We start from the raw sequence: 57,671 nt of genomic DNA on the forward strand, positions 1-57,671 counted from the left end.
ACGAAGTCGGAGAATATTATTTATTTCGCTTTGTTGGTTGTTATCGGCGTTTGTAAACAGCACCTTGTAGCCGTGTTCGTCACACACCTTATAGATCCCCGAAAGGACGGACGAAGTGAAGGGGTTGGTAATATCGGCAATTGAAACGCCGATCGTTTTATTTTCGTTTTTCGCTAGACTGCGTGCGGTCCCGTTTGGTCGATAATTGGTCTGGTTGATTATTTGCTCCAAATGGGTCCGGGTCTTTAATGACATTTTTTTGTAGTTGCCATTAAGGTAGTTTGAAACGGTCGCAATAGAGACATTAGCTAAAGAAGCAATATCGCTGATCGTTAGTCTTTCCAAAGAAGAGCCTCCCAACGTAACTAAAACGTTACAAAAAATTTTAATGCTTAAATATAATTTTACCACCGTCTTAATAAAGGGAAAATAAAAAATAACCGTTAGGGAGTTGACGGAATATTTGATTGATGATATATTATAGCCGTGCCTTAGTTAAGCGCTTAACCAAGGAAAACAGGGTAAATTCAAGTTTTTGTTCTACTACTTCAGCAAACGAAAGGAATAAGAGTTATGAGTAAAGCAAAGGTATTGGTCACCGGAATTATTCCAGAGCAAGGCTTGGTTGAATTACGAAAAACGTTCGATGTGTTTTACGATCCCGAAGTTGAAACGCGTGAGTGGATCTTAGAGCACCTGCACGAATACGAAGGATTGCTTTTGATGGGTACCAAGGGCGACAAGGAACTGATCGACGCTGGTACCAACCTGAAGATCATCACCGCAAACGGGGTTGGCTTTGACCATATCGACATCGACTATGCCAAGAGCAAGGGCATTGTCGTTGCCAACTGTCCTCAGGGCGTTCGGGTGCCAACGGCTGAAATGACGTTTGCACTGCTGCTGGCAACTGTTCGCCGGCTCTACCTGTATGACAAGATTGTTCGTTCGGGCAACTGGGTTGATGTTTCCGAACAAAAGTACATGGGGATGAGCCTGCAGGGCAAGACGCTTGGTGTGTACGGCATGGGACGGATCGGCTCTGAAGTTGCTAAGTTCTGCCAGGCACTGGGGATGAACGTGATTTATAACGATGCCCGTCGCCTGTCTGCCGACCTGGAGGAACAGCTGGACGTTAAGTACGTCGACTTCGATACTTTAGTTAAAACCGCGGATGTCATTACCCTTCATGCACCCGCACTGCCATCGACCACCGGTGTATTTAATGCCGAAGTGTTTGATGAAATGAAGGATACTGCTTACATTATTAACGCCGCACGGGGTGTCCTGATTAAGCAGGATGATTTGATCGACGCGCTGAAGAACCACAAGATTGCTGGGGCGGGCCTGGACGTCTTTGAGACCGAACCAAACGTTCCAGAAGAACTGCGTGCATTGGATAATGTTATTATGTCTCCTCATGCAGGAACCGGTACTTTAGAAGCACGGACAGCGATTGCCAAAGAAGCTTCCAACAATTTGATTTCCTACTTAAGAGATGGGAAGCCCGTTAACCAGGTAAATAAATAAAGCTGGACGTGTTGAGAGGATTCGGTACTTTCCGAGTCCTCTATTTTATTTTGGATAGTCACTGCTAATTGTTGGAAAGAAGAAAAAACTATGAAATTTAACAAAATTTTTAAAGACAAATTGGACCACTGCTACGCGATTATGCGGATGCATGAGCTTGGTCGGGACTTCATCGTGGTTGCTTCTGAGGAAAATCAGCCATGCTATGCATACGACCTTGACAATGATTTTGCCCGGACCACCGTCTGGCCGGATGTTGGTGGGACCATGACGATGGTGCACCTGCCGGGAACCCTTAATTTCCTGGCCACCCAGCGCTTCTACCCCGGATTTAACTCAGCCCAGTGCCGAATTGTTAAGGAAACCTGGAATGGCCAGGACTGGGACCAGACAGTCATTGGCGACTTCCCCTATGTTCACCGTTTTGATGCCATCAAAAAGGACGACGGCAGCGGCTACTGGTTTATTGGCTGCTCGATTGCCAACAGCAAGAAAAACACGGATGACTGGTCCGATCCGGGCAAAGTATGGGTCGGTGAGTACGATGACGAACAGGAAAAGGTTGTTAACCAGCACGCCTTAGACATTCGCATTACCAAGAACCATGGCTACAAGCGGATGGCCGGCTACTCCCTGATTACCGGTGTCGAGGGGATCTTTAAGCTGACTTGGCCAACGGCGGACAGTGATTGGGTAATTACCAGGCTGTCGCCGGTTGAAACCTCGGACATTTTTTCCGCCGATGTCAACGGTGACGGCGCGGATGAATACTTGACAATCGAAGGCTTCCACGGCCCGTACCTGCGGGTGTCTGACAGTCATTTTCAAACGATCTTTCGCAGTGAGGCGGACACGCCGTTTGGGCACGCTATTTGGGGCGGCAAACTGGGCCAAAGAGAATACTTTATCTTTGGCTGGCGCGCGGGCAAGCAAAACCTGGAGCTGATCACCAGCGACCACTTGGCTAGTCAGCTCATCGACCAGCAGGTTGGCCCAAGCAACGTCACGGTTTACGAAAAAGGTGGGCAGCAGTATCTGTTGGCGGCCAACCGGGAAGCTAACCAAGTGGCGGTATATTCGATTGATCAATGATGGGAGTGAGGATGATGAAGCACTTCTTAACGATTGATAATGGTGGGACTAATACCAAGGTCGTCATTTTCGATGAAGCGGGAACGCAGGTGGCGGTAAAGTCATTCCCGACTAAGGGATTGGAATACCAAGCGGGCTTTCATGAGATCGACCTTCATAAGCTGCAGCAGGATCTCGGACAGGCTATTCCGGCGGCACTGGCTCAGGCTAAGCTCACGGGCGACCAGATTGATGCCGTCGCAACCGTCGGCCATGGGAAGGGACTGTACACGCTTGATAAGGACAAGCAGGTCTTCATGAACGGGATCCTTTCGGCGGATAGCCGGGCGGAGGCGTACGCCAATAAATTTGAGCGGCAAGTCAGCACGATCTTCCCAATCAGCCACCAGCACGTCATGCCTAGTCAGGCGCCGCTGCTGTTGCGCTGGCTGAAGGATCACCAACCCGAGAAGTATGCCCAAATCGGCTACGTGCTTTCAAACAAGGACTTTATCGGCTACCTATTGACGGGCGAGGTGAAGCAAGAGCTCGGGGATGCTTCCGGCAATAATTTGATTAACTTAGAGACCGCGGAGTATGATCGGCGCCTTCTCGACTTTTTTGGCATTGAAGAAATGGCCGACAAGCTGCCTGAACTGATCCACGCGACCGATCTTCGGGGCCGAATTTCACCAGCGGCGGCCCAGCTAACGGGCTTGACAGCGGGCACGCCCGTTTTTGGCGGGATGTTTGATATTGATGCCTGTGCCGTTGCCACGGGGGTTCTTGATGATACGAAGCTGAGCTTAATCGCCGGTACGTGGAACATGAATATTTTTCCCAGTGATCACCTGGCCTCGGATGAAAGCGGCCTGATGAATTCGATCTTTCCAACGGGGAAGTACCTTTGGGAAGCCTCGAGCCCAACCTCGGCCGGCAATCTAGCCATTATTTTAAAGATGCTGATGACGGCCGAAATGCGGGATGCTGAGGATGCCGGAAGGTCCATTTATGACAATCTAGAGGACTTTTTGGAGAACACCGACGCCGCTTTTGCCAAGGTGATTTTCTTTCCATTCCTGTACGGTAGCAACGTCTCCCCAGACGCCGAGGGGACCTTTATTGGCCTGCGGAGTACGACGACAAAGTCTGAAATGATCCGGGCCGTCTACGAAGGGATTGCCTTTGCCCACCGGTATCACGTGGAGAATTTGGTTCGGGCCCTTGGTCACCGGCCGGCCGTCATCCGGATGTCTGGTGGGGCCTGCAATTCCCCAAGCTGGGTCCAAATGTTTTCAGATATCCTGAATACGCCGATTGAGCTCGTCTCGGCAAATGAATTAGGTGGCCTTGGCGGCGCAATCACGGCCGCGGTCGGCCTTGGCGACTACGCGACAATCAGCGAGGCGGCTCAAAAAATGAGTCGGGTCCTGAGACGCTACGAACCACGACCGGATCAGGTAAAAATGTATGATGAGAAATACCGGGTCTACCGTCAGATGCAAGTTGCAATGGACCCGGTCTGGGCTAGTTACCATCACATGCAGAATCAATTGGTGAACCGGGCCAATTAACGTTAGATTCCCTCCCCAAGAGGCTCAGCATAATTCTTGCTGATCCTCTTTTTTTGTATCATTATTGGTTAAACGTTTAACGAAAGAGCTGCTTTGAAATAGATGACAGAAGTAGACAGAGGTCTATAAAAATACAATTAATTTTGAACGAGTTAAGTAACTGAAATCGTTGATGTATTGGCATTTTTAACAATTCATTTGAGAACTAGTTCACATTTTTTCACTGAAAGGGGTTGCAATGATGAGTCGCCTTTGTTATTATCTAACCGTAAGCAATGGTTAAGCGATTAACTATTAAAAAGTTATTGCGATTTCATTCTTACATGCAATTTTTAGAATTTACCTTTTGTGTCTATTAGCCGAGTATTCGGTATTTATTTTCCAAATTTTGTAAAGCGCTTAACCAAGTTAAACAATAGACACTTTTAATTCGATAAGGGGATGGTTTATAAGATGAGCACATTTATCTTAAATACAATCGCTTTTAAGAAAGAATTGGATAACGGAGTTTCTCAGTCTAATTTTGTATCGGCTACGCATGAGCTTGGCTTTGATGCAATTGAAATTAGACAGGAATACTTACACGGGAACGAAGAGGAACTAACTGAGATAAATAAGCTAGCTAATCAAAACGGCCTCCAAGTTTATCTAAGCGTTAATGATGACCTCTTGGTGAACGATTCTTTCAATCCGAAGTTTGCTGATTATTTGCATATGTTAAAGTCCTTGGGATCGAATCATTTGAAAATGAACATAGGTCCTTTGGACAAAGCAAATACAGAGCTTATTAAGTCCAAACTGATTGATTTGTTACCTTCAAATTGTGTTCTAACTTTGGAAAACAATCAGACTTTAGAAGACAGTAATTTTGAGAACACAGTCAAGTTTTTCCAACTGCTTAATACAACCGATGTGGAAAACATTCATTATTGCTTTGATATTGCAAATTGGTCATGGCTTGATGCTAGTGCTGAAAAGGCTGCAAAAGCATTATCGCCTGTTACAACATATTTGCATCTTAAAAATGTAAATAATGAAAATGGTCATTTAACAGTAACTTCGCTTGATGAAGGAAAGCTGGACTGGTGCCAATTAATTGGTTTATTTTCGAACGTTCAAGAATTTGGACTTGAATATTCGGCTGACCTTAAGACGCTTAGCAAGGACTTAGGAACACTAAAACAATTTTTGAAAAAATAGAGGTGAAAATGGATGCTTTCGGCGGTAAATAATTTCTTTTCGGCATTTGGAGCAAGTGTTGTTGTTCCGATAATGATTTTCATTATCGCGCTGTGCTTAAAGGTTAAGCCAAAAACAGCAATGATGAGTGCGTTTTATGCTGGAGTTGGATTAACGGGTTTTGGATGGATTATTAATTCATTTACTCCTGTAGTAACTAAGATCATTCGGCAAATGGTTAACAATACTGGGATTAACTTGCCAGTTGTTGATATTGGGTGGCAAGCTGGATCATTAGCAACCTTTGGCTCAACAGTTGGGTTATCATTCTTTGTCTTTGGTCTGATAGCAGAACTCATTTTGTTTGCATTAGGTATTACTAAAGTTTTCATGGCTTCCAACTTATGGAACAACTTTGGCTTTATGATTTGGGGAACGTTAGCCTACTACGTTACGCATAATTTCTGGCTTTCTCTTGGGTTATCATTCTTCATGTTGTTCTACACTTTAGTATTAGCCGAGGTACAAGCAGATCGTTGGTCAGAATATTATGGTGTGAAGAATGCAACGGTCTGTTCCATTCACAATATGGAACAAACGATTCCAGCAATTTTGTTAGATCCATTATGGAACTTATTAGGATTCAACAAGGTAAAGATGACGCCACAATACTTCAAAAATAAGCTTGGTGTCTTTGGTGAACCAACAACCCTCGGTGCTTTATTAGGTTTGATTATTGGGATACTAGGAAACTTAACATCTCTAGGAACCTTAAAAGCATGGGGACAAATTCTTCAATTCGCAATTCAACTTTCTGCGGTAATGACCATTTTCCCACTAGTAACAAATGTGTTTAGTAAGGCCTTTACCCCATTGGCAGCTGAAATTGACAAGAATAGAAAAGAAATGTCTTCTGAGACTGGTAAAAAGATTGACAAGATTAACGATAAGAAGCGTTGGTTCTTGGCGGTAGATGATGGTGTTGGTTATGGTGAACCTGCAACAATCATTTCCGGTGTAATCTTAATTCCAATCATGGTTTTGATTGCCTTTATTCTTCCAGGAAACAAAACCTTACCAGTTGTTGATCTGATTTCTATCCCATTTATGGTTGAATCAATTGTAGCAGTAACTCGTGGGAACATTTTGAAAGTTATTGCCAACGGAATTGTCTGGTTCAGTATTGGCCTTTATGCATCTAGCTGGCTGGGCCAGATCTATACAGGAGCTGTTTCACACTATGGGGCTGCAATTCCAGCTGGAGTTGTCTTGATCACCAGCTTTAACTTAATGGCTCGTCCATTGAATGCATTAGTGTTTGCAGCCTTTATTTCTAAGAGTCCGCTGTGGATTGGTATTTGCATAGTAGTTTATCTGGTTCTATTATTTGCATTACGCAAATACCGTCCACAAATTTGGACTTACTTACAGAAGATGGCTAATAAAAATGCTGGTTTCTCGGGTAGTAAAGAAAAAATTGAATATTAATTAATGGAGGTATTTCTCATGAAGAAAATCGAAGGTCACATTCATTTAGTTCGTTCACTTGCAGGATCAAAGAGTCAGGGTCGTTTGAGCCCGTTAGGTAACGGTTATGCAATTTGGGATAATGGTGAAATTATTAAGTTGATTCCTGATGGTTGGGGTGACGATAACTTTGTTGCTGAAAAGTATCTTCCAATCATGAAAGAAGAAAATATTGAAAAGGCCGTTATTTTGCAAGGTACGTTAAATGGGTACCAGAATTACTACACTTACCAAGTTGTAAAAAAGTATCCTGGCAAATTTATTGGGGCGTTTTCTGTAGATCCATTTGCTGATTTTGCAATGGATATCGTTAAACGTCATGTTGAAGATTTAGGATTCCGTGCAATGAAGTTTGAAATTAGTCAAGGTGGCGGACTCCACGGCTTCCATAAGCCATTCCGTCTGGACATTGACAATAACGTTTCTAAAATTCTTCATTACTTAGCCGATTATCCTGGATTTGTAATCACTACTGATTACGGAGCATATGACCAAACCAGTTATCAACCAGAAGCGATCGTTAACTTGGCAAAACGTTACCCACAAATGGATTTCGTTGTATGTCACCTTTCCTTCCCTAATGCTGATCACCTTAACAGGCTTCAAAATGCGTTAGATCAATTTGCTCCTTATGACAATATCTATGTAGATATTTCAGCTATTCAAGATATTGATGGTGAAGCAACTGACCAGTTCCCTTACCCACGGTGCCAAAAGACGGTTTCCTTAGCTAAGAAGATTTTAGGGGCTAAGCGGATTATTTGGGGGACTGATTCTCCTTGGTCCTCAACATTTAATACTTATCATCAATTGGCAACTTGGCTGGAGAATACGGATATCTTCACTCAAGATGAGCTTGAAGATGTGATGTACAACAACGCAAATAAGGTTTACTTTAAGCCAGCTAGTGTTAAGGCCGCTGAAGAGGCAGAGGACCCAGCATACAAGCAATTTGCTGATAACGGACATAAGCTCAAGTAGATCACTGTAAATAAAGAGGCTGGACAATACCAGCCTTTTTACTGTCCATTTTAGTTAAGCGGTTAACAATGAGGGTGAGGGATCTATAAAGTGACTGTAAATGCATTAGGAATTTATGAAAAGGCGCTGCCACAGGATTTATCATGGAAAGACAAATTTGAATTAGTTCATGAGCTGGGCTTCAACTTTCTTGAATTTTCAATTGACGAGAGTGACAAGCGGCTGGCAAGGCTCGATTGGACCGAGGAACAACGCGCTGACTTTAGAAAGGCAATGTGGGAGACCAACAGTCGGATTAACACATTAATGCTGTCGGGCCACCGCCGCTTTCCACTGGGGTCCAAGGATCCAGAAGTTCGGCAAAAATCATTAGAGATGATGCAAAAGGCCATCGATCTGGCGGTTGACCTTGGGATTCACAACATCCAGATGGCTGGTTACGACGTCTTTTACGAGGATAAGACAATGAATTCTCGTGAGCTGTACGTTGAAAACCTGGCCAAGTGTGTCCACATGGCAGCTAAGAAAATGGTAATGCTGTCGATTGAGACGATGGACGACCCGTTCATCAACTCGATCACCAATATTGCCCACTACAAGACGCAGGTTCACAGTCCGTGGCTTCAGGCCTACCCGGACCTCGGGAATCTCAGCGCCTGGCCAGAAAACGATGTGCCGGCTCAGCTGGAAAAATATGTTGACGACATTGCCGCCGTTCACCTGAAGGATACCGAAGCGGTAACGCCGACCTTCAAGGGAAAGTTCAAGAATGTTCCGTTCGGCAGCGGTTGCGTTGATTTTGAAGGCTTGCTGCGGACATTAGTGCGGCTCAACTACAATGGCAGCTACACCATTGAAATGTGGACGGGCGACAACCAGGATTCAGATCCCGTTGCCGAAGTTAAGGCAGCTAAGCAATACTTTGACGACTTATTTGCAAAAGTCGGCATTCAGCAAGAAAAAATTCAATAGGAGAGGTAACAATGCTAGAAGAATTAAAGCAAGAAGTGTATGAGGCCAATATGCAGCTCCCCAAGCTGGGCCTGGTGACTTTTACCTGGGGAAACGTTTCCGGAATTGACCGCGAAAAGGGGCTCTTTGTAATCAAACCTTCCGGGGTTCCCTACGATGAACTCAAGCCGGAGGACATGGTAGTCGTTAACCTGAAGGGGGAGGTTGTTGAAGGGGAACTCAATCCTTCCAGTGACACGCCAACGCACACCTACCTCTATAATCACTTCCCAAAGATTGGCGGGATCGTGCATACCCATTCTCCGTGGGCGGTCTCGTTTGCAGCGGCACATATGGATATTCCGGCAATGAACACCACCCATGCTGACACGTTCTATAATGATATTCCGGCCGCCGATGCGCTGACCAAGCAAGAAATCGAGGAAGACTACGAGGGCAATACCGGGAAGGTGATTGTTCGAAGCTTTCAGGAGCGGGGCTTAGACTACGAAGCAACGCCGGCCGCCTTAGTTATGCAGCACGGGCCCTTTGCCTGGGGACCAACGCCGGCGAAGGCCGTTTACAATGCGAAGGTGCTTGAGGTAGTAGCGGAAGAGGACTACCATGCAATGCAACTGACCCGCGCCGACAACCATCTCCCGCAGTATTTATTGGATAAGCACTACTACCGGAAGCACGGTGCGAATGCTTATTACGGACAAAACAATGCTCATAGCAAGGATCATGCCAAGCGTGAGAACTAGCAAGTGAGCAATTAAATTAAAAGCCATTCCCTTTCATCGAGGCAGTGACCCAGTAGACGTGAGTGCTGGGTCACTGCTTTTTTGCTGGCTAAAAAAGCAAAAAATTTTGAGCATTCAGTTGATAATTTTTGAGTAACATTTAACGATTTACCTCCAAAATTGGCGCTGTTGATGGTAACGTTTAGCAATCAATTTCATGGCTTTTTGACACCAGATAGGGACAGTTGGCTGAGAAAAAAGCGCTTGCGGCTGAAAATAAGGGTGCTTTTTAAGATAAAAGGTTTTATTAAACGATCGAAAGGATGTTATCCCTCACTAACAATTTTCTCTTTTAAATCTTTAGTGGTTTTTATCAATATATTAATGTTTCTAATCCGCTTGACAGTAGTATTTACAGTCTCTTATACTCAAAAAGCATTTTAAAAACGGGAAAAGGAGTAAACGTAATTAGTTGCGTTTTGTTCGTCGAAACTTTTATTTTTGGACGAGCAAGGGACTAATTCTATTTGCGCCTTTTTTCTATGGATACAGAGATTGGAATTGGTGGGCAGATACTGCGCCACAAGAAAATATTTACGGGAGAAATTGTTCATGGTCGGGAAAAACAACCATTACTTGAAAGAAAGCAAGAATAATCAAAAATACCAGCGCTTCTCACTGCGGAAGTTCAGCATCGGGGTCGTATCGGTGGCCATCGCTGCCGGCTTCTACCTGGGGAGTAGCCAGAGCGTCATGGCCGACACTACGACGCAGGCGGCTCAGACAAGTGAAAGCACTGTAGCCGTGTCGACAAGCGGTAGCACGGCCAGCGACTCTTCTGAAGTGACTCAGGCTAGCAGTGCAACGACAACCAAAACCTCAGCCAGTGCCAATGCGTCTGAAGCAGCTACGACACCGACTACAACGGAGTCATCTGCGGCCTCTGCTAGCGATGACGCAGCAACCATGACATTAAGTACCAAAACTCCTGTCACGAGTATCACTGCGCTTGCTGATTCCAAGACCCAAACCCCGACAGTTGCAAAAACTGCTCATAACAATACTGAAAATCAAGCTGTTAACAATACTGATGAGGTGACAGTAACGATCATCTACAAGGATGAAACGACTGGCAAGACTTTAGATACTGAAACGGTAAGTGGCAAGGCAGGCCAGAAGATTAAGTTCAATAATCAAAAAATCTTAGATTACCGAAATCTGCATTACAAATATAATGACTCCAACCTGGATAAGCTGATTTATCGAGTAGATGTGAAGGAGTACACGATTTCTTTTACCCATAGGACTAAGCCTGATACCAAGAACGTTAAAGTTACCCGGACGATTAACGTTACTAAGCCGGACGGCAGTGTCACGACTACAACGCAAATCGTTAACTCAACGGGTAAGGGCACTAAGGATCTGGTTACTAACGAGACCACTTGGAATTCTTGGACAACCGGCACCTGGGCTGAGTTTGATACGCCAACCATTTCAGGCTACACGCCAAGCCAAACTACGGTAGCTGCGGAAGAGGTTAATGGTACTACTGCAGATCAAATTGTTAAGATTACCTACACAGCTGATGAGTTGACGGCAACGATCACCTACAAGGATGATACGACTGGCCAAATTTTAGGGACCGAAACGGCAACTGGCAAAGTGGGTCAGAAGATCGATTTCAATAATAATCAAAAAATCTTGGACTACCGGAACGCGGGATACGCCTATCGGAAGACCGATCTAGATGGCCAGACTTATCAGGTAAATGGTCAGAAGGACTTCACGGTTCACTTCACGCATAAGACTGAGACTGTTACTAAAAACGTTACGGTCACTCGCACGATTCGCTACGTTTACAGTGATCGCAAGGAGGCTGCCAAGGATGTCGTTCAGACTCTGACCTTCAAACAGACCGGTACGAAAGACCTGGTTACTGGTCAAACCACTTGGAATAATGTTGCGGATCAAGACTTTGCGGCAGTCGATAGTCCGGTAATTGCCGGCTACACGGCAAACAAGGCAACCGTTGCGCAGGAAAGCGCCAATGTCGACACAAAGTCTTCTGAGCTTACGGTTACCTACAAGGCTAGCGACGCAGATGCCATGATTACCTACGTGGACGAGGCAACCGGCAAAACCATTAAGACCGAGAAGGCAAGTGGTAAAGTAGGTCAAAAGATTGTCTTTGCGACCTACCCTGGATACCAGATCAAGCTGCTTGAACAGCAGGGCTACGAGCTAGGACCAAACGACTTCCGCTTTGAGGGTGAATACTACAGCAGCGACAGCGCCAAGAACCACTTCACCGTTCATTTGAATCACGGCAAGAAAGCGGATGTTGAGAACAAGACGATTACCCGGACGATTAACGTTACCAACCCGGACGGCGCGGTCAAGACAACGAAGCAAGTTGCTGAATTGTCCCGGATGGTTACTAAGGACGCGGTGACTGGTGACGTGCTTGAAACCGGCGACTGGACAACTGGTAGCTGGGCTGAGTTTGATACGCCAACCATTTCAAACTATACGCCAAGTCAAGCTACGGTAGCTGCGGAAAAGGTTGATAACAATACTAAAGATCAAGTCGTTAATATCACCTATACGGCTAATGAGCAGACTGCGACGATCACCTACGTAGATGATACTGATCACAAGGGGATGCGGACAGATAATGCCATCGGCAAGTTTGGCCAACAGATCGTTTTCGCCAATGATCCGGGCAAACAGATTCTGGCTTACCGGGATGCTGGTTACGTATACCAAGACACTGACTTCAACAACCAGGCTTACCAGTCCGATAATGCCAAGAATGCCTACGTGGTTCATTTCACGCATAAGACGCAGACCTTTACACCAGCTTATAATCCTAACGGCTACGATTTAAGTCGGAATGCAACCTATACCATTCACTACGTTTTCGCTGATGGAAAGCAGAACGACTATAACGTTGTTCAACAGTCTATCCTGGGCGCAGTTACGAGAACCGCGACGTTGGATGAAGCAACGGGCGAAGTGACGTACGGGAATTGGAAGGTCAATTCTCGCTTTGCTCAAATTTCTACTCCAGAGAGACCGGGTTACACACCAGATAAGGCTCAGAGTAACGGCTTTACCCCTGTCGTGGATGGCCAATCCCTGATGCTGGATGGTGACGAGACGGTAACCTATTACCCAGATTCCGTTAAGTCTGACGCTAAGCTGTATACCCGGACGATTCACTACGTTGACGAGCATGGCAACGAGCTCTTCGGCGACACCGTTCAGTCCGTTACCTTCAACAAGAGTACCGAGACTGACTACAACGGCAATGTCATCAACGACGGTGCATGGGTCAGTGACCACAACCAGTTTGACGCGGTAGTTGCTCCAACTAAGGATGGCTACACGGCCGACCAAGCTCAGGTTGATCAATTAGCAATCGACGCTAACGATTCAAATCAGAAGCATGAGGTTACGATTGTTTACCATGCAAACAAACAAACCGCCACGATCACTTACGTGGACGATGCAACTGGCAAGGCCATCAAGACCGAGACGGTCAATGGCAAGGTTGGTCAAAAGATTGTCTTTGCGACCTACCCTGGGTACCAGATCAAGCTGCTTGAACAGCAGGGTTACGAGCTGGGACCAAACGACTTCCGCTTTGAAGGTGAATACTACAGCAGTGACAGCGCCAAGAACCACTTCACCGTTCATTTGAATCACGGCAAGAAAGCGGACGTTGATACCAAGACCATCACCCGGACGATCAACGTTACCAATCCGGACGGCACTGTCAAGACAACGAAGCAAGCCGCCGAATTGTCCCGGATGGTTACGAAGGACGCGGTTACCGGCGACGTGCTTGAAACCGGTGACTGGACGACTGGGGCTTGGGATGAATTTGATACGCCAACTATCCCAGGTTACACGCCGAGTCAGGCCAGCGTAGCGCAACAGACCGTTACCAGCACAACACCGGATACCACGATCGCAATCACCTACACGGCCGATGCTAAGCCTGTCAAGCAGGGTGACGTGACGATCAAGTATGTTGACCAGGACGGCAACGAGATCAGTCGGCAGGTTATCTCCGGCAACGTCGGTGATACGATCAAGGTCACTCCTGAGATTCCTGCCGGTTGGGAACCAGCCGATCCAAGCACCGTCCCGAGTGAGGTAACGATCCGCGAAGAAAACGGTCAGATCATCATTGTGGTCATCAAGCACGCCGTTCAGGATCCAACCGAAACCAAGACGGTCACCCGGACGATCAACGTGACAACGCCGGATGGTCAGACGACGACCACCAAGCAGACGGTTACGCTGACTCGGAGTGGCGACCTCGACCTGGTCACTGGCCAGACGACCTGGGGTGACTGGACGACCGGGACTTGGCAGGACTTCAAGCCAGCCGCAATCGCCGGCTACACGCCAAGTCAAAGCGACGTGCCCGAAGTAACCGTTGATGGCGACACGATGGATCAGGTGATCAACATTACCTACACGGCCGACCAACAAACGCCGGTTGATCCAGGCCAGACGACGGATCCGGTAGAACCAGCCAAGCCGGCCGATCACGACGCTGACACGTCACAGCCAGGTGATCACAACACCGACACGTCACAGCCCACTGATCCAGACTTTGACGCACACTACAGAAATGCTGATGCTGCACCGGACGATAGCAATCAACAGGATGACGCTACTACCAGTGAAGCTCCTGTTAGTGAAGCCCCCGTCGCATCAACGAGTGCTGCGCAGGCTAAGTATGCACCGACGACGGATCCAAATGGTGCTACTCTAACGGGGATCACTGTTCGCGGTACCGCCAAGTCGACTACTTCAACTGATGCACAGCGCGCAAGCAACGCAGCTGCACCAACTGACACCACGTCGGCAAATGAACGTGCCACTAGCCAACGCCTGCCACAGACCGGGAATGCCGATTCCACGGCCCTGGTTGGCCTAGGCTTTGCCTCCCTGCTGACCATGTTTGGCCTGCTTGGTTCTAAGAAGAACAAGCAGGACTAAGCTTGATCAGCAGCCCAAATAAAAACTAAAAAACGCTGAATCGATCGAAGATGCTCATTAAAAGCATCTGATCGGTTCAGCGTTTTTTCTTATGTGGTAATGTGGTACCAGAATCCGGGCAGCGAGCGGATCAGGGCGTAAATCCCGTAGAGCAGCAAGATGCTGATGCCAACTAGCGAAATTGCTAGGAGAACCTTAAACCAGCTTGCTACCTTAAAGTAGAGGGTGACGGTATTTTGTCCCTGGCGTTGATAAACGTAGGGAGCCCCGATTCTGGACCGCTTGTAGTTGTGCAGTCGCTTGCCATTGAGGGTGAGCTGCGATTCGTGATAGGTGATGATTGGCAGCCGGACCCGGCCGGCCGTGGCGGCGTTCCAGGCCAACTGCAGGCCGCCGTGGGGAAGGACCGTGTGCTTGTATTCGCCGGCGTGGTTGATGATCTGGTCCTGGTAGGCAAAGGAGCGGATGTACTTCCGGTTGTTGAGGTACTTCTTCGGAACCGGCAGGTAGTCCGGGCTGCGCTTTTCCACCATCGTCAGCAATTGACCGGGATAAAGGTCGTGAACCGACCGACGCAGGCCGAAGCGGTTCTCGGTGACCCAGGCAATCGCGCTGGAGGAGTTCAGGACGGCCGGCGACTTGTAACGCGCTGTCCGCCGAAAGACGTCGCTGGTGTTGGGCACGAGGACCTGGGCGACCATGAAGAGCAGGATACCGACGGTGATCTTGCGCCGCAACTGGAGCCGCGGTGCCCGCTCCCCGCAAACGAAGTCGGTCGCAGAAATCGCTACCCCCAAGAGGAGTAGGGGATAGGCGATGACGGTCAGCCGGCTGGGAAACTGGAGGGTGTGCGACAGGGCCGGGATGGCCTTCGCAATTTGATCCCAGGGCGTCCAGATGGAGGAAACCATCAGGATGATAAAGCCAAACAGGGTCACGGTGGTGTTGACCAGCGAACGTCGCCAGTGCCGACAGACATAAAGCAGCTGGGCCAGGAAGAGCAGCCAACAGAAATAGATGAGGTAGTTGCGCGTGCTATTGAACTGCGAGGGCTTGAGCGAGTTAAACAGCATGTTAAAGTCGGCCGGGGCGGCGATGTGGTTGTGGAGGTTGAGCATCAACAGCGCTCCCCAGACGTTGGCGGTCAGGATGACGGTGCCGATCACGGCCAGCGCGGTCTCCTTGATCATCCCCCAGCGGTTGCTCGTCTTCACCAGGCCGATGATGAAGAAGGGAAGCAGGGTGAGAACGAAGAAGATCGAGCTCAAGAGGTGGATCTGGATCACGGTCGTCATCACGATCATTAGGGGCAGCCAGTGAACCGGCCGCGCGCGGTCCTGGAGCATCGTGATCGCGCACATCAGCATGTAGGGCGCCAGCATTGCTCCCCAGGCGTTCATGTTCTGGGCGAGCTGCCAGCGGGGCAGCCAGCCGATGTTCATGAAGATCAGGCTGACCAACAGGGCGAACCGCCGGGAACTGTGCGCCTTGGTCGCCAGCAGGTACATGCCGATCCCGCCGACGACATAGACGACGAAATCGCTGATGACCTCGTAGCGATACCAGGTACCCAAGAAACCAAGCAGGGCCCCGTTGAGGTAGGCAAAGAGGGGACCGTAGACGGCGTTGATCACCCGCCCACTCTGTTGGAAGCAGTAGTTGCTCTGAAAATAGCTGAAGTCCAGGTGCTGGATCTGCTTGGCGGCATCGTAGAAGCGGTTAAAGTGGAAGATCGAGTCGGTCCCGAGGATCACCCCATGAGAAATGATCTGAGGGTACATAATAATGTAGGCCATTACGCAGATTGCAAGGTAGGGCAATGACCAGTTGATTAGGTGATACAATTTGCTTTTCATGATTATCTCCATACTTAAGATAATTAGTCAATCTCCCTAATTATAGTCCACTTCTTGCGGCGACGGGATTTTAATTGAGAATCTGCTTGATTAGAATTCTTAAAATTTGGTTAACGTTGTACAATAGAAAGATAACTTGAGAGAAAGTAGATGATGAAATGCTGTCAATATTCCTGTCCGCGATTTCCGGGGTCCTGATTATCCTGGTAATGGTGGTCGTCGGCTTCGTGCTCAACGAACGGGGCTGGTTTAATCCGGGGTCTTCGAAGGTCATCTCCCGGATCGTCACCCAGGTCGCCCTGCCGTGCTACATGGTGACGACGATCATGCATGACTTTTCGGCTGGGCAATTGAAAACCTTGCTGCCGGACCTGCGTTACCCGGTCCTGTCAATGCTGATCCTCTTCGCCCTTTCCTTTGCCGTGGCCCGGGTGATCGGGATCAAACGGTCGCACATCGGGCTCTTTTCCTCGATGTTCTTTAATTCCAACACGGTCTTCATCGGCCTGCCGATCAACCTGGCCCTCTTTGGCAACCGTTCGATTCCCTACGTCCTGGTCTACTACATGGCCAACACGACCTTCTTCTGGACGCTGGGCGTGTGGCTGATCCAGCGTGACGGGATGCACGAGGCCAAGATCGACGTCAAGACGGCCCTGAAGAAGATCTTCTCGCCGCCGCTGCTTGGCTTCATTCTGGGGGTGATCTTAGTAATCCTTCACGTTCACCTGCCGAAGTTCGTGATGAGCGACCTTTCCTACATCGGTGGGCTGACGATTCCGCTGTCGATGATCTTCATCGGGATTGCGATCTCCAACGCCGGCCTCAGTCGGGTGCGGCTGACCCGGGACGCCTGGGGGATTCTCCTCGGCCGCTTCCTCTTTGCGCCGGTCCTGATGGCCATTCTGGTGATTCCAAGTTCTATGCCGGCCCTGATGAAACAGGTTTTCATCCTGCAAGCGGCTATGCCGGTCATGACCAACGCCCCAGTTGTTTCCAAGCTCTACCATGCCGATTCGGACTACGCCGCGATCATGGTCACCGAAACGACGGTCCTCAGTGTGATCGTCATTCCGATCCTGATGGTTCTAATCAAGACGATGTTGTAGGTCCGACTGTTAAAGACTGCACAATTGCGCTATCATAAGTGGTGGCAAAGGAGTGAGAGCTATTATGGTAGATTTAGTGATTGTTCGACATGGTCAGAGTCAGGCCAACCGGGACAACATCTTCACGGGTTGGACCGATGTGCCCTTGACGCCGGAAGGCATTGCCCAGGGGCAGGCGGTCGGCCGGGAGCTGGCCCAGCTCGGGATTCAGTTCGCCGACGCCCACACCTCCTACATGGGGCGGGCGATCAAGACGACGAACATCATCCTGGAGGCGATTGACCAGCTGTACATTCCGGTTCATAAGACCTGGCGGCTCAATGAACGCCACTACGGCGCACTGAGCGGTCGCAACAAGGCCAAGGTCAAAGAAGAGGTCGGCGCAGAACAGCTGCATCGCTGGCGGCGGGGCTATTCCGACCTGCCGCCGCAGCTGACGGAGCGTCAGCACGACCGGCGCTACAACCGTCTCGGGGTGAAGATGCCGCTGAGCGAGAGCCTGGCGATGACCCAGCAGCGGCTCTTGCCATACTGGCAGGATCAGATTGCGCCACGCCTCTTGGACGGGAAAAATCAACTGGTGGTGGCCCACGGCAGCTCGCTGCGGGCCCTGATCAAGTACCTCGACCAGATTCCGGATGAGGACATTGACAAGGTTGAGGTGCCAAACGGCAAACCGATCTGGTACCGATTCGACGATCACTTGCACATCGTCAAGAAGACTTTCATTACAATGGATGGTGAAGATTAAATGATTCATGAGCTGCAAAACAACCCCACTTTAGATGGGCAGGTCCGCCTGCTCGATAACGTGACCTACGCGGCGGTTGATGGCCGCCCCCTCAAGATGGCCATCATGACCCCGTGGACCCAGCGTTACCCCCAACAGTACCACCCGGCGCCGCGCCCACTGCTTGTCTTCGTCCAGGGGAGTTCCTGGCGCACCGGCAAGCTGGGTGAGGAAATTCCGCAGCTGGTGCAATTCGTCAAGCACGGCTACGTGGTGGCGACCGTCCAGCACCGCAGCGCCGTCGACGGTTACGCCTTTCCGGCCTTCTTGGAGGACGTCAAGACAGCGATCCGCTACCTGCGGCGTCACGCTCGCAAATACGCGATTGACCCGCACCGCGTCGGCATTTGGGGGACTTCCTCGGGTGCCAATGCGGCGATGCTGGTCGGCCTGACCGGGGATGACGAACGCTACAAGACCCGGCTCTACGCCCACGAATCCGACCGGGTTGACGCAGTCATTTCCTGCTTCGCGCCGATGGACGTGGCCGACACCTTTGAGTATTCCAAGAAGGTCCCGGGCAACAAGCTGCTCCAGTTCTGCCTCTTTGGGCCCGATCCGTCCAAGTGGGCGGAGGTCGCCCGGGCGATGAGCCCGCTGGCCGTCGAGGAGCCGGGGCAGGATTACCCGCCATTCCTGCTGCTGCACGGGGATGCCGATACCGTGGTTCCTTACCACCAGATGGTCGACATGTACAACCAGCTCGACCAGGACGGCTACGAGGTCACGGCCTACCGGGTTAAGGGCGCCAACCACGAACGCGACTTCTGGAGCCAGCGCATTTACGACATTGCGCGGGACTTCCTGGATCAAAAATTAAAATAAATTGAAAATGCCACCCGATAAATTTGCAGATTTATCGGGTGGCATTTTGTCATTTTTAAGCTTTCGATTAAGCTAACGTTCCCATTGGGTCCCATGGCTTCAGGACGATTGGTTCCTGTTCCTGGGCCTTCTTTTGCTTGTCAGTCAGGTACTTCTTGTTGACGACGAGCTGGTAGACGTACTTGTCCATCCAGGCGTCGGACATCACGAAGTAGCCCTTGTGGCCAACCTTGTCACCCCAGGAGTTCTCGACCTTCCACTTGGTTGGCTTGCCATCGACCAGGTCAACCCCGGTGATGACCATCGCGTGGTCCATCATGCTCTGGCCGTAGTCGAGGGCCTCGGCCTTGGTCATGTCGAGATCCACGTCGAAGAGGGCGCTGTAATCGTAGGTGTTCAGCGCCATGATCCCCAGCTTGGTCTCAGAGTACTTGACGACGTCGGAACCGAACCAAACGCTTTCGCCGTTCTTCAGCTGTTCAATCGCCAGCTGCTTGAACTCGTCCATCGGCAGGTTGAGGTGCTTGATCTGTCGGCCACCGACGACGTTGCCCAGCATGTCGATCGTGTAGGTCTTGTGGTACTTCTTGTCGGCGGTTGGGGCCTGGATGATCGAAACGTAGTCATCCAGGTTCCAGCCGACGTACTTCTTGAAGAATTTCTGTGGTGTCAGGTTGCTGTCGCGGTGGTACTCGTGATCCTTCTTCGTCCGGTATTCGAAGTCGAAGGTCGTGACTGGTTCACCAAAAGCGTAGGCCAGCATCCGGTAGACCTCGTTCAGCAGCTCGCCACGCTTGGCGTCCAGGCGCTTTTCGCTGGCGTGATCCTCGTTGACCATCTTGCGCAGGATCACGGCGTCGTGACGAAGCTTGTTGTTCAAGACCTCGTCGATGCCCCGAGAGTTGGTGGCGTTAAAGGATTCCGGCATTGCGGACTTCGGCACCACCCCGTACTTTTCGATCAAAGCACACAGCATGTCCCACTGACCACCGTCGTTTTGCGGTGCCTCCATCAGCCAGGCCACCTTCCGGCTGTCGGTCGGCTTCTTGGCGGTCTTGATGACGTTTTCGTAGAAGTAGTTAGCCTTCTCGAACTTGTCCCAGAAGAATTGGTAGGACTGGGACAATTCAAAGTCATCCGGCAGGTTGAACTTGCTCTGCATGTCGTGACGCATCGTGTTCAATGCGGCAAACAACCAGCAGCGACCGGACTGCTTCTGATCGGCGACGTTCCCGGTCTTCAGGTCAATTGAGAAGTGGGGATCGTTGTCGGCAATCGAGTGCCAGTTGAAGCTGGCGTTGCGAACCCCGTTCTTAGTGACGGCGTTTTCGATTACTTGGCTGTCACGCCGGCCCTCATAGTCGGTGCGAAAACGATCGAGATCGTCCTTGGTGATTTTAAAAGTCATTAAAAAGCCCCCTTAGTATTCTTACCCTATATTATAGGCGAATTGTGACGGCGGGGGAAGATATAAGAAGGCGGTGGGACAGAACTCGCTTGCGAGTTCGTCTTCCCACCCCCGCGAGGCTGGCTAGGCGTTCCGGACGTTGATTTATCAACGTTCGGAATCCAGCCAGCTACCGCGCTATAGCATTTACTGCTATATAAAAGCAAAGAGATTGGGTTAATTCCCAACCTCCTTATTTTCTTAAATTTTAACGAGCGTGCAGGACCTTAGGACCCTCGTCGGTGCCGACGATCACGTCGTTGACCCGGTTCAAGAACAGTCCCGTTTCAACAACGCCGACCATGTGGATCAGTTCATCCGCCAGTTCTGCTGGGTGGTCGATCTGGCCGAGGTGGAGGTCGATGATGTAGTTATTTTCATCGGTCCGGTACTTCTGGTCGCCGTCCATCCGCCAGCTTGGCTTGTAGCCCTTCTTCTCGAGGCGGTTGAAGACGTGCTGGCTGCCGAATGGGATTACTTCGACCGGCAGCGGGAACTTGCCCAGCTTGTGGACCATCTTGCTTTGGTCGACGATCCACATTACCTTATCGGAAGCGTTGGCCACGATCTTTTCCCAGAGCAGGGCGCCACCGCCACCCTTGATCCCCTGGAAGTCATCGCTGATTTCATCGGCGCCATCGATGGTCAGGTCGATGTGGTCGACCTCGTCCAGGTTCTTAATGGTGATGCCGAGGCTCTCTGCCTGCTTGGTGGTCCGGTTCGAGGTCGTTACCCCGATGATGTCGGTGATGTTGCCGGCTTGGACCTGCTTGCCAAGCTCGTCAACCATGTAGCGGACCGTGGAGCCGGTGCCGAGGCCGACGATCATGCCGGACTTGATGTACTTAACGGATTCCTGCCCCGTCTGTGCCTTTAATTCGTCTTGGTTCATTGGAAATTCCTCCTTATTAAAACCGATCTTCTGGTAATAGCAAATGTTGATACTCCGGATGCTGCTTGAACTGCTGGGTCACGTATGGGCACATCAGCTTGACGGTCCAGCCCTGGTCGGTGGCGTAGTCAATAAAACGTTTTACGAGCGACACAACCACCCCTTGTCCACGAAAATCAGGGTGGACAAAGACCCGTTCGGCGACGACCCGGTCGGAATAGCCCTGGACGGCGGGAAATGAAATCTCGCCGACGAACTGCTGGCCGTCACTAGCAACAATGCGGTGATCCTCAATTTGGTATTGCATCGTGATCACTTCCATTCACCCTCAATTTTCCGTAAAGTAATCTTTAAAGTCAAGGCTTAGTGATACCAATCGCAATAATTCTATCCTATAATGTTATGATAGTATATTGACTATTGTTAAATGGAGTGATTAGATGAAACGCGGATTTGAAGTGGTTTCCACCAAGCGCGACCAGGGGATCAACCTGCCGAAACGACAGACGGAAAACGCCGCGGGCTACGACTTTGAAGCGGCACAAGACTTTACCCTGCCATCAATTTGGAAGGGTAATTTTATCAAGGCCCTGTGGACAATTCACCAGCAGAAAAAGCTGACCGACACTGACTTCACGGCAGCCGACGCCAGCCTGAAGCCCTACCTGGTGCCAACGGGAATCAAGGCCTACATGCAGCCGGACGAATTCCTCTTGCTGGCAGACCGGTCTAGCGGCCCACTGAAGCGGCGGCTGGTTTTGCCAAACGGGGTTGGAATTGTCGATGCCGATTACTACAACAACGCCGGCAACGAGGGGGAGATTTTCTTCCAGCTGATCAACTACGGTCTGCGTGACTACCACGTTAAGAAGGGCGAGCGGATCGGTCAGGGGATTTTTATTCCTTACTTGCGGGCCGACAACGAGGACCAGCCAACGGCCCAGCGAACCGGTGGCTTTGGTTCGACTAAGAAGTAGGGGGTGCTGAAATGGCCAAGGTGAGAACACAGTACGTTTGCCAAAACTGCGGCTACAATTCGCCGCGTTACCTCGGCCGGTGCCCCAACTGTGGCCAGTGGAACACCTTCGTCGAGGAACAGGTGCAGAGCGCAAGCGCCAGCAGTGCCAAGGCGAAGACGACCACGCTGACCGGCCTGGTGTCCAAGCCACAAAAGATCAGTGAGATCGATAGCAAGCAGACGCCGCGGGTCAAGACCCGACTGAACGAACTCAACCGGGTCCTCGGCGGCGGGATCGTGCCCGGCTCATTGATTCTGATCGGTGGGGACCCCGGGATCGGGAAGTCGACTTTGCTCCTCCAGGTGTCCGGCCAGCTGAGCGACGAGCATCACCGGGTGCTCTACGTTTCCGGTGAAGAGTCCGGCACCCAAATCAAGATGCGGGCGGAGCGACTCGGCGTTTCCGGCGACGACTTCTATGTATACCCGGAGACCAACATGGACAGCATTCGCGACACGATCCGGGACCTCAAGCCCGAATACGTGGTGATCGATTCGGTTCAGACGATGCAGGCCACCGACGTCAGCTCGGCGATCGGCAGCGTCTCCCAGATTCGCGAGGTCACGGCCCAGCTGATGCAGATTGCCAAGAGTAACAACATCACGATCTTCGTCGTCGGCCACGTCACCAAGGGCGGGGCGCTGGCCGGGCCGAAGATTCTGGAGCACATGGTCGACACGGTTCTCTACTTTGAAGGGGACCTTCACCACACCTACCGGATTCTGCGCTCGGTCAAGAACCGGTTTGGCTCGACCAACGAGCTGGGGATCTTCGAGATGCACACCAACGGGCTGACCGAGGTCAAGAATCCCTCGGAGATCTTCTTAGAGGAACGGCTCCAGGACGCCACCGGCTCGGCGGTGGTCGTTTCACTGGAGGGGACCCGGCCGATCCTGGTCGAAATCCAGGCCCTGGTCACGCCGACGGTCTACGGCAACGCCCAGCGGACCGCCACCGGGTTGAGCCGCAACCGGGTTTCGCTGATCATGGCGGTCCTGGAGAAGCGGGCCAACCTGATGCTGCAGAACCAGGACGCCTACCTGAAGGCCGCGGGTGGGGTTAAGCTGGATGAACCGGCGATCGATCTGGCGATTGCCGTCAGCATCGCCTCCAGCTACCGCGATAAGGGGACCCGGCCGAGCGATGCCTTTGTCGGTGAGGTTGGCCTGACCGGTGAAATCCGGCGGGTCAACCGGATCGAGCAGCGGGTAGCCGAGGCCCAGAAGCTGGGCTTTGAGCGAATCTTCGTGCCGAAGAACAACCTCAAGGGCTGGAAAGTGCCGACCGGCATTCAGGTAATCGGGGTGACGACGTTGAAGGAGGCGTTGCACCTGGCACTGGCCTAGGAAAGGGCCAAATCAAATTTCAAAGGAAGGGGATACGATATGGACAAAAAACCACGTCGAATTTTGACGTTGATCTACGTCGTCGTGGGGGCCACGATTGGCTTCTACTACATGCCACTGATCTGGGATGTTCTCAACTGGCACATTGCCGAATCATTATTAGCAATTATTGATATTATTCTTGGTGCACTTGTTTTCTGGCTGCTGGCGATTCCGCTGGTGACGCCGACTTTAAAGGCAATCCACCGGGTTGAGACCACATTGACCAGCAAGAACCCACTGTACCTATTATCGGGAGCACTGCTGACGATTATCGGGCTGGTGCTGGCAATCCTGATCTCGATTCCATTGTGGCGGACCCGGATCCCGGTCATCAATAACATCCTGCCGATCCTGTTGATGATCATCTTCAGCTACTTTGGCTTCCGGATCGGGACCACGCGGCTGGACGACTGGCGCAAGCTGATCCTGCGGCGGAACCAAAAGGAACGGGACGGCGAGGTCCTTGAACGTCAGGATCCCAATTACCACCATTACAAGATCCTGGATACCAACATCCTGATCGATGGTCGGATTTATGACCTGGTCAAGACCGGTTTTCTGGAAGGAACGCTATTGGTACCGAACTTCGTGCTCTACGAACTGCAGTACATTGCCGACTCCGGCGAGAGCATCAAGCGGGTTCGGGGCCGGCGCGGCCTGGATATCTTAAATAAGCTGCGCAGTGAGAAGATCGTGCCGATTGAGATGTACGAGGGCGACTTCGAGGACATCCCTGAGGTCGATAGCAAATTGATTGCCCTGGCCAAGAAGGTACATGGGGCGATCGTTACCAACGACTACAACCTTAACAAGGTGATCCAGTTCCAAAACGTCGACGTCTTAAACATCAACAACCTAGCCAAGTCGCTGCGTCCCCGGGTCATCCCGGGCGAGACGATGCGGGTGGTCGTCGTCAAGAAGGGGACAGAGCGCCAGCAAGGGGTGGCTTACCTGGACGACGGCACCATGGTGGTGGTCGAGGACGGCCGCTACTTCATGAACAAGCCGATTGACGTCGAGGTCACCTCGGCCCTGCAAACGGACGCGGGCCGGATGATCTTCGCCCGGCCGCTGCATTCGCAAAAAGGGATCGGCGACCAGAGCGGCAAGGATACTGCCAAGCCGTCAAATTCAAACAAGAACAATCAAAAGAAGCAGAAGTAAAGAAAAAGGCCCCGCAGCGTGACAAGCGTTGCGGGGCCCTTCATTTGCACTCTAATGAAAACATGCAAAAGAATCGCGGGGCTAGTGTCTAACGCAGCGGAGCAAGTCTATTTGACTACGGACAAAAGCCGACGCCTTCAGTGCCGACTCCCGTCCTAGGTTAGCCATACGCCCCGCTTTTGATTCATTTGTACTCTAAATACAAAAAAGACGGCCTGGGATTAAGCCGCCTTTTTTGTAATAGGGAGTATTACGAAAATCTTGGGGGAGATCTCGTAATGATTATTTTTTCGGTTACTATTGGGAGGAGTAATTGAAAAATAATAGGTTTCATTGATGTAGTAAAGTTCTTCTTTACTACGGTTCTTATACTATCAGGAGAATGTGAAGAAATTATGATCAAAGTCTTAAAGAAGTTTACAGTCGCCGATTTTCCTAATCTGATAGGTGCTCGCGGCGGTTTGTGGTAAGATGAAAGGAGTAAATTTAAGTGAGGAGCGGATCACATGCTGACAATTTATAACACGTTAACGAGAAAAAAGGAAGAATTCAAGCCACTGCATCCAGGCGTAGTTAACATGTATGTCTGTGGTCCGACGGTGTACAACTATATCCACATCGGCAATGCCCGCTCGGCGATCGCCTTTGACACGGTGCGGCGTTATCTGGAATTCAAGGGTTACAAGGTTAATTACGTCTCCAACTTCACCGACGTGGATGACAAGATGATCAAGGCCGCCCACGAGCAGGGAATCACGGTTCCCCAGCTAGCCGACAAGTACATCCAGGCCTTCATGGAGGACACCAAGGCAATCAATATTGAACCGGCCACCCTCCACCCGCGGGCCACTGAAAATATTGAAGACATCGTCAAATTCATTGCTGACCTGGTCGAGAAGGGCTATGCCTACGCAAAGGACGGGGACGTTTACTACCGGGCCCGTAAATTCAAACACTACGGCCAGCTGTCCGGCCAGTCAATCGACGACCTGGAAGTCGGGGCCAGCGAGCACGTCAGCGCCGATGAGGTTGACAAGAAGGAGGACCCGATGGACTTCGCCCTCTGGAAGGCTGCCAAGCCGGGTGAAATCAGTTGGAACTCACCGTGGGGCAAGGGTCGTCCCGGCTGGCACATCGAGTGCTCTGTGATGTCGACCAAGTACCTGGGTAAGACGCTCGACATTCACGCCGGGGGTCAGGACCTCGAGTTCCCGCACCACGAAAACGAAATTGCCCAAAGTGAGGCTGAGACCGGGCAGAAGTTCGTGCGCTACTGGATGCACAACGGCTTCGTGACGATCGGCAAGGACAACGAGAAGATGAGCAAGTCCCTGCACAACTTCATCACCGTCCACGACATTATTAAGGAAGTCGATCCCCAGGTACTGCGTTTCTTCATGGCGACCACCCAGTACCGGCGGCCAATCCAATACAGCAAGGCCAACCTGGTTGACGCCCAAAACAACCTGGATCACATTCAGACCGCCTACGACAACCTGACCTACCGGCAAAAGGACGCTTTAGCCGGTGGCGATGACCAGGTTGAGGCGCAACTGGCGGACTTCAAGCACCGCTTCATCACGGCTATGGATGACGACATCAACGTCCAAAACGGGATCGCGGTGGTCTACGAGCTGGTCAAGGCAGCCAACGTTTACGCCCAACAGGAGACTGTTCACCAGGATGCCCTGGCGGCCTACAAGGCGACTTTGCAAGAGTTGCTGAGCATCTTCGGGGTCGAACTGACGGCCAGCGACAACCAAATCGATGACGAGCAGATCAAGCAGCTGATCGAGGAGCGCAACCAGGCCCGCAAGAATCGCGACTTTGCCCGCAGCGACCAAATCAGAGACGATCTTAAAAAACAGGGAATCATCCTGGAGGACACGCCCCAGGGGACCCGTTACAAGAAGGAGTAATCAGCACTTAATGGAAACAGCAGACTATCAACAGCTAAACGGCATCGCCCTGGCCTACCTGGGGGATGCGGTCTACGAAGTATTTATTCGCCAGCACCTCTTGAGCCAGGGCCTTAGCAAGCCCACCAAGTTGCAGCACCTGGCAACCCACTACGTTTCGGCCAAGGCCCAGGCGGCCCTGATCGATCTGATGAAGGAAGACGATTTGTTAAACGAGACGGAGTGGGCCTACTTCAAGCGCGGCCGCAACGCCAACAGTCATACCCACGCCAAGCACACCGCGGTCCTGACCTACCGGATGTCGACGGGCTTTGAGGCCTTGATGGGCTACCTGCAGCTATCGGGGCAGCAGGAACGGCTGCAGGAACTAGCAGAATGGTGCATTCAACAAGTGGAAGCGGGGCGGACGAAGCATGAAGACTGAGAATACCGATTTTATTATTGGCCGGCACCCGGCCGTGATGGCACTGAAGTCGGACCAGGAGATCAATAAGGTCTTCATCCAGTCCGGACTAAAGGCGGACGCCATCGCCCAGATCGTCAAGCTGGCGAAGGAACGCCACCTGGTGATTTCAAACGTGCCAAAGACCAAGCTGGACAACATGACCGACCACCAGAATCACCAGGGGGTGGCCCTGGCGGTGGCGGCCTACCAGTACGCGACGATTGACGACCTCTTTGCCAACGCCGAAAAGCACGGAGAGGACCCGTTCTTCCTGATCTTAGACGAGCTGGAGGATCCGCACAATCTCGGCTCCATCATCCGGACGGCAGACGCGGCCGGGGTTCACGGGATTATTATCCCGCGGCGCCGAGCGGTTGGCCTGACCTCGGTTGTGGCCAAGACCTCGACGGGGGCGATCGAACACGTTCCGGTGGCCCGGGTGACCAACCTGGTCCAGACCGCCAAGGAATTACAGGACCGCGGCGTCTGGCTTTTCGGCACCGATATGAAGGGCAAGGATTACCGGACCTGGGATGCCCACGGTGCCGTGGCACTGGTGATTGGTAACGAGGGGCGGGGGATCTCGCCCCTTCTGAAGAAGACCTGTGACGAGATGCTGACGATTCCGATGATTGGCCACGTCCAGAGCTTGAACGCCAGCGTGGCAGCCAGCCTTCTGATTTACCAGGGCTTTAACTCACGGCACCCATTGAAATAGCAACGAACGGTCGGCAAATGCGCCGGCCTTTTTCTTTTGCTGACACAATTGTGAGCGCTTTCGCTTATCGCACTTTAGTAAAATTAGGTAAAAGAACATTTTTCTTTATTTTGTTAAGCAAATGGGGCCGGGCAGGCGGCCGGTGGGTTCTTACCGTTCGATTAGCAGTTCCAAAAGTTGATGCGTCACTATGTATCGTTTGGCGACACTTTGCTAAATTAGTACCAGAGCCGTAAATTTGACAAAGAGCTTATGAGGGTTTCCGGGGGGAACATTGAATTTGGTAACTCAGCCAAATTAGCCAGGGTGATGGCTGAACCTGACAAGGGAGTTAAGATTATGACGGTATCGAATATTAAAGGGAGGGGGCAATGCAAATGCTGCACTGCACCAAACAATACGATTACTTAGTCGACTTAATGATGTTGGACCGGGCGAAAAGTGGCGACAGTCAAGATTTCACTGCGCTGCTTAAATGCTATCGACCCATGATTCGCCGCCTTTGGCAACAATACTACATTCCGGGACTTGAATTAGAGGACTGGCGACAGGAGGCCGAACTGGTTCTCGTCCGGACGCTTCGTTCTTACCACGGTCGGTCGTTGAGCCAATTTGCTGGTTTTTACAAGCAGAGCCTGATTAACCGGCTTCTGGACCTTTACCGGGCACGGCAGGCTTGTAAACGGATCCCGGCAGAACGGTTAGCACCATTGGGAACCGTTAAAACCGAATACTTAGTCGACGCCCACTGCACAATTCCGGACGAGGAGGCTTATTGCCAGGACTGTCTGCTCAGTTTCGCCAAGAAGTGCTCACCCTTCGAGTTGGAAGTGCTGTGCCTACTCCACGAGGGCAAAAGTCACCGGGAGATTGCCCAGCAGCTGGACTGCACGGAGCAAAAGGTCCACGCCGCACTGGCTCGTGGCCGCAATAAGCTCATCAAGGAATTAAGGGAATGGTAGAACGAAAAGAATAATTGGAAGATAAGGTGGGAAACAAAAGCGGGGCGTACTCTTACGCCCCGCTTTTGTTGCTTCCTATTCACAATTTGTTGCTTTAAAAGTGCTTTTCGTGCTAACCTATTGATTGAATGGAGGCGGAGTGTATGTCCCAAAAGAAAGTTGCCTTGGAATGTACGAAATGCGGTGCGCGCAACTACACGATCACCGCTAACCCGCAACGAGAATCAAGATTAGAATTACGGAAATTCTGTAAGCATTGCGGGGAGTACACGCTTCACCGCGAGAGCAAGTAGGTGGAGGCTAGTATGCACTTAATTCGATTTACCAAAAGTGTTTGTCATGAAATGAAGTTGGTTGTTTGGCCAACCGCCAAGGAAAACCGGCGCGACACGACGATCGTTATTTCTTTAACCCTGTTCTTCGTGCTGTTCTTTGCCCTGTTTGACTGGCTGATTCAGCTGTTAATGAAGCTGTTTGTCTAAGCCAGTGGTCAAATGGCTACAAGTCTGTTATACTGTCCGTGGTGAACTTCGTGTAACGCGGGGTTTTTTATTTTGGCAAAAACAATTGAAAAAAACGATTAAATTTTAAGGAGGACTTATCGTGGAATCACATGAAAAACGTTGGTACGTATTGCACACCTACTCCGGTTACGAAAACCGGGTCAAGAGCAACCTGGAATCCCGGGCCCAGTCAATGGGGATGCAGGACTACATTTTCCGGGTGGTCGTTGCCAACGAAACCGTTCGGCAGATGAAGGACGGCCAGGCTAAGGAAGTTGTCGAAAACACCTTCCCGGGCTACGTCTTGGTTGAAATGGTCATGACCGATCAGGCATGGTACATTGCCCGGAACACGCCGGGGGTTACCGGCTTCCTCGGTTCACACGGTGGTGGTTCCAAGCCGACGCCGCTGCTGCCGGAAGAAGTTGAGCGGATCATGAAGCGGATGGGAGCCACGATTACCGTCAGCGACCTGGACGTCAAGGAAGGCGACACGGTCAAGGTTATTGCCGGACCATTTGCCGACCTGACCGGGAAGGTAACGGCGGTTGACCACGAAAAGCAAAAGCTGAAGGTCAACGTTGAGATGTTCGGCCGGGAAACGTCCGCCGAACTGGGCTTTGACCAGGTCGACACCGACGCTGAATAATTTTTCAAAATTATTGATTAATTATTTCTAATCTTGATTGTGATGATTGATTAATTGTCAATAAATTTGATTGAAAGTGTTGACTAATTGTTAATAGCTTTTGATTGGAGTTGTTAGTTGATTATTCCTCTTTTTAATTAAAATTATTGATTAATTGTCTATAAATGTGATTGAATTTACTGAATAATTGTGGTATGTTCTTATGGTATGCTATTCGACATACTGTGGGAGAGGTAAAATTGACTGCCTCATCATGACCACAACACGGACTAAGGAGGTTTTGTCTCGTGGCAAAGAAAGTAGCTAACGTTGTCAAGTTGCAAATTCCTGCCGGTGCCGCTACACCAGCTCCACCAGTAGGTCCAGCACTTGGACAAGCAGGTATTAACATTATGGGCTTCACGAAGGAATTCAACGCCCGGACCGCTGACCAAAAGGGTATGCTGATCCCAGTTGTAATTACCGTATATGAGGACCGTTCATTCGACTTCATTACTAAGACGCCGCCTGCTGCTGTCTTACTGAAGAAGGCCGCTGGTGTTGAACACGGTTCCGGTGAACCTAACACGAACAAGGTTGCTTCTGTAACCAAGGCACAAGTTAAGGAAATCGCCGAAACGAAGATGCAGGATCTAAACGCCGCTGACGTTGAAGCAGCGATGCGCATGATCGAAGGTACTGCACGCAGCATGGGCTTCACTGTTGAAGACTAGTTGCTAAGCAGTCCGGATGCACTATTTAAAGTAGTGTGTCTCCGTGGGAGGTATTAACTCCGTTAGACCACATTTGCAAGGAGGAAAAACACAAGATGGCTAAGACTCGTGGTAAGAAATACCAAGACGCGCTTAAGAAGGTTGACAGCAAGAAAGAATACGCTGTTAACGACGCGGTTCAATTAGTAAAAGATATTGACTTTGCTAACTTTGACTCATCAATCGAAGTGGCATTTAACTTAAACGTTGACACTAAGCAGGCTGACCAGCAATTACGTGGTGCAGTTGTTCTGCCAAACGGTACTGGTAAGGACCAAACCGTGATCGTCTTTGCTGACGGTGAAAACGCCAAGGCTGCTCAGGATGCCGGTGCTGACTTTGTTGGTTCCGACGACCTGGTTGAAAAGATCCAAGACGGCTGGCTCGACTTTGATGTTGCGATCGCAACGCCAAACATGATGCCAAAGGTTGGTCGTCTGGGCCGGATCCTTGGACCTAAGGGCTTAATGCCAAACCCAAAGACTGGTACGGTTACGATGGACGTTGCCAAGGCTGTTTCTGACGCCAAGGCCGGCCAAGTTACCTACCGGACTGACCGTGATGGTAACGTTGCTGTACCATTCGGTAAGGTTTCCTTCGACACTGACAAGCTGGTTGAAAACCTGAAGACGATCGAAGACATCGTTGTTAAGGCTCGTCCTGCTTCAGTTCGTGGGACTTACATCAAGCACGCTTCAATCGCCTCTACTTTTGGCCCAAGCGTTACGCTTGATCTCGAAACCTTCTAATTTAATAATTAGATCAGAAAAAGCCGCGAGTTTTTGCTCGCGGCTTTTTTGTTTACGCCCAAGAGTAGCGTTTTAAAAAGATTGATGAAGGAGAGCTGGGCTTAGCAACGGTATTATTCTCCTTGGCTAACCGAAGCTTATAATTAGCGTCAAGCTTCAGTAAAAGCTCACTGGAAATCCCCATTACGTGTTCAATCCGTAAAGCGGTGGTTTCTGTAAGATAACGTTTACGGTTTAAAATATCAGAAACGTTTTTTTGGCTGATTCCCAGTCGCTTGGCAAGGTCGGCCTGTGTAACGTTGTGACTTTGCATCACCTCGCTAATTAGGTCGGCAGCGGAACTGAGGTGGTACTGGCGGATCCGATTTTCACGGTGTAGCATGGCACTCTTCCTTTCAATGATAGTCCACAAGATCAATAATTTGGATAGTGGAACGGACTGTGCCGAATTTCTTCACTAGTAATTTAGGATTGTTGAGAATTTTAGTAAGTTTCCTGCTTTTTGCGAAGTATTCCATCTCATCACCTCATTATTATACCATATCGGTATTAAAAGGGAGATTTTACCCTTTACTGTTTAAATACGTAAAATATTGAGATAGAACGCAAAAAGAAGAGCACTTTTTGCAATGCTCTCCGCTGTGGAAAGGAAAATGTTTATTAATATGGCTAAGAAATAAAGAACTAGTCTGTTTCCATTGAATTCGTCGTTAGTGCATAAAGCGAGTGCGGCCGCTTCTTTTCACCCCTTTACGCAACAAATACTAAGGGAGGTGAGGAGCCGTCTCAATTCAACCTAGTATCACTTGTCGCTTCACCATTCACCGTGGTCATCATTAACTCCCCCAATTCGTTTGCTGCTGACCACTTCCCCGTTATTTTATTGCCCACACGGATAATGGTCAGCGGACTGCTGCTTGCAACTCTGAATCTTTTGAATGCCACTAATGTCACTGTCTTTCATGACCATCACCCCCTTAAATAAAAAAGTCCTTCAAGCATCGATTGACGCTTAAAGGACGAATTGCTCGTGGTACCACCTTTTCTTCATGGAAAAATTCCATCTCGACCAGACATAATAATCTGCGGTCCGGATAATGGTGGACGGTACCAGAAGAACTTACTTGGTTCGGTCTTCAGCTTCCAGGTGATTTTCGATCGGGCGCCTCGCTTAGCTTTCACCAAATCCTAAGTCGCTGCTGCCAGCAACCCGACCTACTCTCCTGGGCATTGCTTTTCTCGTTTAATTTTTGATTATAATACTCATCATTTTCTAATTTGTCAACAGCTTTTGGGAATTTTCTGCGAAGAAGCGGTTTTCTTTTAGTGAACAGGAGGTGGATCCTTAGTCTTCGAGCGGGCTTTCTAGTATAATAACGGCAGAATTGCAGAAGATTTTCAGCTACCACCACTGGGAATCTTTTTATTTTTCCTAAAAGCGAGGTTATGCCCGATGAAAGAAAATGGATTATTGCTCGTCAACCTGGGTTCGCCAGAGGAGCCGACCGTCCCAGCCGTCAAACACTACCTGAACGAATTTCTGGGGGATCCCAACGTGATCACGATGCCGCCAGCCCTGTGGCAGCCGATTCTCAAGGGGATGATTCTGCCATTCCGGTCGAAAAGCTCGGCGGCCACCTACCGCCACTGCTGGCTGCCGGACGGTTCGCCTCTGATCGTCAACACGGCGAACCTAACCAAGCGGGTACAGGAATACCTGCCTGATTGGGACGTCCGTATGGCGATGACCTATGAACACCCAGCAATCGACGAGACGCTGCGGGCAATGAAGAAGGAGTGCCGGCACATCACTGTCCTCTCGCTCTTCCCCCATTTCACACAGAGCACAACCCAGTCGATCATCGAACAGGTGCGGGCGGTGGACCCCGCCATCCGCGTGATCGATCGTTTTGCCGATGAGCCCGACTATCTTCAGGTCCTGGCGACCCATATTCAGGAGGCCTGGGAGCAGAGGGAATACGATCGGCTCGTCATCGCCTACCACGGGATCCCAGTCTCGATGGTCAAGCACGGCGACCCCTACCAGGAGGAAACGGAACGGACGACGACCAAGTTGCGCCAGCTCCTGGCGATCGATGATGAACAAATCATCATGACCTACCAGTCGAAGTTTGGCCCAATGCCCTGGCTCCAGCCCTACCTGAAGGACGAAATTTTGGAGGAGATCAAGCGGGGGCACAAGAAACTCTTGGTGGTCGTGCCGTCCTTTGTCACCGACTGCCTGGAGACAATTGAGGAGGATCAGGTCGAAAATCACCAGCGCTTTCTGGACCACGGCGGAGAAGTGTTCGACGTCGTGCCCGCGCTGAATGACCGGCCGGAGTTTGCCCAATTCCTGGCGCACTTTGCTCAGCAACAAGCCGCGCTGCCAGAGGGAGGTGCGCTGTAATGAAAGTGCGGGAAGTGATGATTCCCTTTGGCAACTACCAGACCTACTGCCGGATCGTCGGTGAGCCGACCGATCGTGCCCCGCTCCTGCTTTTGCACGGTGGGCCGGGCTCGACTCACAACTACTTTGAGCTCTTAGACGATTTGGCAGTACGTGCCGGCCGCCAGCTGATCATGTACGACCAGCTGGGGTGCGGCCGCTCGACGATTCCCGATGACCACCCAGAAGTCTACACGGCCCAGATCTGGGTGGCCGAGCTGGAAAACCTTCGTGACTTCCTCAACCTCGACCGCTTGTATCTGCTGGGCCAGTCCTGGGGCGGAATGCTGGCAATCATCTACCTCTGCGACTACCGGCCCCAGGGTATTCAGGGGGTGATCCTCTCGAGCACCCTGTCTTCGGCCAAACTCTGGGCTAGCGAGCTGCACCGCCTGATCGGTTTCATGCCGGAAGAGGAGCAGGCGGTCATCCTGAACGCGGAGCGCAGCGGGAACTTTACCGCCCCGGCCTACCTGCGGGCCAACGAGCACTTCATGGAGCTGCATGCTGCCGCGCGGGTGACGCCCCAATCGCCGGAACCGTTGCGCCGCCCAAAGCAGGGTGGGGAGCAGGCCTACCTCCGTGCCTGGGGACCGAACGAATACAACCCGCTTGGCAACCTACGCGACTACGAGTACACGGACCGGCTGGCTGAAATTCAAATTCCGGCTTTGGTGATCGACGGGACGAACGACCTCTGTACGCCCCTGGTTGCCAAAACAATGTTTGATCACCTGCCAAATGCTCGCTGGCAGCTCTTCCAAAACGCCCGCCACATGGTCTTTGCCGAGCAGACGGAGCGGTATGAACAGGTGGTTTGCGCTTGGCTGGCTGACCAAGAAAAATAAAATTGCCCCTTAACAAGCAAAATTTTTGGGTGTATACTCCTTAGCAACATCAATTCTGAAAAGTTGATGAGAAAAATTAAATTTTAAGGAGTGACGACAATATGGTTGAATTTTCAAAACGAGTACCAGCAGACGGCACGGATGCGGTTGGTGCAATCCTCAAGGCAGCGGCGGATCCGCAAATTATTTCCTTTGCTGGTGGATTGCCGGCACCCGAACTTTTCCCAGTTAAAGAAATGAAGGCGGCGGTCGACAAGGTCTTCGATAAGCATGGTCAAGAAGCAATGCAGTACGGGGCTGCCAAGGGGGTTACCGCCCTGCGTGAGCTGATCTTGAAGCACGTTGCCGCCAAGGAAGACGTGCATGCCGAACTGGATAATGTCCTGGTGACGACCGGTTCTGAGCAGGCCATTGACCTGGTCGGCAAGGCCTTCATCGATCCCGGCGACACCGTCCTGGTGGAACAGCCAACCTACCTGTGTGCCCTGGACGTTTTCAAGTCCTATGGCGCTCATTTCGTGGGGGTTGAGATGGACGAAGAGGGGATGAAGATGGATTCCCTGGAGGCCGCCTTAAAGGCCAACCCGAACACCAAACTGGTTTATACCGTTCCAAACTTCCAAAACCCGACCGGCCGAACGATGGCCGTTGAGCGCCGACAAAAGCTGGCTGAACTGGCGGCTAAGTACGACGTTTACGTCCTCGAAGATAACCCTTACGGTGAGATTCGCTTTGCCGGTAAGCACGTTCCGGCGGTCAAGTCCTTCGACAAGGATGACCACGTTCTGTACATGAGCACCTTCTCCAAGATCCTGGCTCCTGGCTTCCGGCTGGGCTGGCTGGTGGCCGACAAGAAGGTGGTCGACAAGCTGACCGTCCTGAAGCAGTCCGCGGACCTGCATACGGACAACCTGGCCCAGTTTGCCGTAGCCCAGTTCTTTGAAGACAACGATGTCGATGCCCACGTCAAGGAGATCAGTGACCTCTATGGCAAGCGCAAGAACCTGATGACCGACGGGATCAAGAAGTACTTCCCGGCGGGCGTGAAGTACACCGATCCAGAAGGGGGGATGTTCCTCTGGGTCGAAGTACCAGGTGTTGACGATACCGTTGAGCTCTTCAAGGAATGTCTGAAACACAACGTGGCCTTCGTGCCTGGCGATCCGTTCTTCGCCGGCGACGTTCAGCCGGGGACTTTCCGCCTGAACTACTCCAATGCCCAGGAGGACAAGATCAAGGTCGGCATGAAGCAGCTTGGCGATGCGCTGCAGGAAGCCGTTAAATAAATATGATTTAAGTATTAAGACGACAAAAAAGTTGGCCGGGAGAATTTCCTTCGGCCAACTTTTTTACTATTTCAGTTTCATCTTTTCCAGTGGCACCAAATGCGTGTGGTGACGGAGCTTGTAGTAGAGGTAGAAGAAGATGAAGAGCGGGACGGACATGTAGGTGATCAGGATGTTGGACCAGTCGAGCTTGGCAAAGGCGTCGATGTTTTGACCGGCAATCACGATCACGCAGAGAACGAAGGCAAAGATCGGCCCAAACGGGAAGAGACCGGCGTGGTAGTCGAGCTCATCCAAGGTGTGGCCCTGCCGCAAAAAACCGCGGCGGAAGCGGTAGTGGGCGATCGCGATCCCAAGCCATTCCATGAAACCACCAAGGCTGGTGGCCGAGATCAGGTAGTTGTAGACGTTCGGCCCGATGAATTGCAGGGCCCACAGCGCCAGACTGAGGGCCGCCATCGCTAGGAAACTGATGATTGGCACCCCACGCCGGTTGACCGCCCGGAAGCCCTTCCAGAGAAAACCATCCATCGACTGGGAGAAGAGAATCCGCGAGATCGCGTACAGCCAGGAGTTGGCCGACGACAAAACGGCGATCAGGATGACAAAATTCATGATCCCAGCGGCGTAGCGCAGCCCGGCATACTGGAAGATCAGGGTGAACGGACTGGTGATGATGTCCTGAACGTCTGAACTCAGCAGGTTCTTGTTGGTGTAGGGCAGGATGCAGGCGATCACGAAGATGGTCAGAATGTAGAAGAGCAGGATTCGCCAGAAGGTCGCGTGAATGGCCTTGGGAACGCTGTGCTTGGGATCCGCCGATTCACCGGCCGCGATCCCGACCATCTCGGTTCCCTGAAAGGAGAAGCCGGAGACGACGAAGGCGCTGATGATCCCGGGGATGCCGTTGACGAACGGCGCCTGCTTGTAGGTGAAGTTCTTAAAGCCCAGGGCGTGGTGGCCGCCGACCAGGCCGAGGATCACGCCGATGCCGACGATCACGAAAATAACGACGGCCGCAACCTTGAGCAGGGCTAACCAGAATTCCGTTTCCCCGTACGCGCGCACGGAGAAGTAGTTAATCGTAAAAATAATGGCAAATGCTAGGAGACTAAAGATCCACTGCGGCACGTGGGGGAACCAGAAGTTCATTACGATCCCGACGGTCGACAGTTCCACCGCCACGGTGATGGCCCCGCAGAACCAGTAGTTCCAGCCCATGGCAAAGCCGAGGGCCGGGTCAACGTAGCGGTTGGCGTACTCGGCAAAGGAGCCGCTGCGGGGGTTGTAGGTCGCCATTTCGGCCAGGCTGGTCATCAAAAAGAAGACCATCAGGCCCATGATGAAGTAGGCGATCAGGCTCCCGCCCGGCCCGGCGGTCGTAATTGCCGAACCACTGGCGATGAATAGCCCGGTCCCAATCGTGCCGCCCAATGCGATCATCGAGAGGTGGCGGGATTGGAGCGTGTGCCGAATGTGGCCTTGATTGTTATTATCCAAAAGAATCACTCCCTCTTATACCTATAGATTTTAACGACTCCCTTACTTAATGTAAAATACTTATTTTATGATGGTTGCAATACGATTAGGGCATAGCAGCTGGTATTCAATTTTCTGATCGATCCACATCAGTGAAAAGCATTTCACATGGTAACGGAATCCGGTTATCATGAATCTATGTACAAAGGGGAGGAGGAAATGCGATGGCAATCTTAAAACAGCTGCGGTGGTTCTTTCACCAGCAGTGGCGGCAGTACCTGGGCGGGGTGATCGCCCTGCTCTTGGTGGCGATCTGTAACGTGGTGCCGGCCCGGATCATTGGCAACGTGGTCGACGCCATCAGTGCCCACCGGGTGGCGGCCGCCTGGCTGGCCGGGCAAGTGGGCATCATGGTCGGCGCGGCCATCATTCAGTACTTCCTGCGCTTTGCCTGGCAAAAGCTGTTGTACGGCAGCTCCTACGTTTTAGAGCGGCAATTGCGCAGCCGGCTATTCTCCCATTTTATGGCAATGGACCCGACCTTCTATCAGCGTTGGCGAACGGGGGACTTGATGGCCCACGCGACGAACGACGTCGAGGCCGTGCGTGAGGTAGCCTCCTATGGAATCCTGACCCTGGCGGACTCGGTGATCACCGGGGGTTCGATGATCATCGCAATGGGGGTCTTCGTGAGCTGGCGTCTGACGATCATTACGCTGTTGCCGATGCCGTTGCTCGTCCTCCTGGCTCACCACCTCGGCAACAAGATTCATGATTCTTACGGCCAGGCCCAGCAGGCGTTTGGTCAACTGAATAACAAGACCCAGGAAAGCATTAGTGGCATCAAGGTCATTCAGTCGTTGGGCGAGGAAGAGGCCGACCTAGCGGACTTTCACCACTACGTTGATCGGGCCCTCCACACCAACCTGCGGGCCTACTTCTGGGACGCCCTTTTCAGTCCGGCAACGACCCTGATCATGGGCCTCTCCTACGTGCTGGCGATTGGCGTTGGCGGCTGGGCCGTCGGGCAGGGACGCTTGACGGTCGGCCAATTGGTCACGCTGATCACCTACCTGGGTGAGCTCGTCTGGCCGTTGTTTGCGATTGGAACGCTCTTTAACACCCTGGAGCGGGGGCGGGCCAGTTACGACCGGATCAACAATCTTTTGGAGGAGAAGACGGCCTGGCTGCCGGCCGAACCCGGTGCGCGGCCTGCCTTTGGCCAATTAACGGTGGCGGTGGAAAGCTTCCAGTATCCCGATGGCCACCGCCCGGCCTTGCACGATGTTCATTTCACGGTTCCGGCCGGTGCCAAGGTGGGAATCGTCGGCCCGACCGGCAGTGGCAAGTCGACTCTCCTGCGCCTGCTGGTCCGTGACTTTGACCACTACCAGGGACACATTACCCTGGGCAATCAGGACATTCGGCAATTACCGCTCGACGAGTATCGCCGCCAGCTTGGCTACGTCCCGCAGACCAGTTTTCTTTTTTCCACAACCATTGGGGAGAACCTGCGCTTTGGCGATCCGGCTGCCAAAACGAACCGGATCCGGACGGTGGCCGAGGAGGTTGCCATAGACGATGAGATCGCCGGGATGCCTAAACAATACAATACTGAGGTTGGGCAGGACGGGACCAACCTGTCTGGCGGACAAAAGCAGCGCCTGGCCCTGGGACGGGCGCTGGTGCGTGACACCCGGCTCTTAATACTAGACGACCCGCTCTCGGCGGTGGATGCCGAAACGGCCACCGCGATCGAGCAACGGTTGGAAGCGCGGCGGGATCAGACGATGGTGATGACGACCAGTCGGCTGAGCACCGCCACCCAGCTGGACTGGCTGGTGGTGATGGAAAACGGAACCGTGACCGGACAGGGACGACCGGCGGACCTGCAAGAGCAGCCGGGCTGGTACCGGGACACGCTCCGGGAACAAGAGCAGCGACAACGATTGGAGGCGGACCTGGATGAACAATCACACTAAACTGACCCGGCAGCGCCAGGTTGCGGTCCTACGGCGGCTCTTTAAGGCGGCCCGGCCGTTCTGGTGGCAGTTTGCCCTGGCAATCGGGATGGCGGTGGCCCTGAGCGTGGTTAACCTGCTTTTACCACGTCTGATTCAGTACTACATCGATCACTACCTGCGCCACGGTCCGGTCCTAGTCAAATGGATCGTTCTTTTTGCGGGGATTTACTTCGGCCTGACGATGGTCCAGGCCCTCTTGCAATTTGTGGAGGCTTACAGCTTTGCGATGGGCTCGGAACGAACGTTGGAGAGCCTGCGGGAACGGCTAGCCCGGCACGTTTACTACCTGGGGATTCGCTTCTTCGATGAAACGCCGGTCGGTGAGATCGTTTCCCGGGTCACCAATGACACCAAGACCCTGTACAACTTTTGGAACCTGATTCTGTACCTGGTCGTCGCCGTGACCGGATTGGTGGCGGCCTTTGTGGCCATGCTGCTGGTCAGCCCGCTGCTGGCTTGGTTGACCCTAGGCCTGCTCCTGATCATTTTGCTCTTGATTCGGTGGTACCAAAAGCTCAGTGTTCCGGTCTATCAACGGGCCCGAGCCAGCCTGAGCCGGTTAAATACCCGCTTGAACGAGGCCCTAAGCGGGATCGAGGTCATTCAGCAATTTGGCCAACAAAAACGGCAGGAACGGGCTTTTGACAAAGAAAACACCCGCTACTTCAATTGCCGCAACCGGCTGATCAATTACGATTCCTTCCTGCTGTACCCGATCGTTAGCCTGATGTTTATCCTGGCAGAGACGGCCACCTTGGGCTATTTCGGTGTCCGCAGCGAGCAGACGATGGTCGCCGCCGGGGTGGTCTACGCCTTCATTGCCTATCAACAGAACTTCTTTAATCCCTTAAACAGCGTGATGGATAACCTGGCGACCTTCCAGGAGGGGATCGTTGCCGCCAACCGGGTCTTCACGCTCTTGGACCGGCCAACGACCCAGCCCAAGCAGGGGGATGAGCCCTTGAAAATTGGTGCCGGTCGGATTGAATTTCGTCACGTCACCTTTGGCTACGATCCGAATCAGCCGGTGCTCAAGGATATCTCCTTTACGGTCGAACCCGGTCAGACGGTGGCCCTGGTTGGCCATACCGGCAGCGGAAAAAGTTCGATCATCAATCTCCTGATGCGGTTTTACGAGTTTCAACGCGGTCAGATCCTGATTGACGGGGTCGACATTCGCCGCTATCCTTTGCACGAATTGCGCCAGCGCCTGGGACTGGTTGTTCAGGAACCGGTCATCTTCTACGGGACGATCGCCCACAACATCGGGATGTTTAACGCCGAGGCGGATCCCGAGGCCATTCGGCGGGCGGCCCGGGCCGTTGACGCCGATCGTTTCATCGAACAGCTGCCCCGGGGCTACCAAACCTTGCTGGGCGAGCACGGTGGCAACCTTTCCGCGGGGCAGCGGCAACTGATTGCCTTTGCCCGGGTGATGGCCCGCCATCCGCTGGTGCTGATCATGGATGAGGCCACCGCCAGCGTGGACGCCCACACTGAAAAGGTAATTACCGAGAGCATCGAAAAGATGAGCAGCCAGCAGACCACAATCGCGATTGCCCACCGCTTGGCCACGATTCAAAACGCGGATCAGATCCTGGTCCTGCGGGAAGGCCAGATTGTGGAACGGGGCCGGCATGCCGAACTGATGGCCAGGGATGGCTACTACGCCAAGCTGGTGCGTTTGCAGGAAAGTCAGGAAAAATAAAAAATCCCTTTACAGAGACCGGGTAGGTATGTTAAACTGTCAAAGTTGATTAAATATGACTCTGCCTAAGACTCAGGTGGCGAAAGCCTTAATGTTGCCTGCCGAGGAAGAAATGTAAATTCCTTCTCTATGTCTGCGGTCATAGGGATTTTTTATTAAATCCGATCAAAAATACATTGCAGGAGGTGAAAATTCATGAGTGAAGCAGCTATTGCTAAGAAGGCTGAGGTCGTTAAGTCCGTTCAGGGCTTGCTGAACGATGCCCAAACAGCTATCGTTGTTGATTACCGTGGTTTAACCGTTGCCGAAGTTACTGACTTACGGAAGCAGCTTCGTGACGCAGGTGTTAAGATGTCAGTTATCAAGAACAAGATTCTTGACCGTGCCGTTGAAGGTACTGACTACGAAGACCTGAAGAGTACTTTTGCTGGTCCTACTGCCGTTGCCTTCTCAAACGAAGACCCAATTGCCCCAGCTAAGATCATCAAGAAGTTCGCTGATGACCACGACGCTCTTGAAATCAAGGGTGGCTTCATCGAAAAGAGCGTTAAGACTCTCGATGAAATCAACGAATACGCAACTATGCCAGGTCGCGAAGAACTGTTGTCAATGCTTGCATCTGCACTGCAAGATCCAATGCGGAAGATTGCCCGTGCTGTCAAGGCCATTGCCGACAAGGAAGACGAAGCCGCATAATTGCCGTATATCGGTTCAATATCAATTTACAATCAATTACCTAAATATTGGAGGAAATAAACATGGCTTTTGATAAGGATGCTATCATTGCTTCATTAAAGGAAGCATCAATCTCTGACCTTAACGACCTTGTTAAGGCAATCGAAGACGAATTCGACGTTTCTGCTGCTGCTCCAGTTGCTGTTGCCGGTGCTGCCGGTGGCGCTGCTGCTGCTAAGGACACCTTCACTGTTGAACTGACTGAACCAGGTCAGGCCAAGGTTAAGGTTATCAAGGCTGTTAAGGACATCACTGGTGTCGGCCTGAAGGATGCTAAGGACCTGGTTGACGGTGCTCCTTCAGCTATCAAGGAAGACGTTAAGGAAGACGAAGCTAACGACATCAAGGAAAAGCTTGAAGCCGCTGGTGCTACTGTTACCCTTAAGTAGTCAACATTCATTAATACACAAAAAGGTCGCCAATTTGGCGGCCTTTTTTGTATGCAAAGAGGTTGGGCTAATTCCCAACCTCTCTAATCATGGAAATTTTTAATTAGCACCGTGGGTGAAGTCCACGACCATCCGGCCAACGATCTCGTCGTTCTTCATTTCGTCGACGATGTCGTTGATCTCGCTGAGCTTCCGGGTGTGGACAATCGGGTTGATACCACCGTCAGCTGCCAGCTGGAAGGCTTCCGCCAGGTCCTGACGGGTACCGACCAGGGAGCCGATGATTTCAATCCCGTCGAGGACGGTCTTGGAAATCGGGACGTCGATGTTGCCCTTCGGCAGGGAAACGGCGACGACCTTTCCACCGGCACGGACGGAAGCAATCGCCTGATCATAGCAGATTGGCGCAGTCGCGGTGACAACCGCCGCTTGAACGCCACCGACCTTGTCCTGGATCTCCTTGGCTGGGTCTGTCTTGGCGGAGTTGATAATAATGTCAGCCCCTTCCTGCTTGGCGGACTCGAGCTTGGCATCGTTGATATCGACGGCAACAACGTGAGCCTTAAAGACGTTCTTAGCCCACTGAACACCGAGGTTGCCCAGACCACCGGCACCATACATTGCGATCCACTGGCCTGGCCGGATTTGACTGGTCTTGATGGCCTTGTAGGTCGTTACCCCGGCACAGGTCACGGACGTTGCCTTGACCGGGTCGAGGGCTTCAGGCACCTTGACGGCATAGTTGGCCTTGACGATGCAGTACTCGGCCATCGCACCGTCAACGGTGTAGCCAGAGTTCAGCACGTGCCGGCACAGGGCTTCGTTCCCACTGACACAGTATTCGCAGTGACCACAGCCGGAGTAGAACCAGGCGATTGAAACCCGGTCACCAACCTTAACGGAGGTCACGCCGGGAGCAACCTTCACGACTCGGCCGATTCCCTCGTGACCGGTAATCCGGCCGGGAACCTTTCCGAACTGACCGGCAGCAACGTGCAGGTCAGTATGGCAGAGTCCACAGTATTCGATCTTTACCAAAGCTTCGCCGGCCTTCAGATCCCGGAGGTCAACATCCTTGATGTCAAAGTAACCATCACAGGCATCACGTACAACAGCGGCTTTCATAATAACATCTCCCATAGCAACAAAGCCAACCAAAGTAAAAAGATAAAAACAACAAATGAGTAAAATATCTTTTGATTACTTTACGCCCCTACTGTAGTTCGCTTATTCACAAAATGCAAGCGCTTTCCGAAATGAATTTTATTTTTTAACCCAAAAAATTGCGGATTTGGACTGCAATCTTGTCCAAATCCGCAATTAATTAATGACTTCGCTTGTTTTTTTACTTTTAGCCCATTGCATGGTGTGTGTTGTGGTGCACATTCGTCATGTTCTTGTAGCCAAAGTAGAACTGCAGAGCAGCGACCACGATGTTAGCCCAGTTCATTGCGATGAACCAGCCATCGATAGCACTGGCGTCGTGGGTGACACTGTAGTAGACCCAGAAGCCAATTACAATAGCACAAACGTTAATCCAAGCGAAGGTCTTTTGTAATTTTTGATCATCGAGCTTAAACCACATCCATACCACATTGACGACAAACCAAATGGCTAAAACCCAAAATACAAAGTTAAACATAAGACACCCCTCCTTAGAATACATTTGAGAAAGATGATCAATGACCAATCTCATTGATCACTTTCTATTATAAAGAAAGCACAAATAATAGTAAGCGTTAATAATGTCGATTTGCCCAACACCTGCATAATTGTGCGATATCAGTCGCAAAATACATCGTTATTTTATTGTATCTTGTCAAAGGATAATCAAAAATAAATAATCGTTTATTAAATTATTTTCCAATTTCCACACATTAATACAATTGAGGAACTCATGTACAATAAAAGTGAGCATAAGAGAATGCTTACCTGAGAAAGGAAAAGCAGATACTATTTCAAGATTATGGCGACCAGGCCGCCTGGCAGTTTCTCAGCTGGTTTCTGAGGCTGATCGTCCACGGCGCTAATGTTAAGGAATCATTTGTCTAAGCTGCTGATGAGACTCATTAGCAGCTTTTTTTTATTATGCAACATTTATTTACAGACAATACTATATAAGATATAATATCAAATGAAGGAGGGGATCCTGATGAAAATCCAAATTACCGCCGATCTCCTGGATGGCATTGTGCTGGCGATCCTTGAACGACAGGATTACTACGGCTACGCGCTGACACAACGAATCCAGGAAGTGATCACGATTTCGGAATCGACGATGTATCCGGTCCTGCGCCGATTGAAGAAGGACGGCTTCGTGACGACCTACGACCAGCCTTATCAGGGTCGCAACCGGCGCTACTACCAGATTACCGAAGAGGGAAAGAAACATTTAACCCGGGTTCGCAAGCTCTGGAATGACTACAAGCAGAGTCTGGACCAGATCTTTAATCCAAGTGGGGAGGGGAATGAGAACAATGAATGAACGGGAGAAATACATTAGCGAACTGGCAACCTACCTCAGCCAACTGACCGAGGAGGAGCGTCAGGACGCCCTGGAGTTTTACGACGAGTTCATCGCAGATGGCAACCTGACGAGCCGGGGTGCCATTGAGGAAAAATTAGGGACGCCCCGGCAGCTCAGCCGGAAAATCCTGGCTGACTACTCGATTAAGGCCAATACCCGGTCGGCCATGACGGGGCGACCAGCCAGCACCCATTCCAGCTGGCGGGTCTTCTGGTGGGTCCTGCTGGCGATCATTGCCTCGCCGCTGACCTTCGGAATTGGCTTGGTGGCCATCGTGGTCCTGGTTGCGGCGGCGGCCTGTCTGATCGGCCTGGGCGCCGGGGCCGTAGCGGTTGTCGGTGCCTTTGCCGTGGCCGCTTGCGCAACCCTGTATGCCGGGATCGGGCTGCTCTTTACAGCCCCGATGTCCGGCCTCTTCTACCTGGGAATTGGCTTAGCCTGCGTCGGTGCTTTCATGATCTTCCTGCCGCTGCTTTACTGGCTAGTTCGCTTACTGGCCCAGGCGGTCGCCAACTTTGCTAAGTTCATTTACCAAAAGATTCAGGCACGCAGGGGGGAGGCATAATCATGAAGAAAATGTTTAAGTTCGGCTGGCTCGTCCTGATTGTCGGCCTGGTGGCTTTGGCAATTGGTTATTTCAACCATGGTGCCCAAAACGTCACCTTTGAAAACGGTCGGCCGGTGGTGCAACGCCAGGCCAGCTGGAATTTGACCAGCAAGCACTTCAAACGCGTTGACCTGGATGTTGACTCGGCAAACGTGACGATCAAGCACGGCAATAAGTTTAAGGTCAGCTACCGGGGCCTGGACCGCAATAAGCCGACGGTGACGGTCAAGAACAAGACGCTGCGGGTCCGTCAATCCGGCACCCGCAGCTACAACGGGAGCGTCTTTAGCGTCAACGGCATCAGTGATCACCTGACGATCACCCTGCCATATGATGCCCAAATCAAGGGCGGCCGTATTGCCTTGAACAGTGGCGAGCTGGCCGTTAACGGGGTTGACCTGACGCACGTCAAGCTGACCAATGAGAGCGGCGACGTTGACCTGAGCGACCTGACGCTGAACGGTGGGCAGACAAACCTGTCCTCCGGCGAATTCGATGCGCACAGCCTGACGATTACCGGCCACTACGCCGTTCAGAATGATTCCGGTGATAACGAGGCTCACGCAATCTCCGCGGACGGCTACCGCCTGAAGTCCGACAGTGGCGACAACGAGGTTAATGGTCAGGATAAGGATGACCAGAGCGTCGTGGAGGAAAACATGAACGCCGCCAACACGCTAGAACTGATCACTACTTCCGGTGATAATGAATATACTGATTAAACGTAAAAAACGAGGCTGGAATTTCCAACCTCGTTTTTTAGTTTCGCTCTTTGGTCTCTTTCGCATGCTGCGTGCCTACCGCAGATTCCTGCTGCTTCAACGTTTCGGCAATTTCTTTAAGGTACTGAACCTCTGGGCTTGGCTCCGCCGGTTGTTCTTCCTCCTGTTTATCCTTACGGAAGTGATTGATCCCCTTAATCATCAGGAAGACCACGAAGGAAATGATGAGGAAGTTAATGACGGCGTTGAGAAAGGCCCCGACCTTAAACTGGGCGTCGCCAATGGTTAGGATAATGTTGGATAGATCGATCTTGCCGATGAACAGCCCAATCAGGGGATTGATCAGGTAGTCGACCAGGTCTTTGACGATGGTCGTAAAGGCTGAACCGACGATTATACCAACGGCCATGTCGATCACGTTGCCACGGGAAATGAAGTCCTTGAATTCCTGAATCATTAGTGTGCCTCCTTTATGTCTGGGGGTAAATGCTAATTTAATATTATCAAGCCCGGGCGGCGGTACCAATGGCTGTGGAGCGGATTTGGGATAAAATTAAAAAGCTTAAGGCAAAATAAAAACGAGGCTGAAAATTCAGTCTCGTTTTGAAAATTCAATTACTTAGCGTCTTCAACGCCGGTACCGTCGTAGCAGCGTTCCAGGAGTTCCTTCAGCTGGCTAACGAGTGGTTCAACCGGGTTGGTCGTCGTACATTGGTCCTCGTAGGCAAGGACGGCCAGTTCGTCGACCACCTTGTTGAACTTCTGCCGGCTAACCCCGTTGTCCTTCAGGCTTAACTTAACACCGCACTGGTGAGCAACCTCGATGAACTTCTGGGCGTAAGCTTCTGCCAGTTCTTCGTCCGAATTGCCTTGCAGGCCGATGAACCGTGCCAGGTCGGCGTAGTCCTTAGTAGCGTGGAAGGTTTCGTAGTGTGGCCAGAGGGCAAGCTTTTGTGGCCGCTTGGAGTTGAAGCGGATTACCTGTGGCATAGCGATCGCGATCAGCAGACCGTGAGGCAGACCGAAGGCACCACCCATCTTGTGAGCCAGGGAGTGGGTGATTCCGAGGAAGGCCTGACCGAATGCCATCCCGGCCATCGTGGAGAAGTCGTGCATCTTCCGCCGGGCCAGCTTGTCACCGTCAACTGACTTCGGCAGGTATTCCATCGCGCCCTTGACGGTTTGCAGCGACCAACCACGGGTGTAGTCGGTTGCCATGACGGAAACGTAGGATTCAGTGGCGTGGCAGATGACGTCTAAACCCGTGTATGCCGTAGTCTTGGGTGGAACGGTTTCCACAAACTGGGAGTCAACGATCGCGATGTTTGGCGTCAGTGCGTAGTCGGCCAGTGGGTACTTCACGTGGGTCTTGGAGTCGGTGATGACAGCGAACGGGGTCACTTCGGAACCAGTCCCGGAAGTAGTTGGAATCCCGATCAGTTGGGACTTCACCGGCTTCTTGATCTGGTAAGCACGCTTCCGGATATCGAGGTACTTCTGCATTACGCCGTACCAGGAAGTTTCTGGGTGCTCGTAGAACATCCACATTGCCTTGGCGGCGTCCATTGGTGAACCACCACCGAGGGCGATGATGGTGTCCGGCTTGAAGTCGTTCATCATTGCAACACCCTTTTCAACGGTGTTCGTTGATGGATCTTCTTCAACGTCATCGAAGACCAGGTAGGCCGTCCGGTTTTGACGGAGCCGCAGTTGGTCGATGACCCGTTGAACATAACCACGCTTGCTCATCCCCGGGCCGGTAACGATGAAGGCCCGTTCAATGTTTGGGATATCCCGCAATTCTTTTAGCGAGTTCCGTTGAAAGTATACTTTTGGGGGAATCTTGACCCACTGACGATTTTCCCGCCGTTTCGCGATCACCTTGATGTTTAAGAGGTCCCAGTCGGTAACGTTGTGAGAAACAGAGTTACCACCGTAGGAACCGGTCCCCAGGGTCAGGGATGGGGTCATGTTGTTGTAGATGTTACCAATCCCACCGATGCCGGATGGGGAGTTGACGATGATCCGGGAAGCACGCATTTCCAGGCCGTACTTGGTGATCAGGTCGTCGTCTAAGGTGTGGATAGCGGCCGTGTGACCTTCACCACCGTAGTGCAGGAGAGCCCGGCAGATGTCAAAGGCGTTCTCACGGGAGCTTGCCCGGTACATGGTCAGCACTGGGGACAGCTTTTCAGCGGAAAGTGGGTACTTGTCACCAACCCCGTCGTATTCGGCGATCAGGACCTTGGTATTGGCTGGAACGTTCTTCAGACCACACATTTCGGCAATGGCGTTGGCAGAACGACCGGCGATTGGTCCGCGGACCTGGTGACGGTCAGGGTCGATGAAGCCGTCGGTAAAGGTCTTGATTTCGTTTGGCTTGATGAAGTAGCAGTTCCACTTCTTAAATTCTTCCTTGACTTGATCGTAAATCTCGTCGTCAACAACGACGGAGTTTTCGGAAGCACAGATCATTCCGTTATCGAAGGTCTTGGATAAAACAATGTCGTAGATGGAACGGGCAATGTTTGCGGACTTTTCGATGTAGGCCGGGCCGTTACCAGGGCCCACCCCTAATGCCGGGTTACCGGAGCTGTAGGCCGCCTTAACCATGGCCGGACCACCAGTTGCCAGGATGGTAGCGGTGTGTGGGTTTTGGATCAGGGCCGTTGTGGCTTCGATGCTGCATTGTGGAATCCATTGGATCATGTTCTTCGGTGCACCGGCCTTTTCGGCGGCTTCCTGAAGGATCTTGGCGGTCTTGACGGAAGACTTCAGGGCCTGCGGGTGGAAGGAGAAGATGATCGTGTTCCGCGTCTTAGCGGAGATGATTGACTTGAAGATCGTCGTGGAGGTTGGGTTGGTAACGGGAACGATCCCGGCGATTACCCCCAGCGGGTCGGCGATGGTGATGGTTTGGTCTTCGTCGTTGTCTTCGATGATGCCGACGGTCTTGTCGTGACGAATGTTGTTCCAGATGTATTCACTGGCGTAGATGTTCTTGATGGCCTTATCTTCGGCGATCCCCCGACCGGTTTCGTTAGCGGCGTCCACGGCCAGGTCCATGTGGTGCTCTTCGGCTGCCAGGGCCATGGCCTGACAGATCTTGTCAACCTGTTCTTGTGAATAGTAACGCAATTTTTCAAAGGCGGCCAGACTCTTATCCATCAGGTCGTCAATCATTGCTTGTGCTTGTTGTTGCTTGTTTTCTTTTGTTTCAGTAGTTTGTTTTTTTGCTGTAGCCATAACAAAGTGCTCCTTTAAGTCAATATAGTTTGTTACGCTTTGAACATGATTCATAATAATATAGGAGATTTGGAAAAGCAAGCGCTTTGTTATTCATTGAGCAATGGTTAAATTGATGTATTCGCTTACAACATTATTGGGATAATGCTTGCACACATAGGAAAAATATTGGTATAAATTTTGGATGCCTGAACTGCATAAAATTCAGTTCATACAGTTATTGAACAATAATTCACATTAAGACCAAAAGAAAACCCGTGCTGCCAATTGAATGGTTACACGGGTCTGTTGAATTAATCACGCGAGTTCTTGTCCTTGCCGGCGTTCGGGTCCTTGATGTTGTAGTCGTCGTCGCTCATCGCTTCGACGGCCCCGAGCCGGTAGCCATTCCCCACCTGACTGAAGAAGTCGTGGTTGGAGGTCGAAGTCGAGATCCCGTTCATGACCACCGGATTGACGTCAGCGGCGGTGTCCGGGAAGAGCGGGTCCTGACCGAGGTTCATCAGGGCCTTGTTGGCGTTGTAGCGAATGAAGGTCAAGACGTCACTGGTCCAGCCGATTTGATCGTACAGCAGGTGGGTGTAGTCTTCCTCGTTGCTGTAAAGGTCGTAGAGGAAGTTGTACATCCAGTCCTTCATGTCCTGCTGCTGCTTTTCGGTCCGCTCGTGAAGTCCGACCTGGAACTTGTAGCCGATGTAGGTGCCGTGAACGGATTCGTCCCGCAGGATCAGCTTGATGATTTCGGCAACGTTGTTCAGCTTATTGTGGCCCAGGTAATAGAGCGGGGTGTAGAAGCCTGAGTAGAAGAGGAAGGTTTCCAAGAAGACGTTGGCAACCTTTTTTTTCAGTGGATCCTCGCTCGGGTCGCGGTACATGTTAGCGATGCGGACGGCCTTGTTTTGGAGGTATTCCTCAGAATCGGACCACTTAAAGATTTCGTCGATTTCGTCAGGAGTATTCAGGGTTGAGAAAATGGTGGAGTAGCTCTTGGCGTGGACGGATTCCATGAACTGGATGTTGTTTAAGACGGCGGTTTCGTGCTTGGTCTTGACGTCCTGCTTTAGGGCGGTCATCCCGGCCTCGGATTGGACCGTGTCCAGCAGGGTCAGTCCCCCGAAGACGTGGCTGACGGTCCAGCGGTGATCATCATCAAGCTCCCGCCAGTCGTCGAGGTCGTTGGAGACGGGGATCCGGGTGTCGAGCCAGAACTGCTCGGTCAGCTTTTCCCAGGTGGCCTTGTCGATCATGTCCGAGACCTCGTTCCAGTTGATGGCTTCATAGCTCTTTAGTGGTTTAAATTCTTGCTCAAGCTTCATTTTGTACTCCTTTAATTATGAATGAACGAATTTGCTCTATCTAGTTTAGCAAGTGCGCACTGGCAAATCAAATGACGCAGCTCTCGCACTGGTTGGCGCCAATTTCATCCTGGTCGTCGGTGAAGGTCCGTACGTAGTAAATGGATTTGATGCCCTTCTTGTAGGCATAGTGGCGCAGAATGTTGAGGTCCCGGGTGGTCATCTTATCGGTCCGCCCGTCCTTCCATTCGTAGAGGCCGGCTGGGATGGTGGAGCGCATGAAAATTGTCAGCGACATTGACTGGTCGACGTGCTGCTGGGCCGCCGCGTAAGTGTCGATGACCCGCCGCATGTCGATGTCATAGGCCGACTTGTAGTACGGCAGGGTGTCATTGGACAGGTACGGAGCCGGGTAGTAGATCTTACCGATCATCTTTTCCTGCCGCTCTTCGATTCGGTTGACGATTGGCGTGATGCTGGCCGTGGAATCATTGATGTAGGCCGTGGAACCGTTCGGGGCAACGGCCATCCGGTAGGCGTTGTAGAGGCCGTCCTTCATCACCTGATCGCGCAGCTTCTTCCAATCCTCAACGCCGGGGATAAAGATTCCGTCAAAGAGTTCCTTGACGACATCGGATTGCGGGCCCCAGTCGCGTTCGACATACTTGGTGAAGTAGGAGCCGTCGGCATAGGCACTCTTGTCGAAGTCGTAGAAGGTTTCGTGGCGTTCGCGGGCGATCTCGTTAGAAGCAACCAGTGACCAGTAGTTGAGGAGCATGAAGTAGACGCCGGTAAATTCGATGGCGACCGGACTGCCGTACTGAATGTGGTGCTTAGCCAGGTAGCCGTGCAGGCCCATGGCACCCAGGCCAATTGAGTGGTAGAGGGCGTTGCCGTGTTCAATCGTTGGCACGACCTCGATGTGTTCGGCATCACTGATCCGGGTGAGGCCGCGGACCATGGCCCGGACGCTCTTGCCGAAGTCGGGGCTCTCCATCATGTTGGCGATGTTGGTCGAACCCAGATTGCAGGAGACGTCGGACCCTAGTTTGGTGTAGGTTTGGTCATCGTTGACCCGGGACGGGATCTGGACCTGGGCAATTTCGGAGCAGAGGTTGCTGATAACGACCTTGCCGTCGATCGGGTTGGCCCGGTTGACCGTGTCGATGTTGATGATGTAAGGGTAGCCGGATTCCTGCTGGAGCTTGCTGATCTCATCCTCGAGGTCGCGGGCGTTGACCTTCTTCTTGTGGATTTCGTCGTTAGCAACCAGCTTGTCGTACTCCGCCGTGATGTCGACGTAGGAGAATGGCTTCCCGTAGACCCGCTCGACGTCGTAGGGACTGAAGAGGTACATGTCCTCGTTCTTCTCGACTAGCTCATAGAACTTATCGGGCACCGTGATCCCCAGTGAGAGGGTCTTCAGCCGGATCTTTTCGTCGGCATTTTCCTTCTTGGCCCCCAAAAATTCGATGATGTCGGGGTGGAAAACGCTCAGGTAGACCACGCCGGCCCCCTGCCGCTGACCCAATTGGTTGGAGTAGGAGAAGCTGTCTTCTAAGAGCTTCATCACCGGGACGACCCCGCTGGCCGCACCCTTGATCTTCTTGATTGGCGCACCGGCCTCCCGCAGGTTGGAGAGGTTGATTCCGACCCCGCCACCAATCTTGGAGAGCTGGAGGGCGGAGTTGATCGTCCGCCCAATCGTGTTCATGTCGTCAGTGGTTTGGATAACGAAGCAGGAGACGAATTCACCGCGCCGCTTCCGCCCGACGTTCAAGAAGGTCGGAGTGGCCGGCTGGTAGCGCTGGTGGATGATTTCATCGGCCAGGTCCATGGCCAATTCTTCGTTGCCGTTGGCCAGGTAGAGGGCGTTCATCGCTACCCGGTCAATGTAGTTTTCCAGGTAGTATTCTTTGTCATTGGTGCGTAGGGCATACTGGGCGTAGAACTTGTAGGCCGCCATGAAGGAGTGGAAGTGGAAATCCTGGTCCCGGAGGTAGGCGTAGAGCTTTTCAATGAAGGCCGGGCTGTACTGGCCCACGAAGCCGCGCTCAATGTAGTCGTTGTCTTCCAGCCAGGCGAAGCGTTCCTTTAATGAAGAGAAGTGCTTCGTGTTTGGTTCAACGTTTTCCTTGAGAAAATCGGCCAGGGCCTCCTTGTCCTTTTCGAGCTGAATCTGGCCATCGCGGGGGATGTTAACCTCGTTGTTGAGGTCGAAGTACTTTACCTTTGTCAGATCAATGTCAGATAATGCCATCTTGCTTTACTCACTTTCTTTGATTTTGGGCAATTTTTATTTTAGACAATTATTTTAGACAATAAAGAAGCCAGGAAGAAAAATCTACCTGGCTAGATAAGTAACGTCTCTTAGGCTAATTGCTGAAGACGGTCTGGACGGAAGCCGGAGAATGCGTTACCATTGGGCAGCTTAACGACCGGGGTTGCCATGAAGCCCTCGGCCTTGAGCTGGGAAACGTATTCCGGCTGTTCGTCGATGTTGTGTTCAATGAAATCAATCTGGTGCTGCTTGAGGAACTTCTTTGTCATCTTGCACTGAATGCAGTCGTTCTTTGAGAAAACAGTTACCATTTTAATCGCTCCTTATGTTCGCTTAGTGATGTTATCTAGTATAGCGGGAAATAAGGAAAAATCAATCGAAAAACTACCACATGTTGTGACTTGTTTTTAGTGAAACGCGACATGTGGTAGCAACGACGGGTAATGGAAATTGTGAAACTTTTTAAACCGACTAGTGACTAATCACTAGATAAAGACTAACAACATATTATACACTTGAAAAGGCAAAAAGTGTTTATCAATTATGGAGAAACTTTATGGAAGAGGAAAAAAATCATCGTCATTACATGCGTGAAGCAATCCGTGAAGCAAAGCGGGCGCAAATCCTGGACGAGGTCCCAATTGGCGCGGTCGTGGTTCATGACGGCCAGATTATTGGTCGCGGTCACAACATGCGGGAAAAGTTTCAAGACGTGACCTACCATGCCGAAATGCTGGCAATTATGGAGGCCTGCACGACCCTGGGCAGCTGGCGGCTGGAGGATTGCGACCTGTACGTGACCCTGGAGCCCTGCATCATGTGCAGTGGGGCGATCATCAACGCCCGGATCAAGAACGTTTATTACGGGGCCGCTGATCCCAAGGCGGGGGCAGTCGACAGCCTCTACCACTTACTGAACGATTCGCGGCTCAACCACCAGGTCAACGTTCATAGTGGACTGTTGGGGGATGAATGCAGCCAAATGCTAAGGGACTTTTTCCGGGCCATCCGCAAGAAGCGCAAGGCGGCTCGGAAAAAACGTCGGGCAAAGGGCTAGCAATTATGGGCAAAGTAGTGTACTATAATATTTGCCGTAAGGCCTTAGAGCAAGGTTGCACTTACGAACCGTGTCAGGTCCGGAAGGAAGCAGCACTAAGTATGAAGCAGCTTGTGCTCTAAGTTTGAGAGATAATCAGTGAGGTTCGTGATAAGGGTATTCTTATCGCGGGCCTCTTTAATTTTATGGTAAGATTAAATTTAACTATTTCAAAACAGATCGATCCCCATTGGGAAGGAAAACTTGTATAATATTGAAAGTAGTTTGATTTTGAGAAAGGAAGGTTAGCGTGAGTTACCAGGCACTATACCGGGTTTGGCGTCCCCAGCGTTTCGACGAGCTTGTCGGTCAGCAGATCGTCACCCAGACGCTGAAAAACGCCATCATCACCCACCAGATCAGCCATGCCTACCTCTTCGCCGGACCGCGGGGCACCGGGAAGACTTCGGCGGCCAAGATCTTTGCCAAGGCGGTTAACTGTCACCATTCTGAGGATGGCGAACCCTGCAACAAGTGTGAGATTTGCAAGGCAATCACCAACGGCCAGCTCAATGACGTGATCGAAATTGATGCGGCCTCCAACAACGGGGTTGAAGAGATCCGGGACATTCGTGACAAGGCCAAGTACGCGCCAACCCAGGCCGACTACAAGGTCTACATCATCGACGAAGTCCACATGCTGTCGACGGGGGCCTTCAACGCCCTGCTGAAAACCTTGGAGGAACCGCCAGCCAACGTGATCTTCATCCTAGCGACGACGGAGCCGCACAAGATTCCGTTGACGATCATCTCCCGGGTTCAGCGCTTCGACTTCCGGCGGATCTCCGCCCAGGACGCCTTTGACCGGATGAAGTACATCCTGGATCAGAAGAAGGTGGACTACGAGGAGAAGGCCCTCTGGGTGATTGCTAACGCCGCCGAGGGTGGAATGCGGGACGCCCTTAGCATCCTCGACCAGGTATTGTCCTTTAGTGACAACCAGGTCAAGCTCGACGATGCCCTGCTGGTGACCGGCAGCGTGACTAAGCAGCTGTTGAAGAAGTACTTCCTGGAGGTGGCGCACCAGCAGAGTGCCGCCGCCCTGGATACCATGCAAAAGATTCTCAGTGAAGGGAAGGATGGTCAGCGCTTCATCGAAGACCTGATCGCCTTTATCCGCGACGTCCTGCTCTACCAGGAGTCACCGAAGCTGATCGTGGTTGCCAGCACCGGCCTCAAGGATGAGGACTTTCAGGAGCTGAGCAAGGCGGTTGACGCGACGACCCTCTACCAGATGATCGATGAGCTCAACGACATTCAAGAGGAGATGCGCTTTACTACCCACCCCGACGTCTACTTGGAGGTCCTGACGGTCAAACTCTGCCAGATCAGGTCGACAAACCAGAATCAGGCAGTCGGGCCAGCACCTCAAGCACTAGCGGCTCAGGAGCAGGCGGCCCAGCCAAACCTGGCGGCCAACCAGACGATCCAGCAGCTTCAGCAAGAGATTCAGCAGCTCCAGCAGACGGTCAAGAACCTGTCCGCCAATCCGGGACCCCGGGCCGGCGCTAAGCCGAGCAAACCCCGGGTCCCTCAGCGCAACGTGCAGGTGAACCTGAACCAGGTTTATCCGGTCTTGGGTGCCGCCACGCGGAAGGACCTGGTGAACATCCAAAACCTCTGGGGCGACATGCTCAACCACCTGACGGTTCCCCAACGCTCGCTCCTCCACGTTTCCAAGCCGGTGGCGGCTAGTGACAGCGGGGTGATCGTCGCCTTTGACTACGCCTTTCTCTTTAAGGAAGCGACGACCGACGAAAACCTGACTACGGCGATGGAACAAGCCCTACAAAGCCTGATGGGGACGGAGCACCGGGTCGTCTTCGTGCCGAAGAACAAGTGGCCGCAGATTCGCCAGACCTACATCAAGGAGCACGGCCTGGACAAGCGGTCCGCCCGGCCAAAGGCGGTTGCTAAGCCTAAGCCAAGCCCGGCGGCCGCACAAACCCAGCCTCAGCAGGACGTGACGACCACCACCCAACCGAGCCCGGCCACGGCAGCGACGACCACGTCAACTGCCCAGCCCCAGCCAACTCCGACACCGTCATCAGCGGCGCCATTGCCGGAGGAGCCACCGTTGCCTGATGAACCACCGGCTCCGGAAGACGAGACGGCTCCTCAAGAAACGGCGACTGCGGGCGATCGGCCGACGGATCCGGTTGCGGCCGCCAAGCAATTGTTTGGCGATGACATTGTGAAGATTGAAGATAATTAAAATAGTAAAGGATGATTGAATTATGATGCGCGGAATGAACATGCAACAGATGATGAAGCAGGCCAAGGCAATGCAAAAGAAAATGATGGCCGAACACGAGGAACTGACCAAGCAGGAATTTGTCGGCAAGGCCCCCGATGACATGGTAACTGCCACCTTCACCGGTGATAACAAGCTGGTCGACCTCAAGATCAACAAGGAGGCCGTTGATCCCGACGATATCGACATGCTCCAGGACCTGGTCGTTGCCGCAATCAATGACGGTATCAGCAAGGTTAATGATGCCACGCAGAAGTCCCTGGGCAAGTACACCAACGGGATGGGGATGTAATCCATGCAGTACCCGGAACCCCTTGCCAAGCTGATTGAGAGCTACACCAAGCTCCCGGGAATCGGACAGAAAACGGCAACCCGGTTGGCCTTTTACACGCTGGGCATGGAGGATGACGACGTGACCAATTTTGCCAAGTCGCTTCTCTCCGCCAAGCGGGACCTGCATCCCTGCAGCATCTGCGGCAACATCACCGAGGACGATCCCTGCCCGATCTGCAAGGACAAGACCCGTGATCGTTCCCAGATCCTGGTGGTGGAACAGTCCCAAGACATCATGGCGATGGAGCGGATGCACGAATATCATGGTCTCTACCATGTCTTAGAGGGCGTGATCTCGCCCGTTGCCGGAACCGGCCCGGAGGACATTAACATCACCAGCCTGTTGAAGCGGCTGAAGGCCAACGACGAGGTCAAGGAGGTCATCATCGCCACCAACGCCTCCGCGGATGGGGAACTGACGGCCGGATACTTGGCCAAGCTGATCAAACCGGCGGGGATCAAGGTCACCCGCCTGGCCCACGGGCTTTCGGTCGGGGCCGACATTGACTACGCCGATGAGATGACGCTTTTTAAGGCGGTTCAAGGACGAACGGAGATGTAATTATGCTGTTTAAGCATCCAAAACATGAAATTGAAAAGCAGCGCGACCAGCACCTCTTGAGCACGATCTAT

At 51.9% G+C, this 57,671-nt stretch carries 53 protein-coding genes, 1 other RNA gene and 2 other annotated features (2 of these 56 only partly in view); of the genes, 40 read left to right on the top strand and 14 right to left on the bottom strand.

The window, feature by feature from the left end:
- Positions 1-345: the beginning of a LacI family DNA-binding transcriptional regulator gene (locus LKE23_RS09205; protein ID WP_291977043.1), read on the bottom strand. It extends 663 nt beyond the left edge of the window; only the first 345 of its 1,008 coding nucleotides appear in the window; it begins with the start codon at positions 343-345; its stop codon lies beyond the left edge, outside the window.
- Between the two features lie 228 nt (positions 346-573).
- Here LKE23_RS09205 and LKE23_RS09210 point away from each other — a divergent pair, with 228 nt between their 5' ends.
- The 9 genes from LKE23_RS09210 to LKE23_RS09250 all read left to right on the top strand — a co-directional run bounded on the left by LKE23_RS09210 (position 574) and on the right by LKE23_RS09250 (position 14,572).
- The gene (locus tag LKE23_RS09210) at positions 574-1,530 is read left to right on the top strand and encodes an NAD(P)-dependent oxidoreductase (protein WP_291977044.1); all 957 of its coding nucleotides are present in this window, start codon (positions 574-576) and stop codon (positions 1,528-1,530) included.
- 90 nt (positions 1,531-1,620) lie between these two features.
- Positions 1,621-2,622 (top strand): hypothetical protein, encoded by a 1,002-nt coding sequence (locus LKE23_RS09215; RefSeq protein ID WP_291977045.1) that lies wholly within the window; start codon positions 1,621-1,623, stop codon positions 2,620-2,622.
- Between the two features lie 11 nt (positions 2,623-2,633).
- On the top strand, positions 2,634-4,175 hold the full coding sequence (locus LKE23_RS09220) for an FGGY-family carbohydrate kinase (protein ID WP_291977046.1): 1,542 nt from the start codon (positions 2,634-2,636) through the stop codon (positions 4,173-4,175).
- A 453-nt stretch (positions 4,176-4,628) separates the two neighbouring features.
- Positions 4,629-5,375: a sugar phosphate isomerase/epimerase family protein gene (locus LKE23_RS09225; protein ID WP_291977047.1), complete on the top strand. Its 747-nt coding sequence runs from the start codon at positions 4,629-4,631 to the stop codon at positions 5,373-5,375.
- 12 nt (positions 5,376-5,387) lie between these two features.
- Positions 5,388-6,842 (top strand): PTS galactitol transporter subunit IIC, encoded by a 1,455-nt coding sequence (locus LKE23_RS09230; RefSeq protein ID WP_291977048.1) that lies wholly within the window; start codon positions 5,388-5,390, stop codon positions 6,840-6,842.
- Between the two features lie 18 nt (positions 6,843-6,860).
- On the top strand, positions 6,861-7,862 hold the full coding sequence (locus LKE23_RS09235) for an amidohydrolase family protein (RefSeq protein ID WP_291977049.1): 1,002 nt from the start codon (positions 6,861-6,863) through the stop codon (positions 7,860-7,862).
- Between the two features lie 90 nt (positions 7,863-7,952).
- Positions 7,953-8,834 carry an L-ribulose-5-phosphate 3-epimerase gene (locus LKE23_RS09240; protein WP_291977050.1) on the top strand — a complete coding sequence of 294 codons (882 nt, stop codon included), beginning with the start codon at positions 7,953-7,955 and terminating at the stop codon, positions 8,832-8,834.
- 11 nt (positions 8,835-8,845) lie between these two features.
- Positions 8,846-9,577: an L-ribulose-5-phosphate 4-epimerase gene (locus LKE23_RS09245; RefSeq protein ID WP_291977051.1), complete on the top strand. Its 732-nt coding sequence runs from the start codon at positions 8,846-8,848 to the stop codon at positions 9,575-9,577.
- A gap of 591 nt (positions 9,578-10,168) precedes the next feature.
- Entirely contained in the window at positions 10,169-14,572 is a 4,404-nt protein-coding gene (locus LKE23_RS09250) for a mucin-binding protein (RefSeq protein ID WP_291977052.1), read from the top strand.
- Between the two features lie 89 nt (positions 14,573-14,661).
- Here LKE23_RS09250 and LKE23_RS09255 read toward each other — a convergent pair whose 3' ends face one another.
- A complete protein-coding gene (locus LKE23_RS09255) occupies positions 14,662-16,428 on the bottom strand; it encodes a cell division protein (RefSeq protein ID WP_291977053.1) in 1,767 nt (588 codons plus the stop codon).
- A gap of 158 nt (positions 16,429-16,586) precedes the next feature.
- Between LKE23_RS09255 and LKE23_RS09260 the strand changes: the two genes are divergently transcribed.
- The 3 genes from LKE23_RS09260 (at position 16,587) to LKE23_RS09270 (ending at position 19,152) form a co-directional block, all read left to right on the top strand.
- The gene (locus LKE23_RS09260; RefSeq protein ID WP_291977054.1) at positions 16,587-17,537 is read left to right on the top strand and encodes an AEC family transporter; all 951 of its coding nucleotides are present in this window, start codon (positions 16,587-16,589) and stop codon (positions 17,535-17,537) included.
- A gap of 64 nt (positions 17,538-17,601) precedes the next feature.
- On the top strand, positions 17,602-18,288 hold the full coding sequence (locus LKE23_RS09265; RefSeq protein WP_291977055.1) for a 2,3-bisphosphoglycerate-dependent phosphoglycerate mutase: 687 nt from the start codon (positions 17,602-17,604) through the stop codon (positions 18,286-18,288).
- On the top strand, positions 18,289-19,152 hold the full coding sequence (locus LKE23_RS09270; RefSeq protein ID WP_291977056.1) for an alpha/beta hydrolase: 864 nt from the start codon (positions 18,289-18,291) through the stop codon (positions 19,150-19,152).
- A gap of 67 nt (positions 19,153-19,219) precedes the next feature.
- On the opposite strand, the gene LKE23_RS09275 is transcribed toward LKE23_RS09270, so the two are convergent.
- The 3 genes from LKE23_RS09275 to LKE23_RS09285 all read right to left on the bottom strand — a co-directional run bounded on the left by LKE23_RS09275 (position 19,220) and on the right by LKE23_RS09285 (position 21,798).
- Positions 19,220-20,560 (bottom strand): aminopeptidase C, encoded by a 1,341-nt coding sequence (locus LKE23_RS09275; RefSeq protein WP_291977057.1) that lies wholly within the window; start codon positions 20,558-20,560, stop codon positions 19,220-19,222.
- Between the two features lie 247 nt (positions 20,561-20,807).
- Complete coding sequence (gene rpiA / locus LKE23_RS09280) at positions 20,808-21,491, bottom strand: ribose-5-phosphate isomerase RpiA (protein WP_291977058.1); 684 nt, start codon at positions 21,489-21,491, stop codon at positions 20,808-20,810.
- A 16-nt stretch (positions 21,492-21,507) separates the two neighbouring features.
- Positions 21,508-21,798 (bottom strand): GNAT family N-acetyltransferase, encoded by a 291-nt coding sequence (locus tag LKE23_RS09285; protein WP_291977059.1) that lies wholly within the window; start codon positions 21,796-21,798, stop codon positions 21,508-21,510.
- A gap of 133 nt (positions 21,799-21,931) precedes the next feature.
- On the opposite strand from LKE23_RS09285, the gene LKE23_RS09290 reads away from it, so the two are divergent.
- The 12 genes from LKE23_RS09290 to rplA all read left to right on the top strand — a co-directional run bounded on the left by LKE23_RS09290 (position 21,932) and on the right by rplA (position 31,759).
- Positions 21,932-22,468, top strand: coding sequence for a dUTP diphosphatase (locus LKE23_RS09290; RefSeq protein WP_291977060.1), 537 nt, complete (start codon positions 21,932-21,934; stop codon positions 22,466-22,468).
- An 11-nt stretch (positions 22,469-22,479) separates the two neighbouring features.
- On the top strand, positions 22,480-23,856 hold the full coding sequence (gene radA / locus LKE23_RS09295; protein WP_291977061.1) for a DNA repair protein RadA: 1,377 nt from the start codon (positions 22,480-22,482) through the stop codon (positions 23,854-23,856).
- Between the two features lie 39 nt (positions 23,857-23,895).
- On the top strand, positions 23,896-25,062 hold the full coding sequence (locus LKE23_RS09300) for a PIN/TRAM domain-containing protein (protein ID WP_291977062.1): 1,167 nt from the start codon (positions 23,896-23,898) through the stop codon (positions 25,060-25,062).
- Positions 25,063-25,568: 506 nt separating this feature from the next.
- Positions 25,569-26,981 (top strand): cysteine--tRNA ligase, encoded by a 1,413-nt coding sequence (gene cysS / locus LKE23_RS09305; protein WP_291977063.1) that lies wholly within the window; start codon positions 25,569-25,571, stop codon positions 26,979-26,981.
- Between the two features lie 10 nt (positions 26,982-26,991).
- Positions 26,992-27,405, top strand: a complete 414-nt coding sequence (locus LKE23_RS09310) for a Mini-ribonuclease 3 (protein ID WP_291977064.1) — start codon at positions 26,992-26,994, stop codon at positions 27,403-27,405.
- Positions 27,395-28,144, top strand: coding sequence for a 23S rRNA (guanosine(2251)-2'-O)-methyltransferase RlmB (gene rlmB, locus LKE23_RS09315; RefSeq protein ID WP_291977065.1), 750 nt, complete (start codon positions 27,395-27,397; stop codon positions 28,142-28,144). Before LKE23_RS09310 ends, rlmB begins: the two co-directional genes overlap by 11 nt.
- A gap of 371 nt (positions 28,145-28,515) precedes the next feature.
- Entirely contained in the window at positions 28,516-29,106 is a 591-nt protein-coding gene (locus LKE23_RS09320) for a sigma-70 family RNA polymerase sigma factor (protein WP_291977066.1), read from the top strand.
- A gap of 143 nt (positions 29,107-29,249) precedes the next feature.
- Positions 29,250-29,399 (top strand): 50S ribosomal protein L33, encoded by a 150-nt coding sequence (gene rpmG / locus LKE23_RS09325; protein WP_267202109.1) that lies wholly within the window; start codon positions 29,250-29,252, stop codon positions 29,397-29,399.
- Positions 29,400-29,411: 12 nt separating this feature from the next.
- Complete coding sequence (gene secE, locus LKE23_RS09330) at positions 29,412-29,588, top strand: preprotein translocase subunit SecE (RefSeq protein ID WP_291977068.1); 177 nt, start codon at positions 29,412-29,414, stop codon at positions 29,586-29,588.
- 121 nt (positions 29,589-29,709) lie between these two features.
- Positions 29,710-30,258, top strand: a complete 549-nt coding sequence (nusG, locus tag LKE23_RS09335) for a transcription termination/antitermination protein NusG (RefSeq protein WP_291977069.1) — start codon at positions 29,710-29,712, stop codon at positions 30,256-30,258.
- A gap of 287 nt (positions 30,259-30,545) precedes the next feature.
- Positions 30,546-30,971, top strand: coding sequence for a 50S ribosomal protein L11 (rplK, locus tag LKE23_RS09340; protein ID WP_003717526.1), 426 nt, complete (start codon positions 30,546-30,548; stop codon positions 30,969-30,971).
- A 95-nt stretch (positions 30,972-31,066) separates the two neighbouring features.
- Complete coding sequence (gene rplA, locus LKE23_RS09345) at positions 31,067-31,759, top strand: 50S ribosomal protein L1 (protein WP_291977073.1); 693 nt, start codon at positions 31,067-31,069, stop codon at positions 31,757-31,759.
- 52 nt (positions 31,760-31,811) lie between these two features.
- On the opposite strand, the gene LKE23_RS09350 is transcribed toward rplA, so the two are convergent.
- Entirely contained in the window at positions 31,812-32,141 is a 330-nt protein-coding gene (locus LKE23_RS09350) for a HigA family addiction module antitoxin (protein WP_267202105.1), read from the bottom strand.
- 630 nt (positions 32,142-32,771) lie between these two features.
- Positions 32,772-32,999: a binding site (T-box leader), on the bottom strand.
- A 213-nt stretch (positions 33,000-33,212) separates the two neighbouring features.
- Between LKE23_RS09350 and hemH the strand changes: the two genes are divergently transcribed.
- From hemH to LKE23_RS09365, 3 genes are all read left to right on the top strand, one after another.
- On the top strand, positions 33,213-34,169 hold the full coding sequence (gene hemH, locus LKE23_RS09355; RefSeq protein ID WP_291977074.1) for a ferrochelatase: 957 nt from the start codon (positions 33,213-33,215) through the stop codon (positions 34,167-34,169).
- Positions 34,169-35,056 carry a proline iminopeptidase gene (pepI, locus tag LKE23_RS09360; protein ID WP_291977076.1) on the top strand — a complete coding sequence of 296 codons (888 nt, stop codon included), beginning with the start codon at positions 34,169-34,171 and terminating at the stop codon, positions 35,054-35,056. The genes hemH and pepI overlap by 1 nt, the downstream gene beginning before the upstream one ends.
- Before the next feature lie 101 nt (positions 35,057-35,157).
- Positions 35,158-36,342, top strand: a complete 1,185-nt coding sequence (locus tag LKE23_RS09365) for an aminotransferase-like domain-containing protein (protein ID WP_291977077.1) — start codon at positions 35,158-35,160, stop codon at positions 36,340-36,342.
- Between the two features lie 66 nt (positions 36,343-36,408).
- Here LKE23_RS09365 and LKE23_RS09370 read toward each other — a convergent pair whose 3' ends face one another.
- Positions 36,409-37,785: an amino acid permease gene (locus LKE23_RS09370; protein WP_434737618.1), complete on the bottom strand. Its 1,377-nt coding sequence runs from the start codon at positions 37,783-37,785 to the stop codon at positions 36,409-36,411.
- A 260-nt stretch (positions 37,786-38,045) separates the two neighbouring features.
- Here LKE23_RS09370 and LKE23_RS09375 point away from each other — a divergent pair, with 260 nt between their 5' ends.
- The 4 genes from LKE23_RS09375 (at position 38,046) to rplL (ending at position 42,677) form a co-directional block, all read left to right on the top strand.
- Complete coding sequence (locus LKE23_RS09375) at positions 38,046-39,803, top strand: ABC transporter ATP-binding protein (RefSeq protein WP_291977078.1); 1,758 nt, start codon at positions 38,046-38,048, stop codon at positions 39,801-39,803.
- Positions 39,787-41,553: an ABC transporter ATP-binding protein gene (locus tag LKE23_RS09380; RefSeq protein WP_291977079.1), complete on the top strand. Its 1,767-nt coding sequence runs from the start codon at positions 39,787-39,789 to the stop codon at positions 41,551-41,553. The genes LKE23_RS09375 and LKE23_RS09380 overlap by 17 nt, the downstream gene beginning before the upstream one ends.
- A 46-nt stretch (positions 41,554-41,599) precedes the next feature.
- Positions 41,600-41,716: a sequence feature (ribosomal protein L10 leader region), on the top strand.
- Positions 41,717-41,748: 32 nt separating this feature from the next.
- Positions 41,749-42,249, top strand: coding sequence for a 50S ribosomal protein L10 (gene rplJ, locus LKE23_RS09385; protein WP_291977080.1), 501 nt, complete (start codon positions 41,749-41,751; stop codon positions 42,247-42,249).
- A 62-nt stretch (positions 42,250-42,311) separates the two neighbouring features.
- Positions 42,312-42,677 carry a 50S ribosomal protein L7/L12 gene (gene rplL, locus LKE23_RS09390; RefSeq protein ID WP_291977081.1) on the top strand — a complete coding sequence of 122 codons (366 nt, stop codon included), beginning with the start codon at positions 42,312-42,314 and terminating at the stop codon, positions 42,675-42,677.
- Between the two features lie 99 nt (positions 42,678-42,776).
- On the opposite strand, the gene adhP is transcribed toward rplL, so the two are convergent.
- Both adhP and LKE23_RS09400 read right to left on the bottom strand, forming a co-directional pair.
- Positions 42,777-43,802: an alcohol dehydrogenase AdhP gene (gene adhP, locus LKE23_RS09395; protein WP_291977083.1), complete on the bottom strand. Its 1,026-nt coding sequence runs from the start codon at positions 43,800-43,802 to the stop codon at positions 42,777-42,779.
- A gap of 226 nt (positions 43,803-44,028) precedes the next feature.
- Positions 44,029-44,319 (bottom strand): hypothetical protein, encoded by a 291-nt coding sequence (locus tag LKE23_RS09400; protein WP_291977084.1) that lies wholly within the window; start codon positions 44,317-44,319, stop codon positions 44,029-44,031.
- 510 nt (positions 44,320-44,829) lie between these two features.
- On the opposite strand from LKE23_RS09400, the gene LKE23_RS09405 reads away from it, so the two are divergent.
- Genes LKE23_RS09405 through LKE23_RS09415 form a run of 3 tightly spaced genes read left to right on the top strand, consistent with a single transcriptional unit; the run spans position 44,830 to position 46,533 of the window.
- Positions 44,830-45,162, top strand: coding sequence for a PadR family transcriptional regulator (locus LKE23_RS09405; RefSeq protein WP_291977085.1), 333 nt, complete (start codon positions 44,830-44,832; stop codon positions 45,160-45,162).
- Positions 45,146-45,769 carry a DUF1700 domain-containing protein gene (locus LKE23_RS09410; RefSeq protein WP_291977086.1) on the top strand — a complete coding sequence of 208 codons (624 nt, stop codon included), beginning with the start codon at positions 45,146-45,148 and terminating at the stop codon, positions 45,767-45,769. The genes LKE23_RS09405 and LKE23_RS09410 overlap by 17 nt, the downstream gene beginning before the upstream one ends.
- Before the next feature lie 2 nt (positions 45,770-45,771).
- The gene (locus LKE23_RS09415) at positions 45,772-46,533 is read left to right on the top strand and encodes a DUF4097 family beta strand repeat-containing protein (protein ID WP_291977088.1); all 762 of its coding nucleotides are present in this window, start codon (positions 45,772-45,774) and stop codon (positions 46,531-46,533) included.
- Positions 46,534-46,570: 37 nt separating this feature from the next.
- On the opposite strand, the gene mscL is transcribed toward LKE23_RS09415, so the two are convergent.
- The 5 genes from mscL to nrdH form a co-directional block, all read right to left on the bottom strand.
- On the bottom strand, positions 46,571-46,990 hold the full coding sequence (gene mscL / locus LKE23_RS09420; protein ID WP_291977089.1) for a large-conductance mechanosensitive channel protein MscL: 420 nt from the start codon (positions 46,988-46,990) through the stop codon (positions 46,571-46,573).
- 158 nt (positions 46,991-47,148) lie between these two features.
- The gene (gene adhE / locus LKE23_RS09425; RefSeq protein ID WP_291977091.1) at positions 47,149-49,779 is read right to left on the bottom strand and encodes a bifunctional acetaldehyde-CoA/alcohol dehydrogenase; all 2,631 of its coding nucleotides are present in this window, start codon (positions 49,777-49,779) and stop codon (positions 47,149-47,151) included.
- A gap of 293 nt (positions 49,780-50,072) precedes the next feature.
- Positions 50,073-51,095, bottom strand: a complete 1,023-nt coding sequence (gene nrdF / locus LKE23_RS09430) for a class 1b ribonucleoside-diphosphate reductase subunit beta (RefSeq protein WP_291977092.1) — start codon at positions 51,093-51,095, stop codon at positions 50,073-50,075.
- Between the two features lie 67 nt (positions 51,096-51,162).
- Complete coding sequence (gene nrdE / locus LKE23_RS09435; protein ID WP_291977093.1) at positions 51,163-53,334, bottom strand: class 1b ribonucleoside-diphosphate reductase subunit alpha; 2,172 nt, start codon at positions 53,332-53,334, stop codon at positions 51,163-51,165.
- A 110-nt stretch (positions 53,335-53,444) separates the two neighbouring features.
- Positions 53,445-53,666 carry a glutaredoxin-like protein NrdH gene (gene nrdH / locus LKE23_RS09440; protein WP_291977094.1) on the bottom strand — a complete coding sequence of 74 codons (222 nt, stop codon included), beginning with the start codon at positions 53,664-53,666 and terminating at the stop codon, positions 53,445-53,447.
- Between the two features lie 245 nt (positions 53,667-53,911).
- Here nrdH and tadA point away from each other — a divergent pair, with 245 nt between their 5' ends.
- From tadA to LKE23_RS09470, 6 genes are all read left to right on the top strand, one after another.
- On the top strand, positions 53,912-54,412 hold the full coding sequence (gene tadA / locus LKE23_RS09445; RefSeq protein ID WP_291977095.1) for a tRNA adenosine(34) deaminase TadA: 501 nt from the start codon (positions 53,912-53,914) through the stop codon (positions 54,410-54,412).
- Between the two features lie 41 nt (positions 54,413-54,453).
- An RNA gene (gene ffs, locus LKE23_RS09450) (signal recognition particle sRNA small type) lies at positions 54,454-54,540 on the top strand.
- A 161-nt stretch (positions 54,541-54,701) separates the two neighbouring features.
- A complete protein-coding gene (dnaX, locus tag LKE23_RS09455; RefSeq protein WP_291977096.1) occupies positions 54,702-56,666 on the top strand; it encodes a DNA polymerase III subunit gamma/tau in 1,965 nt (654 codons plus the stop codon).
- Between the two features lie 22 nt (positions 56,667-56,688).
- Positions 56,689-56,997, top strand: a complete 309-nt coding sequence (locus LKE23_RS09460) for a YbaB/EbfC family nucleoid-associated protein (protein WP_291977097.1) — start codon at positions 56,689-56,691, stop codon at positions 56,995-56,997.
- Positions 56,998-57,000: 3 nt separating this feature from the next.
- Positions 57,001-57,600, top strand: a complete 600-nt coding sequence (gene recR / locus LKE23_RS09465; protein WP_291977098.1) for a recombination mediator RecR — start codon at positions 57,001-57,003, stop codon at positions 57,598-57,600.
- Positions 57,601-57,602: 2 nt separating this feature from the next.
- Positions 57,603-57,671, top strand: the 5' portion of a protein-coding gene (locus LKE23_RS09470) for a YaaL family protein (RefSeq protein ID WP_291977099.1). It continues 180 nt past the right edge of the window; only the first 69 of its 249 coding nucleotides appear in the window; its start codon is at positions 57,603-57,605; its stop codon lies off the right edge, out of view.

It is taken from the genome of Limosilactobacillus sp. (genome assembly GCF_022482365.1).
GTDB lineage: Bacteria > Bacillota > Bacilli > Lactobacillales > Lactobacillaceae > Limosilactobacillus.

Excerpts from the sequence above, each read along its gene's own strand:
- LKE23_RS09210 (WP_291977044.1), top strand. The coding sequence starts at position 574 with ATGAGTAAAGCAAAGGTATTGGTCACCGGAATTATTCCAGAGCAAGGC.
- LKE23_RS09215 (WP_291977045.1), top strand. The coding sequence starts at position 1,621 with ATGAAATTTAACAAAATTTTTAAAGACAAATTGGACCACTGCTACGCG.
- LKE23_RS09220 (WP_291977046.1), top strand. The coding sequence starts at position 2,634 with ATGATGAAGCACTTCTTAACGATTGATAATGGTGGGACTAATACCAAG.
- LKE23_RS09225 (WP_291977047.1), top strand. The coding sequence starts at position 4,629 with ATGAGCACATTTATCTTAAATACAATCGCTTTTAAGAAAGAATTGGAT.
- LKE23_RS09230 (WP_291977048.1), top strand. The coding sequence starts at position 5,388 with ATGCTTTCGGCGGTAAATAATTTCTTTTCGGCATTTGGAGCAAGTGTT.
- LKE23_RS09235 (WP_291977049.1), top strand. The coding sequence starts at position 6,861 with ATGAAGAAAATCGAAGGTCACATTCATTTAGTTCGTTCACTTGCAGGA.
- LKE23_RS09245 (WP_291977051.1), top strand. The coding sequence starts at position 8,846 with ATGCTAGAAGAATTAAAGCAAGAAGTGTATGAGGCCAATATGCAGCTC.
- LKE23_RS09250 (WP_291977052.1), top strand. The coding sequence starts at position 10,169 with ATGGTCGGGAAAAACAACCATTACTTGAAAGAAAGCAAGAATAATCAA.
- LKE23_RS09255 (WP_291977053.1), bottom strand. The coding sequence starts at position 16,428 with ATGAAAAGCAAATTGTATCACCTAATCAACTGGTCATTGCCCTACCTT.
- LKE23_RS09260 (WP_291977054.1), top strand. The coding sequence starts at position 16,587 with ATGCTGTCAATATTCCTGTCCGCGATTTCCGGGGTCCTGATTATCCTG.
- LKE23_RS09265 (WP_291977055.1), top strand. The coding sequence starts at position 17,602 with ATGGTAGATTTAGTGATTGTTCGACATGGTCAGAGTCAGGCCAACCGG.
- LKE23_RS09270 (WP_291977056.1), top strand. The coding sequence starts at position 18,289 with ATGATTCATGAGCTGCAAAACAACCCCACTTTAGATGGGCAGGTCCGC.
- LKE23_RS09275 (WP_291977057.1), bottom strand. The coding sequence starts at position 20,560 with ATGACTTTTAAAATCACCAAGGACGATCTCGATCGTTTTCGCACCGAC.
- rpiA (WP_291977058.1), bottom strand. The coding sequence starts at position 21,491 with ATGAACCAAGACGAATTAAAGGCACAGACGGGGCAGGAATCCGTTAAG.
- LKE23_RS09285 (WP_291977059.1), bottom strand. The coding sequence starts at position 21,798 with ATGCAATACCAAATTGAGGATCACCGCATTGTTGCTAGTGACGGCCAG.
- LKE23_RS09290 (WP_291977060.1), top strand. The coding sequence starts at position 21,932 with ATGAAACGCGGATTTGAAGTGGTTTCCACCAAGCGCGACCAGGGGATC.
- radA (WP_291977061.1), top strand. The coding sequence starts at position 22,480 with ATGGCCAAGGTGAGAACACAGTACGTTTGCCAAAACTGCGGCTACAAT.
- LKE23_RS09300 (WP_291977062.1), top strand. The coding sequence starts at position 23,896 with ATGGACAAAAAACCACGTCGAATTTTGACGTTGATCTACGTCGTCGTG.
- cysS (WP_291977063.1), top strand. The coding sequence starts at position 25,569 with ATGCTGACAATTTATAACACGTTAACGAGAAAAAAGGAAGAATTCAAG.
- LKE23_RS09310 (WP_291977064.1), top strand. The coding sequence starts at position 26,992 with ATGGAAACAGCAGACTATCAACAGCTAAACGGCATCGCCCTGGCCTAC.
- rlmB (WP_291977065.1), top strand. The coding sequence starts at position 27,395 with ATGAAGACTGAGAATACCGATTTTATTATTGGCCGGCACCCGGCCGTG.
- LKE23_RS09320 (WP_291977066.1), top strand. The coding sequence starts at position 28,516 with ATGCAAATGCTGCACTGCACCAAACAATACGATTACTTAGTCGACTTA.
- rpmG (WP_267202109.1), top strand. The coding sequence starts at position 29,250 with ATGTCCCAAAAGAAAGTTGCCTTGGAATGTACGAAATGCGGTGCGCGC.
- secE (WP_291977068.1), top strand. The coding sequence starts at position 29,412 with ATGCACTTAATTCGATTTACCAAAAGTGTTTGTCATGAAATGAAGTTG.
- rplA (WP_291977073.1), top strand. The coding sequence starts at position 31,067 with ATGGCTAAGACTCGTGGTAAGAAATACCAAGACGCGCTTAAGAAGGTT.
- LKE23_RS09350 (WP_267202105.1), bottom strand. The coding sequence starts at position 32,141 with ATGCTACACCGTGAAAATCGGATCCGCCAGTACCACCTCAGTTCCGCT.
- hemH (WP_291977074.1), top strand. The coding sequence starts at position 33,213 with ATGAAAGAAAATGGATTATTGCTCGTCAACCTGGGTTCGCCAGAGGAG.
- pepI (WP_291977076.1), top strand. The coding sequence starts at position 34,169 with ATGAAAGTGCGGGAAGTGATGATTCCCTTTGGCAACTACCAGACCTAC.
- LKE23_RS09365 (WP_291977077.1), top strand. The coding sequence starts at position 35,158 with ATGGTTGAATTTTCAAAACGAGTACCAGCAGACGGCACGGATGCGGTT.
- LKE23_RS09370 (WP_434737618.1), bottom strand. The coding sequence starts at position 37,785 with ATGATCGCATTGGGCGGCACGATTGGGACCGGGCTATTCATCGCCAGT.
- LKE23_RS09375 (WP_291977078.1), top strand. The coding sequence starts at position 38,046 with ATGGCAATCTTAAAACAGCTGCGGTGGTTCTTTCACCAGCAGTGGCGG.
- LKE23_RS09380 (WP_291977079.1), top strand. The coding sequence starts at position 39,787 with ATGAACAATCACACTAAACTGACCCGGCAGCGCCAGGTTGCGGTCCTA.
- rplJ (WP_291977080.1), top strand. The coding sequence starts at position 41,749 with ATGAGTGAAGCAGCTATTGCTAAGAAGGCTGAGGTCGTTAAGTCCGTT.
- rplL (WP_291977081.1), top strand. The coding sequence starts at position 42,312 with ATGGCTTTTGATAAGGATGCTATCATTGCTTCATTAAAGGAAGCATCA.
- adhP (WP_291977083.1), bottom strand. The coding sequence starts at position 43,802 with ATGAAAGCCGCTGTTGTACGTGATGCCTGTGATGGTTACTTTGACATC.
- LKE23_RS09400 (WP_291977084.1), bottom strand. The coding sequence starts at position 44,319 with ATGTTTAACTTTGTATTTTGGGTTTTAGCCATTTGGTTTGTCGTCAAT.
- LKE23_RS09405 (WP_291977085.1), top strand. The coding sequence starts at position 44,830 with ATGAAAATCCAAATTACCGCCGATCTCCTGGATGGCATTGTGCTGGCG.
- LKE23_RS09410 (WP_291977086.1), top strand. The coding sequence starts at position 45,146 with ATGAGAACAATGAATGAACGGGAGAAATACATTAGCGAACTGGCAACC.
- LKE23_RS09415 (WP_291977088.1), top strand. The coding sequence starts at position 45,772 with ATGAAGAAAATGTTTAAGTTCGGCTGGCTCGTCCTGATTGTCGGCCTG.
- mscL (WP_291977089.1), bottom strand. The coding sequence starts at position 46,990 with ATGATTCAGGAATTCAAGGACTTCATTTCCCGTGGCAACGTGATCGAC.
- adhE (WP_291977091.1), bottom strand. The coding sequence starts at position 49,779 with ATGGCTACAGCAAAAAAACAAACTACTGAAACAAAAGAAAACAAGCAA.
- nrdF (WP_291977092.1), bottom strand. The coding sequence starts at position 51,095 with ATGAAGCTTGAGCAAGAATTTAAACCACTAAAGAGCTATGAAGCCATC.
- nrdE (WP_291977093.1), bottom strand. The coding sequence starts at position 53,334 with ATGGCATTATCTGACATTGATCTGACAAAGGTAAAGTACTTCGACCTC.
- nrdH (WP_291977094.1), bottom strand. The coding sequence starts at position 53,666 with ATGGTAACTGTTTTCTCAAAGAACGACTGCATTCAGTGCAAGATGACA.
- tadA (WP_291977095.1), top strand. The coding sequence starts at position 53,912 with ATGGAAGAGGAAAAAAATCATCGTCATTACATGCGTGAAGCAATCCGT.
- LKE23_RS09460 (WP_291977097.1), top strand. The coding sequence starts at position 56,689 with ATGATGCGCGGAATGAACATGCAACAGATGATGAAGCAGGCCAAGGCA.
- recR (WP_291977098.1), top strand. The coding sequence starts at position 57,001 with ATGCAGTACCCGGAACCCCTTGCCAAGCTGATTGAGAGCTACACCAAG.